Source organism: Kitasatospora sp. NPDC051170 (assembly GCF_044455705.1).
GTDB lineage: Bacteria > Actinomycetota > Actinomycetes > Streptomycetales > Streptomycetaceae > Kitasatospora.
Genome location: NZ_JBITFA010000016.1, coordinates 88618 through 144761, shown reverse-complemented (window position 1 = coordinate 144761; position 56144 = coordinate 88618). Strand labels below are relative to the sequence as shown.

At 73.5% G+C, this 56144-nt stretch carries 52 protein-coding genes and 1 riboswitch (2 of these 53 only partly in view); of the genes, 28 read left to right on the top strand and 24 right to left on the bottom strand.

Annotation, left to right across the window (positions count from 1 at the left end; genetic code table 11):
• On the bottom strand, positions 1-369 hold the 5' end (the start) of the coding sequence (locus ACIBCA_RS29565) for an MFS transporter (RefSeq protein ID WP_396286073.1). The gene continues 876 nt to the left of window position 1, outside the view; 369 of the gene's 1245 nt are visible here — the first part of the coding sequence; its start codon is at positions 367-369; the stop codon falls past the left edge of the window.
• Between the two features lie 57 nt (positions 370-426).
• Here ACIBCA_RS29565 and ACIBCA_RS29560 point away from each other — a divergent pair, with 57 nt between their 5' ends.
• Entirely contained in the window at positions 427-1323 is an 897-nt protein-coding gene (locus ACIBCA_RS29560; RefSeq protein WP_396286072.1) for a winged helix-turn-helix transcriptional regulator, read from the top strand.
• 447 nt (positions 1324-1770) lie between these two features.
• Here the strand turns inward: ACIBCA_RS29560 and ACIBCA_RS29555 are convergent, their stop codons facing one another.
• Positions 1771-2511: an SDR family NAD(P)-dependent oxidoreductase gene (locus tag ACIBCA_RS29555; RefSeq protein WP_396286071.1), complete on the bottom strand. Its 741-nt coding sequence runs from the start codon at positions 2509-2511 to the stop codon at positions 1771-1773.
• A gap of 164 nt (positions 2512-2675) precedes the next feature.
• Positions 2676-2855: an RICIN domain-containing protein gene (locus ACIBCA_RS29550; protein WP_396286070.1), complete on the bottom strand. Its 180-nt coding sequence runs from the start codon at positions 2853-2855 to the stop codon at positions 2676-2678.
• 73 nt (positions 2856-2928) lie between these two features.
• On the opposite strand from ACIBCA_RS29550, the gene ACIBCA_RS29545 reads away from it, so the two are divergent.
• A complete protein-coding gene (locus ACIBCA_RS29545; protein WP_396286069.1) occupies positions 2929-3285 on the top strand; it encodes a hypothetical protein in 357 nt (118 codons plus the stop codon).
• A gap of 374 nt (positions 3286-3659) precedes the next feature.
• Here ACIBCA_RS29545 and ACIBCA_RS29540 read toward each other — a convergent pair whose 3' ends face one another.
• Entirely contained in the window at positions 3660-4199 is a 540-nt protein-coding gene (locus ACIBCA_RS29540; protein WP_396286068.1) for a hypothetical protein, read from the bottom strand.
• 118 nt (positions 4200-4317) lie between these two features.
• Positions 4318-4611 (bottom strand): DUF1330 domain-containing protein, encoded by a 294-nt coding sequence (locus ACIBCA_RS29535; protein WP_396286067.1) that lies wholly within the window; start codon positions 4609-4611, stop codon positions 4318-4320.
• A gap of 191 nt (positions 4612-4802) precedes the next feature.
• Between ACIBCA_RS29535 and ACIBCA_RS29530 the strand changes: the two genes are divergently transcribed.
• Positions 4803-5816, top strand: coding sequence for a GlxA family transcriptional regulator (locus ACIBCA_RS29530; protein ID WP_396286066.1), 1014 nt, complete (start codon positions 4803-4805; stop codon positions 5814-5816).
• Between the two features lie 59 nt (positions 5817-5875).
• On the opposite strand, the gene meaB is transcribed toward ACIBCA_RS29530, so the two are convergent.
• The 3 genes from meaB to ACIBCA_RS29515 are packed head-to-tail and all read right to left on the bottom strand — an operon-like array spanning position 5876 to position 11013.
• Positions 5876-6868 carry a methylmalonyl Co-A mutase-associated GTPase MeaB gene (gene meaB, locus ACIBCA_RS29525; protein WP_396286065.1) on the bottom strand — a complete coding sequence of 331 codons (993 nt, stop codon included), beginning with the start codon at positions 6866-6868 and terminating at the stop codon, positions 5876-5878.
• Positions 6869-6880: 12 nt separating this feature from the next.
• Complete coding sequence (gene scpA, locus ACIBCA_RS29520) at positions 6881-9121, bottom strand: methylmalonyl-CoA mutase (protein ID WP_396286063.1); 2241 nt, start codon at positions 9119-9121, stop codon at positions 6881-6883.
• Positions 9118-11013 carry a methylmalonyl-CoA mutase family protein gene (locus tag ACIBCA_RS29515; RefSeq protein WP_396286062.1) on the bottom strand — a complete coding sequence of 632 codons (1896 nt, stop codon included), beginning with the start codon at positions 11011-11013 and terminating at the stop codon, positions 9118-9120. The genes scpA and ACIBCA_RS29515 overlap by 4 nt, the downstream gene beginning before the upstream one ends.
• Before the next feature lie 295 nt (positions 11014-11308).
• Here ACIBCA_RS29515 and ACIBCA_RS29510 point away from each other — a divergent pair, with 295 nt between their 5' ends.
• A complete protein-coding gene (locus ACIBCA_RS29510) occupies positions 11309-12382 on the top strand; it encodes an NlpC/P60 family protein (protein WP_396286061.1) in 1074 nt (357 codons plus the stop codon).
• A 12-nt stretch (positions 12383-12394) separates the two neighbouring features.
• Here ACIBCA_RS29510 and ACIBCA_RS29505 read toward each other — a convergent pair whose 3' ends face one another.
• Positions 12395-12835, bottom strand: a complete 441-nt coding sequence (locus ACIBCA_RS29505) for a MarR family winged helix-turn-helix transcriptional regulator (protein ID WP_396286060.1) — start codon at positions 12833-12835, stop codon at positions 12395-12397.
• 67 nt (positions 12836-12902) lie between these two features.
• Between ACIBCA_RS29505 and ACIBCA_RS29500 the strand changes: the two genes are divergently transcribed.
• The 3 genes from ACIBCA_RS29500 (at position 12903) to ACIBCA_RS29490 (ending at position 16592) form a co-directional block, all read left to right on the top strand.
• The gene (locus ACIBCA_RS29500) at positions 12903-13967 is read left to right on the top strand and encodes an ABC transporter substrate-binding protein (RefSeq protein WP_396286059.1); all 1065 of its coding nucleotides are present in this window, start codon (positions 12903-12905) and stop codon (positions 13965-13967) included.
• A gap of 136 nt (positions 13968-14103) precedes the next feature.
• Positions 14104-15573: an APC family permease gene (locus ACIBCA_RS29495; protein WP_396286058.1), complete on the top strand. Its 1470-nt coding sequence runs from the start codon at positions 14104-14106 to the stop codon at positions 15571-15573.
• Positions 15574-15578: 5 nt separating this feature from the next.
• Entirely contained in the window at positions 15579-16592 is a 1014-nt protein-coding gene (locus ACIBCA_RS29490; protein WP_396286164.1) for an acetamidase/formamidase family protein, read from the top strand.
• Between the two features lie 61 nt (positions 16593-16653).
• Here ACIBCA_RS29490 and ACIBCA_RS29485 read toward each other — a convergent pair whose 3' ends face one another.
• From ACIBCA_RS29485 to ACIBCA_RS29470, 4 genes are all read right to left on the bottom strand, one after another.
• Complete coding sequence (locus ACIBCA_RS29485; protein WP_396286057.1) at positions 16654-17553, bottom strand: M56 family metallopeptidase; 900 nt, start codon at positions 17551-17553, stop codon at positions 16654-16656.
• Positions 17550-17990 carry a BlaI/MecI/CopY family transcriptional regulator gene (locus ACIBCA_RS29480; RefSeq protein WP_396286163.1) on the bottom strand — a complete coding sequence of 147 codons (441 nt, stop codon included), beginning with the start codon at positions 17988-17990 and terminating at the stop codon, positions 17550-17552. The genes ACIBCA_RS29485 and ACIBCA_RS29480 overlap by 4 nt, the downstream gene beginning before the upstream one ends.
• Positions 17991-18151: 161 nt before the next feature.
• Positions 18152-20905 carry an FtsX-like permease family protein gene (locus ACIBCA_RS29475; RefSeq protein ID WP_396286055.1) on the bottom strand — a complete coding sequence of 918 codons (2754 nt, stop codon included), beginning with the start codon at positions 20903-20905 and terminating at the stop codon, positions 18152-18154.
• Complete coding sequence (locus ACIBCA_RS29470; protein WP_396286054.1) at positions 20902-21693, bottom strand: ABC transporter ATP-binding protein; 792 nt, start codon at positions 21691-21693, stop codon at positions 20902-20904. The genes ACIBCA_RS29475 and ACIBCA_RS29470 overlap by 4 nt, the downstream gene beginning before the upstream one ends.
• A 572-nt stretch (positions 21694-22265) precedes the next feature.
• Between ACIBCA_RS29470 and ACIBCA_RS29465 the strand changes: the two genes are divergently transcribed.
• From ACIBCA_RS29465 to ACIBCA_RS29455, 3 genes are all read left to right on the top strand, one after another.
• Positions 22266-23909, top strand: coding sequence for an NRAMP family divalent metal transporter (locus ACIBCA_RS29465; RefSeq protein WP_396286053.1), 1644 nt, complete (start codon positions 22266-22268; stop codon positions 23907-23909).
• 82 nt (positions 23910-23991) lie between these two features.
• On the top strand, positions 23992-24726 hold the full coding sequence (locus tag ACIBCA_RS29460) for an MgtC/SapB family protein (protein WP_396286052.1): 735 nt from the start codon (positions 23992-23994) through the stop codon (positions 24724-24726).
• A gap of 55 nt (positions 24727-24781) precedes the next feature.
• Positions 24782-25459 (top strand): YoaK family protein, encoded by a 678-nt coding sequence (locus ACIBCA_RS29455; protein WP_396286051.1) that lies wholly within the window; start codon positions 24782-24784, stop codon positions 25457-25459.
• A gap of 54 nt (positions 25460-25513) precedes the next feature.
• On the opposite strand, the gene ACIBCA_RS29450 is transcribed toward ACIBCA_RS29455, so the two are convergent.
• The gene (locus ACIBCA_RS29450) at positions 25514-26167 is read right to left on the bottom strand and encodes a DUF3592 domain-containing protein (protein WP_396286050.1); all 654 of its coding nucleotides are present in this window, start codon (positions 26165-26167) and stop codon (positions 25514-25516) included.
• A 173-nt stretch (positions 26168-26340) separates the two neighbouring features.
• On the opposite strand from ACIBCA_RS29450, the gene ACIBCA_RS29445 reads away from it, so the two are divergent.
• Genes ACIBCA_RS29445 through ACIBCA_RS29435 form a run of 3 tightly spaced genes read left to right on the top strand, consistent with a single transcriptional unit; the run spans position 26341 to position 29812 of the window.
• Complete coding sequence (locus ACIBCA_RS29445; RefSeq protein ID WP_396286049.1) at positions 26341-26865, top strand: PadR family transcriptional regulator; 525 nt, start codon at positions 26341-26343, stop codon at positions 26863-26865.
• Complete coding sequence (locus ACIBCA_RS29440; protein WP_396286048.1) at positions 26862-27548, top strand: ABC transporter ATP-binding protein; 687 nt, start codon at positions 26862-26864, stop codon at positions 27546-27548. Before ACIBCA_RS29445 ends, ACIBCA_RS29440 begins: the two co-directional genes overlap by 4 nt.
• Positions 27549-27553: 5 nt before the next feature.
• Positions 27554-29812 (top strand): FtsX-like permease family protein, encoded by a 2259-nt coding sequence (locus ACIBCA_RS29435; RefSeq protein ID WP_396286162.1) that lies wholly within the window; start codon positions 27554-27556, stop codon positions 29810-29812.
• 36 nt (positions 29813-29848) lie between these two features.
• Here ACIBCA_RS29435 and ACIBCA_RS29430 read toward each other — a convergent pair whose 3' ends face one another.
• On the bottom strand, positions 29849-30301 hold the full coding sequence (locus ACIBCA_RS29430) for an NUDIX hydrolase (protein ID WP_396286047.1): 453 nt from the start codon (positions 30299-30301) through the stop codon (positions 29849-29851).
• 25 nt (positions 30302-30326) lie between these two features.
• Entirely contained in the window at positions 30327-31802 is a 1476-nt protein-coding gene (locus ACIBCA_RS29425; protein WP_396286161.1) for an SDR family NAD(P)-dependent oxidoreductase, read from the bottom strand.
• Positions 31803-32183: 381 nt separating this feature from the next.
• Between ACIBCA_RS29425 and ACIBCA_RS29420 the strand changes: the two genes are divergently transcribed.
• The gene (locus ACIBCA_RS29420; RefSeq protein WP_396286046.1) at positions 32184-33623 is read left to right on the top strand and encodes a GuaB1 family IMP dehydrogenase-related protein; all 1440 of its coding nucleotides are present in this window, start codon (positions 32184-32186) and stop codon (positions 33621-33623) included.
• 78 nt (positions 33624-33701) lie between these two features.
• On the opposite strand, the gene ACIBCA_RS29415 is transcribed toward ACIBCA_RS29420, so the two are convergent.
• Positions 33702-34499, bottom strand: coding sequence for a DUF5995 family protein (locus tag ACIBCA_RS29415; RefSeq protein WP_396286045.1), 798 nt, complete (start codon positions 34497-34499; stop codon positions 33702-33704).
• A 113-nt stretch (positions 34500-34612) separates the two neighbouring features.
• On the bottom strand, positions 34613-35002 hold the full coding sequence (locus ACIBCA_RS29410; protein ID WP_396286044.1) for a DUF3224 domain-containing protein: 390 nt from the start codon (positions 35000-35002) through the stop codon (positions 34613-34615).
• A gap of 289 nt (positions 35003-35291) precedes the next feature.
• Here ACIBCA_RS29410 and ACIBCA_RS29405 point away from each other — a divergent pair, with 289 nt between their 5' ends.
• The 3 genes from ACIBCA_RS29405 (at position 35292) to ACIBCA_RS29395 (ending at position 38227) form a co-directional block, all read left to right on the top strand.
• A complete protein-coding gene (locus ACIBCA_RS29405; protein WP_396286043.1) occupies positions 35292-36275 on the top strand; it encodes a pseudouridine synthase in 984 nt (327 codons plus the stop codon).
• 90 nt (positions 36276-36365) lie between these two features.
• Positions 36366-37124, top strand: coding sequence for an SDR family oxidoreductase (locus ACIBCA_RS29400; protein ID WP_396286042.1), 759 nt, complete (start codon positions 36366-36368; stop codon positions 37122-37124).
• On the top strand, positions 37121-38227 hold the full coding sequence (locus ACIBCA_RS29395) for an S-adenosylmethionine:tRNA ribosyltransferase-isomerase (RefSeq protein WP_396286041.1): 1107 nt from the start codon (positions 37121-37123) through the stop codon (positions 38225-38227). Before ACIBCA_RS29400 ends, ACIBCA_RS29395 begins: the two co-directional genes overlap by 4 nt.
• Positions 38228-38258: 31 nt before the next feature.
• Here the strand turns inward: ACIBCA_RS29395 and ACIBCA_RS29390 are convergent, their stop codons facing one another.
• Positions 38259-41957 (bottom strand): SpoIIE family protein phosphatase, encoded by a 3699-nt coding sequence (locus tag ACIBCA_RS29390; protein ID WP_396286040.1) that lies wholly within the window; start codon positions 41955-41957, stop codon positions 38259-38261.
• Between the two features lie 339 nt (positions 41958-42296).
• Complete coding sequence (locus ACIBCA_RS29385; protein ID WP_396286039.1) at positions 42297-43721, bottom strand: MFS transporter; 1425 nt, start codon at positions 43719-43721, stop codon at positions 42297-42299.
• Between the two features lie 122 nt (positions 43722-43843).
• Between ACIBCA_RS29385 and ACIBCA_RS29380 the strand changes: the two genes are divergently transcribed.
• Positions 43844-44377 (top strand): winged helix-turn-helix transcriptional regulator, encoded by a 534-nt coding sequence (locus ACIBCA_RS29380; protein WP_396286038.1) that lies wholly within the window; start codon positions 43844-43846, stop codon positions 44375-44377.
• Between the two features lie 146 nt (positions 44378-44523).
• On the opposite strand, the gene ACIBCA_RS29375 is transcribed toward ACIBCA_RS29380, so the two are convergent.
• The 4 genes from ACIBCA_RS29375 to ACIBCA_RS29360 form a co-directional block, all read right to left on the bottom strand.
• Positions 44524-45699: an alpha/beta hydrolase family protein gene (locus tag ACIBCA_RS29375; RefSeq protein WP_396286036.1), complete on the bottom strand. Its 1176-nt coding sequence runs from the start codon at positions 45697-45699 to the stop codon at positions 44524-44526.
• Between the two features lie 103 nt (positions 45700-45802).
• Complete coding sequence (locus ACIBCA_RS29370; RefSeq protein WP_396286035.1) at positions 45803-46987, bottom strand: thiolase family protein; 1185 nt, start codon at positions 46985-46987, stop codon at positions 45803-45805.
• A gap of 118 nt (positions 46988-47105) precedes the next feature.
• On the bottom strand, positions 47106-48071 hold the full coding sequence (locus ACIBCA_RS29365; RefSeq protein WP_396286034.1) for a serine hydrolase domain-containing protein: 966 nt from the start codon (positions 48069-48071) through the stop codon (positions 47106-47108).
• A 101-nt stretch (positions 48072-48172) separates the two neighbouring features.
• Positions 48173-48592, bottom strand: coding sequence for an HIT family protein (locus ACIBCA_RS29360; protein ID WP_396286033.1), 420 nt, complete (start codon positions 48590-48592; stop codon positions 48173-48175).
• Between the two features lie 176 nt (positions 48593-48768).
• Here ACIBCA_RS29360 and ACIBCA_RS29355 point away from each other — a divergent pair, with 176 nt between their 5' ends.
• The 10 genes from ACIBCA_RS29355 to ACIBCA_RS29310 form a co-directional block, all read left to right on the top strand.
• Entirely contained in the window at positions 48769-48957 is a 189-nt protein-coding gene (locus tag ACIBCA_RS29355) for a YegP family protein (protein ID WP_396286032.1), read from the top strand.
• Between the two features lie 138 nt (positions 48958-49095).
• Complete coding sequence (locus ACIBCA_RS29350; RefSeq protein ID WP_396286031.1) at positions 49096-49410, top strand: antibiotic biosynthesis monooxygenase family protein; 315 nt, start codon at positions 49096-49098, stop codon at positions 49408-49410.
• A gap of 185 nt (positions 49411-49595) precedes the next feature.
• A riboswitch (FMN riboswitch) is annotated at positions 49596-49723 on the top strand.
• Positions 49724-49961: 238 nt separating this feature from the next.
• Entirely contained in the window at positions 49962-50654 is a 693-nt protein-coding gene (locus ACIBCA_RS29345) for a riboflavin synthase (RefSeq protein ID WP_396286030.1), read from the top strand.
• A complete protein-coding gene (locus tag ACIBCA_RS29340; protein WP_396286029.1) occupies positions 50651-51301 on the top strand; it encodes a nicotinamide riboside transporter PnuC in 651 nt (216 codons plus the stop codon). The genes ACIBCA_RS29345 and ACIBCA_RS29340 overlap by 4 nt, the downstream gene beginning before the upstream one ends.
• On the top strand, positions 51298-52596 hold the full coding sequence (locus tag ACIBCA_RS29335) for a bifunctional 3,4-dihydroxy-2-butanone-4-phosphate synthase/GTP cyclohydrolase II (RefSeq protein WP_396286028.1): 1299 nt from the start codon (positions 51298-51300) through the stop codon (positions 52594-52596). Before ACIBCA_RS29340 ends, ACIBCA_RS29335 begins: the two co-directional genes overlap by 4 nt.
• 47 nt (positions 52597-52643) lie before the next feature.
• Positions 52644-53117, top strand: a complete 474-nt coding sequence (ribH, locus tag ACIBCA_RS29330; protein ID WP_396286027.1) for a 6,7-dimethyl-8-ribityllumazine synthase — start codon at positions 52644-52646, stop codon at positions 53115-53117.
• A 109-nt stretch (positions 53118-53226) separates the two neighbouring features.
• Positions 53227-53499: a phosphoribosyl-ATP diphosphatase gene (locus tag ACIBCA_RS29325; RefSeq protein ID WP_396286026.1), complete on the top strand. Its 273-nt coding sequence runs from the start codon at positions 53227-53229 to the stop codon at positions 53497-53499.
• Positions 53500-53554: 55 nt separating this feature from the next.
• The gene (hisG, locus tag ACIBCA_RS29320) at positions 53555-54403 is read left to right on the top strand and encodes an ATP phosphoribosyltransferase (protein WP_396286025.1); all 849 of its coding nucleotides are present in this window, start codon (positions 53555-53557) and stop codon (positions 54401-54403) included.
• 114 nt (positions 54404-54517) lie between these two features.
• Positions 54518-54958 carry a PH domain-containing protein gene (locus tag ACIBCA_RS29315; protein WP_396286024.1) on the top strand — a complete coding sequence of 147 codons (441 nt, stop codon included), beginning with the start codon at positions 54518-54520 and terminating at the stop codon, positions 54956-54958.
• A gap of 214 nt (positions 54959-55172) precedes the next feature.
• Positions 55173-56144: the 5' portion of a hemolysin family protein gene (locus tag ACIBCA_RS29310; RefSeq protein ID WP_396286160.1), read on the top strand. Its footprint extends 369 nt past the window's final position; only the first 972 of its 1341 coding nucleotides appear in the window; it begins with the start codon at positions 55173-55175; its stop codon lies beyond the right edge, outside the window.

The following is a 56144-nucleotide window of genomic DNA, read 5'->3' as shown; positions in this document are numbered from 1 at the left end:
GAAGCCCACTACCAGTGCCACGACGACCAGTTGGGGAAGGGTGAGCACGTCGAACGCGGCCGCGAGCGGCACCGAGGCGACGGCGGCGGCGCGGATCAGGTCCATCGTCACCTGCGTGGCGCGCAGCGGCAGCCGCTGCACGAGCACGCCGGCGGGCAGCCCGAGCACCAGCCAGGCGACGTAGGAGGCGGCGGTGATCAGGCCGACCTCGATCGCCGAGGCGTGCAGGGTGACCACGGCGACCAGCGGCAGGGCGACCGCCGTCACCTGGTCGCCGAGGCGGGTGACCGTGGAGGCGGCCCAGTAGCGCCAGAAGACGCCCGTGTCCTCGTTCCGTGCCTGATCTTCGCGCTCCGCCACCGTCGTCACGGCCACCCCTTCGTCGACGAGTAAGTTCCTTTTGGGAACTCACTATAATGGGTGATCATGCGGTACACGGAAGCGGGCGACCCGGATTGCGCGATCTCGCAGGCCCTGAGCGTCGTCGGAGACACCTGGACCCTGCTGCTCCTGCGCGACGTCGCCGGAGGCACCCACCACTTCGACGCGCTGCAGAACGGGCTCGGCATCAGCCGCAAGGTGCTGACCGAACGCCTGAAAGCCCTGGTCGCGGACGGCGTCCTCGAGAAGCGCCTCTACCACCCGCACCCGCCGCGCTACGAGTACCACCTGACCGACCGGGGCCGCGGGCTGCTGCCCGTACTCGTCGCCCTGCAGGACTGGGGCGGGCGGTACGTCCTGGGTGACGGGACGCTCACCGGCACCAGCACCGCCGACTCCGCGGAGACCCGGCGGGTCATGGGCCTCGTCGGGCGACGGCTGCCGGAGCTGTCGCTGGTCCCGGTCTCGGGCGAGCCGGTCGACGCCGTCTCGGGCGCGCACGCCTGGACCGTCCTGTACTGCTACCCCGGCGCCTTCGCCCCCGGCGGCCCCGGCGGCAACGGACACCCCCCAGGGTGGGGCGACATCCCCGGCGCGGCCGGCTGCACCCTGGAATCCTGCACCTACCGGGACCGCATGGACGAGTTCGCGGCCCGCGACGCAGCCGTGTACGGGGTCAGCACCCAGCGCCCCGACCAGCTCGGCGCCTTCGCGGAACACGCCCGGCTGCCGTTCCCGCTGCTCTCCGACGCCGCGCTCGAACTGGCCGCCGCGCTACGCCTGCCGACCTTCCGGGCCTCGGGCGTCGACCGGCTCAAGCGGCTCACCCTGATCCTCGACGCCGGACGCACCATCCGCGGCGTCCTCTACCCCATCCCCGACCCGGCCGGCTCCGTCGACGACGCCCTCGCCCTCCTGGACAGCCTCAACACCGCCGGGTGAACACCCGCGCCCCCATCCCCTCCGCTGCAAGCGCCCGCCACCGTTCCCCACCATCCACCCCCCACCCGCCTCCCGGCGGGTGCCCACCCCCGGGCCGCGCCCTGCGCCGCCCGGCCCGCCCCGGCCGGGCGCCGCACCATCACCGTTGCCGCAGGATCTCGTTGGCCGGGGCCTGCTGCTGCGGGCGCCTCTCCGCGTCGTGGTGCACAGGAAGTCGGCCCGGCCGACTTCCTGTGCAGGGTCTACGCGGCCGGTGCAGGGTGCCGCAGCGGCCGTCGCCGGAGCTCGCTTCAATCTCGGGCCCGCCGGCCGATGCCTTGTCGGGGGCGCACACGTGGACTGTCCTGTACCGCTACCCCTGGCGCCTTCGCGCTACTGGACGGGCTCAACGCCGACGACGCCCCGGCGGTCTGAGCGACCGCCGGGGCGCCTGCTGCTGAGGGGCGGTCAGGCGGTGTAGCCGCCGTCCACGGCCAGGCTCGTCCCCGTCACGTACCGCCCGCCGGGGCCGGCCAGGAACTCCACCGCGGCGGCGATGTCCTCCGCTTCGCCGAACTTGCCCAGTGCGGTCAGGCCCCGCTGGAAGTCGCCGCTGTCGCCGTCCGCCGGGTTCATGTCGGTGTCGATCGGCCCCGGGTCGACGGTCGTCACGTTGATCCCGCGCGGGCCCAACTCCCGTGCCAGCGCCTTGGTCAGGCCGATCAGGGCCGTCTTCGCCGTCGCCTGCAGGACGAAGTTCGAGCCCGGGACGCGGCCGTTGAAGCACGAGCCGATGTTGATGATCCGGCCACCGTCGCCCAGGTGCGGCGCCGCCGCCTGCGCGGCGAGGAACACCGCCTTGACGTCCACGGCCAGGACCCGGTCCAACTCCTCGGCCGTGACCTCCGCCAGCGGGCCGTACGCGAGGAAACTCGCGTTGTTCACCAGCACGTCGATCCGGCCCAGCTCACGCACCGTCCGCTCCACGGCCTCGGCAGCGGCGGACGGCTCGGTCAGGTCGGCCTGGATCACGACCGCCGTGCCGCCCTCCGCCTCGATCTCCTTCGCCACCTCGCGCGCCTGCTCCCCCGCCTGTACATACGTCAGCGCCACAGCCGCCCCCGCGGCCGCCAGCCGCCTCGCGACGGCCGCCCCGATACCGCGGCTGCCGCCCGTGACCAGGGCTACCTTGCCGGTCAGGTCGCTCATCTCTGCTCTCCCCGTTGGTTGGTGATGATCAGTGATGAGATCCTCGAACATTTCCACCAGTGTGATGGTCAACCGATTTTCCGAAACCGCCACTGTGGTGCACCGGAAGTCGGCCCGGCCGACTTCCGGTGCACCATGCTCCGGTCGGCAGATCCCCGGATCGGTCAGGAGATGCGCCAGAGCTGGTTCTTCTGCCCCACGCCGTAGCAGTCCCAGATCTGCGCCCTGGTCCCGTTGCCGTCGATGGCCTCCCAGGCCGCGTCGAGGCACCGGCCGGTCGCCCCGAGTATCGGCGGTCCCGATTGCCGCCGGATCGGCGTCCGATTGCAGGCGTAGTAGCTCACTGCACCGCTGCCCCCGGCACAGGTGAAACCCCTGTGTTTCGGAGACGATCAGAGGGTGACAGAAGCCAACGCGGTGCACGTCTTCCTCTCCCGGGGACGGTTCACCTCGGTCGAAGACCTCCGCGACCACGTCGATGAGCGGTGGTCGGAGAACGGGGAAGCAGAACCATCCGCCTTCATGCGGGAGACCGGAACGGCCGAGCTGGAGCCGATGTGCGTCGAGGCCGTTCATGCCCGGGACGACGGCCACCTCGCCCCGGTCGTCCCCGGGGTACTTCTGCGGGATGTCTCCTACGCCGACCAGTGGTTGCCGCAAGTGACGTCGACCGAGCCGGCTGACGCCGCGCTCTGCGTCTTCGCACCCAACGTGGTGGCCAGGCCGCTCGGCAGTTCCCTGAACTACCTCGGCCGGTTCACCTACCGAGCCTGACGGTCTCCCACCGGACGTGCCACAGCGGTGCGGCGCCCCATCCTTGCCCGGCCAGGCGCCGCACCATCCCCATGGGACGGGGCGCGGGAGCCCAGGGTTGGATGTGACGTCGGCCCCCGGGCTCCCTGCCGACCGCACTCTATGTGACGGTCGGCGATCCGCCGAAGGAAACGCCAGGGATGACTGCCAAGTAGCTCCTGTTGGCGACTATCAGGCGTCTTGTCGTCCTTCTGGACAGCTATCCGATCGGATCTGTCCGGCCAAGCCACCCGCTTGCGGACGGCTTCAGGTCACTTGGGGTGATTCGCCAGGACCGTTGGCTCTGCTCTGCCGGGCGATGGGTCTGTTACTCGCTGGACGGTGATTTCGACGTCTCACTCACCCGCCAGCTCGTCCAGGATCCGGCTGTAGTACCGACGCCGCTCGGTCAGCGTCCGGGCGACCTCCTCGTCAGTGCTCTCGTCCATTTCCCTGAGATGGCCCAGGAGGTTGTCCCGCTGCGGATGCTCCGAGGCGCTGACGTACTCGAAGGTGCGGGCCACGCCGGCAGCGAGTAGCAGGCGGTGCGGCAGCCCGCACCAGGTGTCGAAGCTCCTGCAGACTGCGTTCCACAGGAGCCAGACGTCCTCGACCCGACACTCCTCGGCGACCAACAGGGCGGCGAGCTCGATGCTGTGGTTGAAGCCCCAGGAGTGGCGGTGGTGCTCGGTCTCCTGGACCAGCAGGTATCTGGCGAAGTCCCCGATGCCGGGTTCGGGTGCGAGGATCAGGGCTTCGAGGACCTGCTGCCGGTCCTCCCAGCGGATGTCGACGGGCAGGCCGTCATCATCGTGTCGTCCGTCGAACTCCAGAAGCTCCCACCGTTCCGGGTCCTCGCACCACCAGGCCAGGTCGAGTATCGCGGGACGGGTCATCGGTGGTGCTTCCGTTCAGCTGAGGGAGTAGGTACACGTGAGGTGTACCGGCACAGTTTCGCGCCTGCCCTCAGGAATCCGCCATCGGATTCGGGCGGACCCGCTCACGAATCCCAGGTCAGTCGATGCCTTCGATGATGCGGAAGTCGCGCTGGAAGCCGTCCGGGAGCGCCACCAGCGCCTTCTTGTACGCCTCGCTCTCGTATGCCGCGACCGCCTGCTCGAAGGTGTCGAACTCGATCAGCACGACCCGCTCCGTGATTCCGGCCTCGTGGGCGACGACTCGGCCGCCACGGGTCAGGACGCGCCCGCCCGCGGCCTGGACGGCCGGACCCGCCAGGTCGATGTAGGCAGTCAGACTCTCGGGGTCGGAGATGGCGGGGTAGACACTGGACCAGTAACCCTTGGCCATGGAAAGCCTCCTGTGTTCGGCCGGACACGTCCGACTTCGAATTGACGCGGATCGATCGATCCCGACCACGGCCAAGGAGGTCGAGGTTCTCAGAGGCCCTCAAAGGTCTCCGCCGAGGTCGTGCCTCGATCCTCGCAGTCCGAGCCGGCCCCGGCCATGGCGGAAAGGTCAGCCTCCGATACATTCACGCCATGCCCGTCAGCCACACCGCCCCCGGCACTCCCGGCGCCCACAAGGTGGTCGTCCTCGTGGTCGACGGGATCTACCCCTTCGAACTCGGCATACCCCAGCACGTCCTGGGCTCCGCCGGTGGCCGCTACGAGGTGGTGAGCGCGAGCGTGGACGGCGGGCCCGTGCGCACCGTCTCGGATCTGACCGTCACCCCCGGGCACGGCCCCGAGGTGCTGGCGGAGGCGGACACCGTGATCATCCCCGGGTACGCGATCACCGGTGCCCCGCCCGCCGCCGTCACGAACGCGAAGGCGCTGGAGGCGCTTTCCACCGTCCGTCCCGGCACCCGCCTGGTGTCGATCTGCAGCGGCGCCTTCCTGCTGGCCGGCACGGGCCTCCTCGACGGGCGTCGGGCCACCACCCACTGGGCGCTCAGCGACCGCTTCCGGGAACTGTTCCCCCGGGTCGAGCTGGACACCAGCGTCCTCTTCGTCGACCACGGTGACGTGTTGACCTCGGCGGGGGCGGCCAGCGGCTTCGACGTCTGCCTCCACCTGCTGCGCCAGGACCACGGCACCGAGGTCGCCAACCAGGCCGCCCGCTTCTGCGTCATGCCGCCGTACCGGGACGGCGGGCAGGCACAGTACATCGAGCGGCCACTGCCGCCCACGGGCGCGACCGGCACCGGTCCGACCCGCGACTGGGCCTTGCAGCGGCTCGAACTGCCGCTGACCCTTGACGAGTTGGCCGCGCACGCGGCGATGAGCACCCGCACCTTCGCCCGGCACTTCAAGGAGGAGACCGGCGAGAGCCCCGGCCGCTGGCTGACCTCCCAGCGCCTCCGCCGGGCCCGGCACCTGCTGGAGTCCAGCGACCTGCCGGTCGAACGCGTCGCCCACGAGGTCGGCTTCGCCACCGCCACCTCCCTGCGGCGCCACCTCGCGGCCGAGGCCGGAGTCGCCCCGTCGGCGTACCGCCGCACCTTCCGCGCCCCGGCTGCGTCTCCGGCCGCCGGCGACCCCTTCAACGCGTGATCGAGAGCTCGCCGGTCAAGAGGCCGGTACGGGCCCGCCGGTGGGCGGTTGAGCTGCTGTCAGGTGGTGCCGAAGAAAGCGTCCAGGATGCGCTGGGCTGCCAGGCCCGCCGGCAGCGTTCCCGCTCGTACCTGAGATTCCAACTCAGGTGACAGGCGCCGGACTTCGGGGTGTTCGTGGAGGCGGGCGTAGAGCTGGTCGTGGACCATCGACCAGGTCCACTCGACCTGCTGGTCCCGCCGCTTCGCGGCGAGGGCGCCGGTGGCGTCGAGGACCTTGCGGTGTTGTTGCAGCCGTTCCCACAGGACGTCGAGGCCGGCGCCGTCGAGGCCGCTACAGGTCAGGACGGGTGGGGTCCACACGGCATCCGGGGCCTGCAACAGGCGTAGTGCGCCCGCGAGTTCGCGGGCGGCCGCGCGGGCGTCGCGTTCGTGGGGGCCGTCGGCCTTGTTGACGGCGATGACGTCGGCGAGTTCCAGGACGCCCTTCTTGATGCCCTGGAGCTGGTCGCCGGTGCGGGCGAGGCTGAGGAGGAGGAAGGTGTCGACCATGCCGGCCACCGTCGTCTCGGACTGGCCGACGCCGACGGTCTCAATCAGGACGACGTCGTACCCGGCGGCCTCCATGACCACCATCGACTCCCGGGTGGCCTTGGCGACGCCGCCCAGCGTCCCGGAGGTGGGGGAGGGGCGGACGAAGGCGGCGGGGTCGACGGCGAGGCGTTCCATCCGGGTCTTGTCGCCGAGGATGGAGCCGCCCGTCCGCGTGGAGGTCGGGTCGACGGCGAGGACGGCGACGCGGTGGCCGAGGCCGGTCAGCATGGTGCCGAAGCTGTCGATGAAGGTCGACTTGCCGACTCCGGGCACTCCGGTGATGCCGACGCGCACCGCGCCGCCCGCGTGCGGCAGCAGTCGCTGGAGCAGCTGCTGGGCGAGGGCGCGGTGGTCGGGCCGGGAGGACTCGACGAGGGTGACGGCCCGCGCGATCCAGGCGCGCGAGCCGTCGAGGACGCCCGTCACGTAGCTGTCGAGGTCGATCGTCCGTGGAGGCATGCGGTCAGTGGCTCACAGCTCGTGGCCGAGGTCGGCCGCCAACGACACCAGCAGGTCGTACGCGGCCTCCGGGATGACGGTGCCGGGCGGGAAGACGGCGGCCGCGCCGGCCTCGTAGAGGGCGTCGAAGTCCTGCGGCGGGATGACGCCGCCGACGACGATGGTGATGTCCTCGCGGCCCGCCGCGGCGAGTTCGGCGCGCAGTGCGGGGACGAGGGTGAGGTGCCCGGCGGCCAGCGAGGAGACGCCGACGATGTGGACGTCCGCCTCGACGGCCTGGCGGGCGACCTCGGCGGGGGTCTGGAACAGCGGGCCGACGTCGACGGTGAAGCCGAGGTCGGCGAAGGCGGTGGCGATCACCTTCTGGCCGCGGTCGTGGCCGTCCTGGCCCATCTTGGCGACGAGGATGCGCGGGCGGCGGCCCTCGGCCCGCTCGAAGCGCTCGACCAGGTCGCGGGTGCGCTGGAGGGAGGCGGAGGGTCCGGCTTCGTCTCGGTACACACCCGAGATGGTACGGATCTGGCCGCTGTGGCGCCCGTACACCTTCTCGAGGGCGTCGGAGATCTCGCCGACGGTGGCCTTGGCGCGGGCGGCGTTGACGGCCAGGTGCAGCAGGTTGCCGTCCAGGGAGCCGCCGCGCTGCGGGCCGGCCTCGGCGGCGGCGGTGAGGGCGCGCAGGGCGTCCTGGGTGGCCGTCTCGTCGCGCTCCTCGCGCAGGCGGCGCAGCTTCTCGATCTGGCGGGCGCGCACGGAGGAGTTGTCGACCTTGAGGACGTCGATCTGCTCGTCGTTCTCGACGCGGTACTTGTTGACGCCGATGACCGGCTGGCGGCCGGAGTCGATGCGCGCCTGGGTGCGGGCGGCGGCCTCCTCGACGCGCATCTTGGGGATGCCCGCGTCGATGGCCTTGGCCATGCCGCCGGCGGCCTCGACCTCCTGGATGTGCTCCCAGGCGCGGCGGGCGAGGTCGTTGGTGAGCTTCTCGACGTAGGCGGAGCCGCCCCAGGGGTCGATGACGCGGCAGGTGCCGGACTCCTGCTGGAGGAGCAGCTGGGTGTTGCGGGCGATGCGCGCGGAGAAGTCGGTGGGCAGGGCCAGCGCCTCGTCGAGGGCGTTGGTGTGCAGCGACTGGGTGTGCCCCTGGGTGGCGGCCATGGCCTCGACGCAGGTGCGGGTGACGTTGTTGAACACGTCCTGGGCGGTGAGCGACCAGCCGGAGGTCTGCGAATGGGTGCGCAGGGAGAGGGACTTGGGGTTCTTCGGGTCGAACTGCTTGACGAGCTTGGCCCACAGGAGGCGGGCGGCGCGCAGCTTGGCGACCTCCATGAAGAAGTTCATGCCGATCGCCCAGAAGAACGACAGCCGCGGCGCGAAGGCGTCCACGTCCAGGCCCACGTCCAGGCCCGCGCGCAGGTACTCGACCCCGTCGGCGAGGGTGTAGGCGAGCTCCAGGTCGGCCGTGGCCCCGGCCTCCTGGATGTGGTAGCCGGAGATGGAGATCGAGTTGTACCGGGGCATCTTCTGCGAGGTGTACGCGAAGATGTCCGAGATGATCCGCATCGACGGCTGCGGCGGGTAGATGTAGGTGTTGCGGACCATGAACTCCTTGAGGATGTCGTTCTGGATGGTCCCCGCCAGCTTCTCGGGCGGCACCCCCTGCTCCTCGGCCGCGACGATGTACAGCGCCAGGACGGGCAGGACGGCGCCGTTCATGGTCATCGACACCGACATCTTGTCCAGCGGGATGCCGTCGAAGAGCTGGCGCATGTCGTAGATGGAGTCGATGGCGACGCCCGCCATGCCGACGTCGCCGGTGACGCGCGGGTGGTCGCTGTCGTAGCCGCGGTGGGTCGGCAGGTCGAATGCGACGGACAGGCCCTTCTGGCCGGCCGCGAGGTTGCGGCGGTAGAAGGCGTTGGACTCCTCGGCGGTGGAGAAGCCGGCGTACTGGCGCACCGTCCAGGGCTGGTTGACGTACATGGTCGGGTACGGCCCGCGCAGGTACGGGGCGATGCCGGGGTACGTCCCGAGGAAGTCCAGGCCGTCGAGGTCGGCGGAGGTGTAGAGCGGCTTGACACCGATGCCCTCGGGGGTGTCCCAGACGAGCTCGTCGACGTCCTTGCCGGTGGCCTGCTGCCAGGCGGCCTGCCACTGGGCCTCCGAGGCGGCCTCGGGCGCGAAGGGCGCCTCGGGGGCTTCGGGGGCGTGGGAGGCGTCGGAGTCCAGCTCGATACCGGTGAAGTCGGGGATCATCGCGCACCCTCGTTCTCGTCGGCGCTGCCCGCGCCGGTGATCTGGTCCAGCAGGGAGGTCAGGACGGCGATCGCGTCACCGCCCGCGTGGATGAACTCGTCGACGCCGGACGGCACTTCGGCGAGCCGCCCGGCGAGCAGCACCCGCTCGGCGCCGGCGCCCCGCAGGGCGAGCGCCACGGCGGAGGCGTGCTCGCCGTACAGGGCGTCGCTGGAGCAGAGGCAGGCGACGGTGGCGCCGGACGCCTTGAACGCGGCGGCGAAGGCGGCCGGGTCGAGGGACTCGAAGGAGGTGGTCGCCAGGCCGCCCGCCTGGAAGAGGTTGGCGGCGAAGGTGGTGCGCGCGGTGTGCGCGGAGGCGGTGCCGATGGAGGCGAGGAAGAGCGCGGGCCGGGCGCCGGTGGCGGCGAGGACGGCGTCGGAGCGGTCGCGCAGGGCCTCGTACGCCTCGGCGCGGCGCACCCGCGGCAGCCCGCCGGCCAGGCCGGAGGGGGCGGGCTCGCGGACGAGCGGCTGCTCGTCCAGGTGCGGGAACTCGCTGACGCCGGTGACGGGTTCGCGCCGCTTCGCCAGCCGTACGAAGCGCTCGGCCCAGGTGGCCTCGATCCGCTCGGCGACCAACCCGCCTGCCAGGGCGGCCTGTTGGCCTCCGGCGCGCTCGATCTCCTGGAACCAGGCCCAGGCGGCGTGCGCCAGTTCCTCGCTCAGCTGCTCGACGTACCAGGAGCCTCCGGCCGGGTCGATCACCCGGGCCAGGTGGGACTCCTCGAGCAGGATCGCCTGGGTGTTGCGGGCGATCCGGCGGGCGAAGGCGTCGGGCAGGCCGAGCGCCGTGTCGAAGGGCAGCACGGTGACGGCGTCGGCGCCGCCGACCCCGGCGGCGAGGCAGGCGACGGTGGTGCGCAGCATGTTCACCCACGGGTCGCGGGCGGTCATCATCACCCGGGAGGTGACGGCGTGCTGGCGCTGGGCGGAGGCTTCGGCGGAGGCGCCGCAGGCTTCGGCGACGCGGGCCCAGAGGCGGCGCGCGGCACGGAACTTGGCGATGGTGAGGAACTGGTCGGCGTCGGCGGCGTAGCGGAACTCCAGCTGGCCGAGCGCGGCGTCCACGGTGAGCCCGGCGGCGGTCAGCGCGCGCAGGTAGGCGACGCCGGTGGCCAGGGAGCAGCCCAGTTCCTGGGCGGGGGAGGCGCCGGCCTCGTGGTAGGGCAGCGCGTCGACGGTGAGGGCGCGCAGGCCCGGGTAGGTGCCGGTGCAGCGGGCGGCGAGGGCGGCGGCCTCGGCGAGCAGGGCGTCGGTGCGCGCGGTCTCGCCGGTGCGGGCCTGGAGGCCGAGCGGGTCGGCGCCGAGGTTGCCGGAGGCGTCGGCGGGGGAGACCTCGCGGGCCTCGTACAGGGCGAACAACTGCTCGGCGGCGGCGGTGGTTTCGGGCCCGGCGTCGAGGGCGACGGCCGCGAGGTCCAGGTACACGCCGGTGAGCGCCTCGGGCAGGGCGTCGACGGGAAGGCCCTCGCCGCCGAGCTCCAGCCAGACGGAGGAGACGCCGTGTTCGAGGTCGGCGAGGACGGCCTCGTTGGTGCGGGCGCGGTCCGGGTCGGCGTGGCGCTGGCGCACGTCCCAGCCGGTGACGGTCGAGCCCTGGGGGCGGCTGCCGCGGACGAAGGGCGGGAAGCCGGGGAAGCCGGGCTCGGCGGCCGTGTTCTCGGCCGTGTAGAGGGGCAGTGCGGTGAGGCCGTCCTGGAGCCTGGTGCTGAGAGCCTGCTCGGCGGCGGTGCCGTCCTCGGGCTGGGCACCGGACTTGCGCAGCACGCCCTGGACGAGCTGCTGCCACTGCTCACGATGCGCGGCCGGGAACTCGGCGGCGAGGGGGAGCCCTTCGGGCGGGACCTTCATGTGCGCAGGTTAGCGCCCGTTCGCGTGGGCGCAGGAGTGGCATTCCGTGTGACCTTAGCCTCGCTTAAGCGGTGGTGGCAGCACTCTGCGTGATGTCGGGTGCCATCGGTCCTGGCGGGCGCCGGGACCAGGGGGATCACGGGTGCCGGGACCTCGGGGATTGCGGAACCACGCCACTCATCTATTAAGTTACTTCGAAGAAGGTGGGTGGGGGCGCAACCCCCCGGGCGTCCCCGTCCGCCGTCGCCGTCTTCCGGCATGCCCCTGAGTGTCCCCCGTAAGGAGCCCACCGCCCATGGGAAAGCGTCGCAAGCCCAGCCCCCCGAGCCGGGCCCGCATGGCGGTCCTGACCACGGCCGTGGCCGGCGGCGCCGTGCTGGCCGCGGGCACCGCCCACGCCGAGCCGGCGCCGAACCTCGCCTCCGTCAAGGAGCAGGTGGACAAGCTCAACGAGGAGGCCGAGCAGTCCATCGAGCGCTACAACGGCTTCCAGGCCAAGCAGACCAAGCTCCAGAGCGACGCCAACCAGCTCCAGGAGAAGGTCGCGCGCGGGCAGGAGTCGATGAACGAGATACGCACCCGCCTGGGCGCCGTCGCCGCCGGCCAGTACCGCACAGGCGGCATCGACCCGTCCGTGCAGCTGATGCTCGACTCCGACCCGGCCGGGTACCTGGAGAAGGCCGCGGTGCAGAACCAGGTCTCCGACTCCCAGACCGCCATGCTCAAGCAGGCCCAGAACGAGCAGCGCAAGCTCGACCAGGACCGCGCCGAGGCCACCCGCACGCTCGCCGAACTCGACTCCGTCGGCAAGAAGTTGCTGGAGGAGAAGAAGCAGGTCCAGGGCAAGCTCGCCCAGGCCCAGACGATGCTGAACAAGCTCAGCGCCGAGGACCGGGCCAAGATCAACGCCCAGGAGTCCGCCGCGAAGCAGGCCACCGCCGCCAAGCAGGCCACCGAGGCCGACCGCGCCTCCCGCGGCGCCCAGCGCCAGGACCTGGGCGCCCCGGCCCCGCCCGCGAGCGGCCGCGCGGCCACCGTCATCGCCTTCGCGCAGGCCCAGCTCGGCAAGCCGTACGGCTGGTCCAAGACCGGCCCCGACAGCTTCGACTGCTCCGGCCTGACGGGCGCCGCCTACCGGGCCGCCAACGTCAAGCTCTCCCGGATGTCCCAGGACCAGTGGAACGACGGCCCGCACGTGGACCGCGCCGACCTCCAGCCCGGCGACCTGGTGTTCTTCTACGACGACATCCACCACGTCGGCATCTACATCGGCGACGGCAAGATGATCCACGCCCCGCGCACGGGCAAGAACATCGAGGTCCTGCCGATCAGCGTCATGCCGTACAAGGGCGCCGTCCGCCCGGCCTGATCACCGGGTCCGCTACATACCGGCGAGCCGCTCCAGCGCCCGCGCCGGGTCCGCGATCCCGCAGGCCCGGCGCGCTGCCGCGTCGTGGGCGGCCGCGAGGGCGTCGAGCCGGGTGAGGCGGGTGCGGCCCTGGCGGGAGAGGTGGGCGGTGATGCGGCGGCGGTCCTGGTCGCCCTGGCGGCGGTAGACGAGGCCGGAGTCGGCGAGGGCGTCCACGAGGCGGCTCAGGCTCGCCTGCGGGATCAGCAGGGCCTGGGCGAGCTCGCCCATCGGGTGGCCCTCCCCGTCGGCGAGGGCGCGCAGCACCCGCCACTGGTCGACGGTGCAGTCCTCCTCGGCGAGCGCCGAGGCCAGGCCGGTGGTCAGCCGCCGGTGGGCGAGCGCGACGAGTTCGACGAGCAGCGGCCCGGTGGCGGTCCCCGCCGAAGCCGGTGAGGTGCTCTGCTCGGTCATCCGATCCTCCCCGTTCGCGGAGCTCCCCGGCTTTCCCGGGGCGGCCGTCAGGACGATACTCGCACGGGTGAAGCTGGACGTGAGGCTGGTCGACCCGCTCGACGCCCTCCACGCCGCGCGGGAGCCCGCCCGGGGCGCCGCCGCGTTCCGGGTGGGCCTCGTCGTGCCCCAGTCCGGCCCGCTGGGCCTCACCGGCCCCTCCGCCCTGGACGGCGCCCTGCTCGCGGCCCACGAGGTCAACGCCCGCGGCGGGGTGCGCGGCCGCCCGCTGGAGCTCGTGCTGGTGGACGGCGGGGGAGCGCCCGGCCCCGTCGCCGCCGAGGTCCGCTCGCTGCTCGCCGCGGGCGCGCTGGACGCCCTCGCCGGCTGCCACACCAGCGACGTCCACCGGGCGGTGGAGACGGTGGCCGCCGGCCGCGTCGCGTACGTCTTCACCCCGCCGCACGAGGGCGGCTCCCGCCGGCCCGGGGTGCTCTGCACCGGCATCGACCCCGTCGGCCAGATCGGTTCCGCCGTCACCGAACTGACGGCGCGTCACCGACTGCGGCGCTGGGCGCTGATCGGCAACGACTACATCTGGCCGCGCTCCGTCCACCGCGCCGCGGCCCGCCTGGTCGCCGCCTCGGGCGCCCGCGTCGTGCTGGAGCGCCGGGTGCCGTTCGGTGGCGTCGAACGGCAGGTCGAACCGCTGCTGGACGGGCTGCGCGAGGCGGGCGCGGACGCCGTGCTGCTGAGCCTGATCGGCCGTGACCTGGTGCTCTTCAACCGGGCGCTGCGCCGCAGCGGACTGGACCGCAGGCTCGTGCGGCTGTCCGGCGCCCTGGAGGAGAACGGCCTGCTGGCCATCGGCGGCGACGACACCGGCACGCTGTACGCGGCGATGCCCTCCTTCGCCACGCTCGCCGAGGAGCCCCGGCAGAGCCTCGGCGAGCGGCACCGGGCGCTGTGCGGGCCGTGGGCGCCGGTGCTGGACGCGTACGCGGTGGGCCTCTACGAGGGGCTGCACCTGCTGGCCTCGCTGGCCGCCCGGTGCGCCCTGGACCCGTACGGGCTGCGGCGGGCGGCGGGGCCGCTGGGGCGGTCCGTGCACCTGGCCCGGGCCGAGGGCCCGGGGTTCTCCGTCCTGGCCTGAGGTTCCACGGGAGCGCGGGGAACGCGGGGAGCGCCTCTCGCCTGGTGGAATGCCGCGAGAAAACCCTTCCATATGGAAATACTTGCCTCTACAGTCTCCTCCACCACCCCCAGGGTCGTCACGGAGAGGCACCCCCATGGCCGACACACCCGCGCCCACACCCACGCCCACACCCGCGCCCACATCCACGTCGCGGAGCATCGAGAGCTACGGCTACCGACAGGAACTCCGGCGGACCCTGACCTTCACCGACCTGCTCGTCTACGGGCTGGTGTTCATGGTGCCGATCGCCCCCTTCGGCATCTTCGGCAGCGTCTTCCAGGGCTCCGGCGGCATGGTCGCCCTCGCCTACATCCTCGGCATGGTGGCGATGATGTTCACCGCCCTGTCCTACGCCCAGATGTCGCGCGCCTTCCCGATGGCCGGCTCCGTCTACACCTACGCCGGACGCGGCATCGGCGCCCCGGTGGGCTTCCTGTCCGGCTGGATGATCCTGCTCGACTACGTGCTCGTGCCCGGGCTGCTCTACCTGATCGCCGGCGTGGCGATGAACTCCCTGGTGCCCTCCGTGCCGGTCTGGGTCTGGCTGATCGGCTTCGTGCTGCTCAACACCGCCGTCAACTACCTCGGCATCGAGACCACCTCCAAGGTCAACAAGGCCATGCTGATCGGCGAACTCGTCGTCCTGGCCGTGTTCGTGGTCATCGGCGTCATCGCCCTCGCCTCCGGCAAGGGCCGGGGCTTCGACCTCACCCCGATCTACGACGCCCACACCTTCTCCTGGAGCCTGGTGTTCGGCGCCGTCTCCATCGCGGTGCTGAGCTTCCTCGGCTTCGACGGCATCTCCACCCTGTCGGAGGAGAACCGCGACTCCACCAAGGCCATCGGCCGCTCGATGATCGCCGCCCTGCTGCTCGCCGGCACCCTGTTCATCGTCCAGACCTGGGTGGCCTCGCTGCTCGTCGCCGACCCGGCCGGCCTGGTGCGGGACGGGGATCCGGACGGCACCGCCTTCTACGACGCCGCCCGCACCGCCGCCGGCGGCTGGCTCGCCACCCTGACGGCCGCCTCCACCGCCGTGGCCTGGGGCTTCGCCAACTCCCTGGTCGCCCAGGCCGCCACCTCCCGGCTGCTGTACGCGATGGCCCGCGACCGCCAGCTGCCCGCCTTCCTCGCCAAGGTCCACCCCACCCGCCGGGTGCCCGTCAACGCCACCCTGCTCGTCGCGGGCGTCTCGCTGGTCCTCGGCCTCTACATGGCCTCCCGCGAGGACGGCATCACCTTCCTCAGCACCCTGGTCAACTTCGGCGCGCTGACCACCTTCCTCGTGCTGCACGTCGCCGTCGTCGTCCACTACCTGATCCGCAACCGCAGCAAGGACTACTGGCGCCACCTGATCGCCCCGGCCCTCGGCTTCGCGATCCTCGCCTACGTCGTCGTCAACGCGAACATCGCGGCCCAGCGGCTCGGCTTCGTCTGGCTGCTCGTCGGTGGCATCGTGCTCACCGGCCTGATGGTCACCGGGCGCAAGCCCCGCCTGGCCGTCGCCGACGCCACCTCGGATGAGAAGCAGTTGGATGAGAAGCAGTTGGAGGAGCAGCAGTGACCACCCTGCCCGAGACCGTCCGGCTCACCCCGAGCGCGGAGGACTACGCCTACACCTTCGGCGGGCGCGCCCCGCTGGTGACCGTCCAGCCCGGCACCGTCGTCGAACTGACCACCGAGGACTGCTTCGGCGGCAAGGTGCGCGGCACCGGGGACCTGTCCAGCCAGGTTTGCGTCTTCCCGTACCTCAACCCCGTCACCGGCCCGATCGCCGTCGCCGGGGCCGAGCCCGGGGACGTCCTCGCCGTCCACTTCGTGGAGATCACCCCCACCCGGGACCACGGCATCTCCAGCACCTTCCCGCACTTCGGCGCGCTCACCGCCACCCACACCACGGCGATGCTGCACGCGCCGCTGGAGGAGCGCGTCTGGATCTACGAGCTGGACGTGAAGGCCGGGATCTGCCGATTCCGGGCCCGCACCGGGGAGTTCACCGTCGACCTGCCGCTGGACCCGATGCACGGCACCGTCGGGGTCGCCCCCGCGGCAGGCGAGGTGCTCGCCTCGATCACCCCCGGCGCGCACGGCGGCAACCTCGACACCCCCGAGATGCGGGCCGGCACCACCGCCTACTTCGGCGTCAACGTCGAAGGCGGCCTGCTCGCCATCGGCGACGGCCACGCCCGCCAGGGTGAGGGCGAGGTGTGCGGCACGGCCGTCGAGGCGGCGATGCGCACCACCGTCGTCGTCGACCTGGTCAAGGGCGGCGGGCCGGCCTGGCCGCGCCTGGAGAACGACCGCGAACTGATCAGCACCGGCTCCGCCCGGCCCCTGGAGGACGCCTTCCGCATCAGCCAGCACGACCTGGTCGGCTGGACGGGCGAACTCCTCGGGCTCGACCACCTCGATGCCTACCAGCTCGTCAGCCAGGCGGGCCTGGCCCCGGCGGCGAACGTCTGCGATACCAACTACACGATGGTCGCCAAGCTCCCGAAGGCCGTCCTCGGCCGCGCCCGCGCCTACGACGGGCTCCACGACCGCCTGCGGGAGGTGGCGGCCGCGTACCTGCGGCACCGTTAGCCGCGCACCCCAGGTCGGCGAGCCGCACCCTCGGTCCGGGGTGCGGCTCGCCGACGTACGTCTACGGGTGTGGCGCGCAGGCCAGCAGGTACGGGAGCACGGGGAGGGCGAACACACCCAGCCAGGCGGCGAGTTGGCGCCGCCGGCCGCCGCCCGGGCGGGCGAGGCGGCGGACGCGGGCGAGCACGCCGGTGGCGGCCGCGCCCAGCGAGCCCTCCGGAGGGGCGTCGCCCGCCGTCGCCCCGCTCGTCGCCAACGTGCAGAGCGCCGAGGCGAGTTCGCCCCGCGAGACGCGTTCCAGGGCCGCGTCGTCCGCCGCCATCTCCAGCAGCAGCGCCACCTCCTCCCGCCCCCGCCGGGCGAGCGGCAGCGGGCCGCCCAGCAGGGCGAAGGTGTCGGCGGGCAGCCGCAGCAGGTGGTGGCGGCCGCGCAGGTGGCCGTGTTCGTGGGCGAGGGCCGCGGCCACCTGGCGCTCGTCGAGCAGCCGCAGCGCGCCGCGCGACAGGACGATGCGCGAGCGCCGGCCGGGCAGGCAGTAGACGGTGGGGTGCGCGTGCTCCAGCACCATCGCGCCCCAGCGGCGGTCCCGTACGGCGACCACGTCGAGCAGCGCCCGGTGCCGCCGCCGTACGCGGCCCGCGCGGGCGCCGACCGTCGCCACGGCGGCGGTGAGCAGGGCGAAGACGGCGGCCAGTTGCCACCAGTCGTGGGTGTGGGGGAGCACCGCCCCGCCCGGTTCGAGGTGGGGGAGCAGCCCGGCGAGGCCCGCGGGCTCGTGGGCGAGCGGCTCGACGGCGTGGTGCACGGTGAGCACCAGCGCCACCGTGAAGGAGGCCATCAGGGCCAGCCAGAGCGCGGCGCCGAGCGCCGGGCGGGCCTGGAGCCGGGCGGAGCCCGCGAGTCGGCGGGGCAGCAGGACGCCGGTGGCGGCCAGGTACAGGCCGAGCAGGGCGAGCGTCACTTCCCGTCCCGGCCCTTCGCCTGTCCGAGGGCGGCACCCCGTTCGAGGGGGGCACCCTGTTCAAGGGTGGCGCCCCGTTCGAGAGGGGCGACCTGTTCGAGCGCGGCGCGCAGGGCGCTGGCCTCGTCGCCGCTGATCCCCTCGACGAAGTGGAGCAGGGCGCCCGCCCGGTCGGGGGTGGTCTCCAGCGCCTGGTGCATCAGCTGGGCGGTGTACGCCTCGCGGGTGCAGGTCGGCTCGTACAGCCAGGCGCGGCCGGCCTTGTCACGGCGCAGCCAGCCCTTGGTGTGGAGGATGTCGGCGACGGTGGTGACGGTGGTGTACGCGACCGGCCGCTGCCGCTGGAGGTCGTCGACGACCTCGCGTACGGTGGCCGGCCGGCCCCAGGCCCAGAGCCGGTCCATGATCTCGGCCTCGAGCTCGCCGAACCCGCGCAGTGCCACCCTGTCTCCACCTGAACCGGACATCTGAAGCAGACATCTGAACCGGACGGACCCGGTGATCCGTTGAACCTGCCCATGGTACGGCGCCGGCCGGGCGCCCGGCCCCTGGAAGAGGGGAGCGGACGCCCGGCCGAGGCAGGCGGAGACGGGGGGTTTCAGGACAGGCGCCGCCCCAGCGGCACCCGGGAGCGGGTGAACAGCGCGGCGAGCAGGCCGGCCGCGACCGGCAGCACCAGCACGACCAGCAGCAACTCCCCCCAGGGCGCGGTGATCAGCGCCGGCTGGGCGCCGAACCCGCGGGCCCGGGACTTGAGCAGTCCGACCGCCGGGATGAATCCGTTGGCCGCCCCGAGCAGGGCCCCGAGCATCGCGATCAGCGTGCACTGCAGGCCGGCCATGGTGCGCCGGATGCGGGGCGGGGCGCCGACCGCGGCGAGGGTGGCCTGGTCCTGCCGGGAGTCGGCGGCGGCGAGGCCCGTGGCGATGCAGGCCGCGCCGAGCACGACCAGGCCGGCGAAGCCGCTGAGGGCGAGGGTCAGGGCGTCGCTCTTGGGCTGGAAGCCGCGTTCGATCTCCAGCCGGCCGAAGCGGTCGAGCTGTACGGCGGCGGCCTCGGCGCGCTGCTGCGCCTTGCGGTCGGGCGGGGTGGCGGGGAGCCAGACGGCGCCGACGGGTTCGGTGGACAGGCCGAGCCCGGCCAGGGCGGTGGGGGCCATCAGGCCCTGGGCGAAGCGGGCGGCGTCGGGGGCCTCGACGACCAGGGCGTCGACGGGCACCTCCTGGAGGTCCGCCTTGGGGATCTCCCCGGGCTGCAGCGGCCCGCCGCCGCCTCCGCGCAGCTGGAGCACGGCCTTGCCGTCCGCGCCGACGAGACTGCGGTCGAAGACGAGCAACTTGCCCGCCGCCAGGGCCTGTTCGGCCGCCGGGTCGTGCAGGCCGAACTGGTTGCGCAGCACGGTGGCGTCGCCGGCGGCGAGGTGCGGCGGGGCGGCGAGGAGGCGCCAGTTCGTCGGGCCCTTGAGCTGGACGACGCTGGAGCAGCCCTGGCAGAACTTGTAGACGACCTGCCCGAGGTCTCCGCGCGGCCCGAGCCCGCCGAGCTGCTTCTCCACCTCGGCGCGCACCTGCAGGGCCTGCGGCCCGCTGAGATGGGTGGTCAACTGGACGGCGCCGTACGGGGCCTGGGGCCGGTAGTCGCGCCGGTTCTCCGCGTCGGTGCTGGTGCTGTACACCCCGATGGCGACGGCTCCGGCGACGGCGGCCATCACGGCGGCGACGGCGGGAGCGGTGCGCGAGCGGTGCCGGGCGGAGTCGCGCAGGGCGAGCCTGGGGCCGAGCGGCAGGCGGCCGGCGATCCGGCCGAAGAGGGCGACGAGCACGGGCGTACAGGCGAGCAGGCCGAGTTCGGCGAGGACGGAGCCGCCGAGGACGGTGAGGGTGCGGGCGTCGTAGGTGCCGACCACCGGGCTGTCGTGGGACAGGGCGCCCGCGCCGTACACCGCGAGGGCGCCTCCGGCCAGGATCGTCAGCAGGCCGAGCAGGGCGATCCGGCGGCTGGGCGCGCGCACGGTGTCCCGGTCGGTGAGACCGGCGGTGACGCTGCGCCGAGCGGCCTGGAGGGCGGGCAGGGCGGCGGCGAGCAGGGCGGTGAGCAGACCGATCCCGGCGATGGCCAGCAGGTCCAGCGGCGGGACGGCGAAGTGCCCGAAGCGCGAGCCGCCGGCCCGTTCGATCCACGGCCGCAGGGCGGCGACCACGCCGGTGCCCAGGGCCACGCCGGTCAGCGCGCCGACGGCGCCGAGCACGAGACCCCCGCCGAGCACCACCGCGCCGACGTGGCCGCGACGGCCGCCGGCCGCGCCGAGCAGGGCGAGCTGGCGGCGGGAGCGGCGGGCGCCGACGGCGAAGGCCGGTCCGGCCAGCAGGGCGACCTCGAGCAGGGCCATGCCGGTGACGGTGGCCACGATGACCCGGGTGCTGTTGCCGATGGCCGGGTCGCGGTAGGTGCGCGAGTCCCGGTAGTAGGGGACGGCGCCCTCGGGCGGCGGGGCGAGCGCGACGGAGCGCGCGGTGAGGGTGAAGCCGTACGCGTTGGCCTGCTGGACCTTGGCCCAGTCGATCGTGGCCCCGGCCGGGAGCCTGACCAGCCAGGCCCGCTGCCCGGTGGTGGCGCGGTCGGCGGGCCCGGCGCCGGCGGCGGCGCCGGGCTGCTGGGCGGCGCTCAGCAGGTCGAGCAACTCGCCGGGCCGGGCGACGAGTTCGGCCCGGCCGAGCTCGCCGGGGCGCTCGACGACGCCGGTGATGGTGTAGGTGGCGCCCGCCAGGCCCTGGATGGTGGTGGTGGCGCCGATCTTGAGGCCGCCGCGCTCCAGGAAGGCCCGGCTGGCGGCGAGTTCGTGCGCCGTCGAGGGCGCGCGGCCCTCGACGAGGTCGAGGCGGCCGTTCCAGATCCGGTCGCCGAGGTCGGCCTCGGAGATCGCGGCGCGCACCAGCCCCTCGGGAGAGGTGGCGCCGGTCTCGGGCGCGGAGCGCGCGGGGGTGAGGGTGCTGCCGGGCGGCAGCAGCGAGGTGACGAGGGTGGCCGGGTCGGTGGCCGCGGCCTTGAGCTGCTCGGGGGTGGGCTGGGCGTCGGGGCGCGGCTGGACGACGAAGGAGCCGTCCTCGGCGATGGGCGCCTGTTCGACGATCTGGCCGGGGTTGAGCGCGTTGACGTACGCGTCCGCGCCGCCGACGACGCGCTCGACCCGTTCGGCGGGGGTGAGTTGGCCGCTGCGGTGGACGACGTCGGCGCCGGTGACGCCGAGGACGGGCAGGGCGATCATGGCGACGATCAGGGCGCTGCGGCCCTTGGCGCGCAGGGCGTCCCGGCGGGCGAGGCGCAGCGCGACCTTCCAGGCTCCGAACCTCACCGGATCACCTCGCCGGGCTCGTGGCCCGCGACGCCGGTGAAGTGCGCGGCCTGCGGGGCGGTCCCGCCGGTGCGCGCGGATCCCCGGTGCCCGCGGCTCTCCGAGGCGATGGCGCCGTCCCGCAGGTGCACCACGCGGTCGGCCCAACTGGCGTGCGCCGCCTCGTGGGTGACCATCATCGCGGCAGCTCCGGCGTCGCAGCGGGCGCGCAGCACGGCGAGGACGGACTCGCCGGTGGCGGAGTCCAGCGCCCCGGTGGGCTCGTCGGCGAGGACGAGCCGCCGCTCGCCGATCAGTGCCCGGGCGATGGCCACGCGCTGCTGCTGGCCGCCGGACATGTCGTCCGGGAAGCGGTCGGCGAGTTCGAGGATGCCGAGCTCCTCCAGCGCGGCCAGGGCCTCGCGGCGGGCCTTGCGGCCGGGGACGCCGTCGAGTTCGCGCGGCAGGGAGATGTTCTCGGCGGCGGTGAGCGCCGGGATCAGGTTGTAGTCCTGGAAGACGTAGCCGATGGAGCGCCGCCGCAGGTCGGCGAGCCGGCGCCGGCTGAGTCCGCCGAGGGCGACGCCCTCGACGAGCACCTCGCCCTCGCTGGGAGCGTCCAGGCCGCCCGCGAGGGTGAGCAGGGTGGACTTCCCGGAGCCGGAGGGGCCCATGACGGCGACGAACTCGCCGGGGCGGACGGACAGTTCGACGCCGCGCAGGGCGTGGACCTCGGCCGCGCCCTTCCCGTGGACCCGGGTGACGTCGGCCAGCCGCAGGACGGGTGCGGTCGGATCGGTGTGGGACATGCCTCCCCCTCGTGAGCTGTTCAGCTGCATATGTCGGTGAACTATAGGTCGGCAACCTGCATATGTCGAGGCGCGGGGCATGGTCGGGGGTTTGGTTAAGGTTCTACAAAGATGTAGAGGAAAGGGTCGAAGGCAGAAGCTGGCCGATGGTGGGAGGGCTATGCTTCTGGAGGTTTGCGCGACGCCTCTTCCGATGAGGTGTCCGAGTTGGGGTGGACCGGTCCCGTGCGGACCGGTGTGCTCCTTGCCGTGTCGTGATGCGGCGCACAGTCGGTGCGCCCCCGGCCGGGAGGAGGCGAGAAACATGGACTGCAGTAGTCCGGGCCACAGTTGCCCCTACCCCCGCATGCTCTCGTACACCTCCGGCACGCGGTAACAACCTCCCCTGCGCGTCTTCCGAGGCCCTTCGTCCCGAGCCCAGCCATGTTCGGACGCAAGGCGCCTGACGCTCCGTCATGCCCGTACGGCCGCCGCCGCTCAGCGCCGCCGTGCGGAGCCGACGACGCATGCCCGCAGGGGGGTTCGCCGCTGCGTGCCCCTGCCGCCCCACCCGGGGCAAGGGAGGCTCCGCCATGACCAACGTGATGCTGGACCCGAAGACCCCCACGGCGACCGCCGTGCTCGACGACGCCCACGTCGGCGACATCAAGGGCGCGCTCGGCACCATCCGCCTCGACGACGACGCACCCCGCCAGGGCCTCTCGGTCCGCCTCAAGACCCTCCTCGCGATCATCGGCCCCGGCCTGATCGTCATGGTCGGCGACAACGACGCCGGCGCCTTCTCCACCTACGGCCAGGCCGGGCAGAACTACGGCACCCAGCTGCTGTGGACGCTGCTGATGCTGATCCCGGTGCTGTACGTGAACCAGGAGATGGTGCTGCGCCTGGGCGCCGTCACCGGCGTCGGCCACGCCCGCCTCATCCTGGAGCGCTTCGGCAAGTTCTGGGGCGCCTTCAGCGTCATCGACCTGTTCCTGCTCAACGCCCTGACGCTGGTCACCGAGTTCATCGGCGTGACGCTGGCGGCCGGGTACCTCGGCCTGCCCAAGGTCGCCGCCGTGGTCCTGGCGGCGGCGATCATCATCGCCTCGGCCTTCACCGGCTCCTTCCAGCGCTTCGAGCGGGTGGCGATCACGCTCTGCGTGGGCTCGCTGCTGCTGGTGCCGATCTACTTCATGGTCCACCCCAAGACCTCGCAGATGGCCCACGACTTCGTGGTCCCGCACATGCCGGGCGGCTCCGGCCAGCTCGCCGCCGTCATGATGGTCATCATCTCGATCGTCGGCACCACCGTGGCGCCCTGGCAGCTGTTCTTCCAGCAGTCGTACGTCATCGACAAGCGGATCACCCCGCGTTTCATGCGCTACGAGAAGGTCGACCTGTGGATCGGCATCGTCGTGGTGATCGTGGGCGCCGCCGCGATGATCGGTCTCACCGCCGCCGCCTTCGCCGGCACCGACGGCTTCGGCCAGTTCTCGGACGCGGCCGCGCTGGCCAAGGGCATCGAGGACAAGGCCGGTCGCCTGGCGGGAGTCCTGTTCGCCGTCGCGCTGCTGGACGCCTCGATCATCGGCGCCTTCGCGGTCTCGCTCTCCACGGCCTACGCCATCGGGGACGTCTTCGGGATCAGGCACTCGCTGCACCGCGGGGTCAAGGGCGCCAAGGGCTTCTACGCCGTCTACGCGGGCCTGGTCGTCGCCGCGGCCGCCATCACCCTGGTCTCCACCTCCTACACCCAGGGCCTGATGACGCAGTTCGTCCAGGTGCTGGCCGGGGTGCTGCTGCCCTCCGCGACCGTCTTCCTCCTCCTGCTCTGCAACGACAAGGCCGTCCTCGGCCCCTGGGTCAACGGGCCCAGGACCAACGCCTTCACCGCCACGGTGGTCGGTGTACTGGTGATGCTCTCGCTGATCCTCACCGCCGCCGTGGTCTGGCCGGACATCTCCTCCGACGCGATCCTGACGATCATGGCCGGATGCGGCGTCACCGGGGTCATCGTCGCCGGGTACTTCTTCCTCGCGGGCCGCAAGGGCACCAAGGAGGACCCCATCGACCGCACCGGCCGCGAGAACTGGCGCATGCCCCCGCTGGACACCCTCGCCAAGCCCGCCATGTCCACCGCCCGCAAGCTCGGCATGGGCGCCCTGCGCGCCTACCTGCTGATCGCGATGGTCATGGTCATCATCAAGGTCGTCCAGACCGCGCTGAACCACTGAGCCGCTCGCGCCCCGTACGGACGGGCGGCGGGCCCAGGCTCACCGCCCGTCCGTCCCCCGCCCTTCCGAAGGAGGTGCCGTCGTGCACACCCTGACCACCGTCGAATTCCTCGTCCGGCTCGCCACCGGCGTCGCCTGCGGCGCGCTGATCGGTGTCGAGCGCCAGTGGCGGGCCCGCATGGCCGGCCTGCGCACCAACGCCCTGGTCGCGGCCGGGGCCACCCTGTTCGTCCTGTACAGCGAGGCCGTCGGCGACGCCGGCAGCCCCACCCGGGTCGCCTCGTACGTCGTCTCCGGCATCGGCTTCCTCGGCGGTGGCGTGATCCTGCGCGACGGCGCCGGCGTGCGGGGCCTCAACACGGCCGCCACGCTGTGGTGTTCGGCCGCCGTCGGGGTGCTGGCCGCCTCCGGCAAGCTCGAGCTCGCCGTCCTCGGCACCGTCGCCGTGCTGGCCGTCCACCTGATCCTGCGCCCGGCCGGGCGGCTCCTCGACCGGGCCCCGCAGTCCGGCAGCGACCCGGACTCCACCTGCCGCGCCATCGTGCACCTGGAGTGCGACCGCAAGTCCGAGAACCACATCCGGGCGCTGCTCCTCCAGGCCCTCGCCGCCTCGGGCCTCGCCCCCACGGGCCTGCGCGCCCGCCGCACCGACTCCGGCGAGACCGCCGTCCTGCGCGCCACCGTCGCCGTCACCGGCCAGGTCGCCCCCGCCCTGGAGCAGGTCGTCTCCCGGCTCTCCCTGGAGCCGGGCGTCCGGGACCTGCACTGGCACCTGGAGGGCGAGGCCGACGACTCCGGCAACGAGGCCCTCGCCTGAGGCGGTAGAACGGAGGGACCGCGCGAGCCACACCGAGCCACCCTGGGAGAGAGCGATGCCGACCCCCGACCACGAACACGGCCCGCTGGTGCCGATGCTGCTGGTGCTGACCGTCGTCACCGGGGTGGTCGACGCCGTCAGCTACCTCGAGCTCGGGCACGTCTTCGTCGCCAACATGACGGGCAACGTGGTCTTCCTCGGCTTCGCCCTGGCCGGCGCGGCGGGCCTGTCGGCCACGGCCTCGCTGGCGGCGCTCGCCGCGTTCCTCCTGGGCGCGGCCGTCGGCGGGCACCTCGCCCGCCGGCTGCCCGAGCACCGGGGCCACCTGCTGACCGCCGCCGTGGCCGCGCAGTCGGTGCTCGTCGCGGCGGCCACCGTACTGGCGGCCCTGGCCGGGCACGAGGCGGAGGGCGTGCGCTACACCCTGATCGGGCTGCTGGGCTTCGCCATGGGCGGGCAGAACGCGGTGGTCCGCTCGCTGAAGGTGCCCGACCTCACCACCACCGTGCTCACCATGACCATCACGGCCCTCGCCGCGGACCGCACCGGCCGGCGCCGACTGGCCTCCACGGTCTGGATGTTCGCCGGCGCCCTCCTCGGCGCGCTCCTCGTGCTCCACGCCGACGTGCCGGTGGCCCTGTCCCTGGCGCTCGTCCTCCTGGCGGCCGTCGCCGTCGTCACCCACCTGGCGTCCCGTCCCCACCTCTCCCAGGGCTGGGCGGCTCCGCGCTGAGTCTTTACGAGTCCCTACGAGTCCCTACAAGTCCCTGCTAGTTCCTGCGACTCCCTACGAGTCCTCGCGGTGGGGCGCCGGCCGACCGGTCCAGAGCGGCTCGTGCCGGGCCCAACTCGCCGTCCAGGCGCGGTCGGCGTGGCGGGCGAGGGCCTGGAGGCGCAGCCGCAGCGCGAGCACGAGGAGGGCGAGGACGGAGAGCAGGGCGCCGGTGCCGATGCAGGCGGCGCCGACGGCGACGGCGGAGCGGTTCAGCGGGGCGGAGGCGGGGTTGCCCGCCGGGTCGACCCAGATCGGCAGGACGGTGCCGCCCGGCAGGTGGCTCGGGGCCTCGACGGTGCCGGTGTGCGGGGTGCCCGCCGGGTAGGACCAGGTGGCCGCGAGGGTGACGCGGGTGTTGTAGCCGGTGAAGCGGCCGACCGCACCGCCGTGGTCGGGGGTGTCGAGGACGACGGCGTCGACCCGGTGCAGCCGGGCCTGGTCGCGGTCGGCCTGCGCGGCGCTCGTACGGAAGGAGAGCAGCGCGCCGCCGGTGGAGAGGGCGACGGCGAGCAGGGCGCCGAGCAGGGCGAACACCCAGGCGCGGGAGCGGGAGCGGTCGAGGGGGCGGACGAGCGGTTCGTGCCGGGCGCCGAGGGCCCGCCTCAGGTGCCGGCCGGTTCGCCGCGAGAGCGACGCGGGCCGGGCCGGGCGGGGTGTCCTGGACACGTCGAAGGCTCCTCAAAGGTAGGTGGACGCACAGGTGTTCGTTACTCAATCTCCACCTGATGCTCCCTCGACGGCGCCTCGCGCACAAGAGTGGTGCGGGCGCACGGCGCCCCGCCGAGCCGCATTCACTCCGGATATACACTCGGTATGTACTCCGGGTGTATGGTCCTCTCATGAGTGTTCCTCTGACCCTGTTGGGGCTGCTGGAGCGAGAGCCGAGCCACGGCTACGACCTCAAGCGCGACTACGACGCCTTTTTCGGCCGGGGAAAGCCCCTCCCGTACGGCCAGGTGTACTCGACCCTCGGGCGGCTGGCCCGGGACGGCAAGGTGATGGCGGCCGAGGCGGAACCGGGCGACGGCCCGGACCGCAAGCGCTACGTGATCACCGAGACCGGCGCCACCGAGTTCGAGACCTGGCTCACGGAGCCCGTCGCCCCCGAACCCACCCTCCAGTCCATCCTGTTCACCAAGGTCGTCCTGGCCCTGATGCTCGGCCGCGACGCCCAGGAGTACCTGGACACCCAGCGCGCCGCCCACCTGCGCCGGATGCGCGAGCTCACGGAACTGCGCCGCAGCGGACCGCTGGTGGACGCCCTGCTCGCCGACCACGGCCTGTTCCACCTGGACGCCGACCTGCGCTGGATCGACCTGACCACCGCCCGACTCGACGCGCTCGCCGCGGAGGTGCGCCCATGACGACCGTCATAGAGGCCCGAGACCTCGCCCTGTCCTTCGGCGAGACGCCCGCCCTGCGCGGCGCGAGCCTGTCCGTCGGGGGCGGCGAGGTGCTCGCCATCATGGGACCAAGCGGCTCGGGCAAGTCCACCCTGCTGCACTGCCTGGCCGGCATCCTCGTCCCCGACGCGGGCGAGGTGCTCTTCAACGGGCAGCGCATCGACACCCTGTCCGAGGCCCGGCGCAGCGCCTTACGCCGTGACAAGTTCGGCTTCGTCTTCCAGTTCGGCCAGTTGGTACCGGAGTTGACGGCCGAGGAGAACGTCGCCCTGCCGCTGCTGCTGAACGGGGTGCGCCGCTCGGCCGCCCTCGCCGAGGCCCGGCCCTGGTTCGAGCGCCTCGGCCTGGACGGCATGGGCGGGCGCCGCTCCGGAGAGCTGTCCGGCGGGCAGGCGCAGCGCGTGGCGCTGGCCCGCGGGCTGGTGGCCCGTCCGCAGGTGCTGTTCGCCGACGAGCCGACCGGCGCGCTGGACTCGCTGACCGGCGAACAGGTGATGGAGCTGATGGTCGCCGCGGCCCGGGAACAGGGCACCACCGTCATCCTGGTCACCCACGAGGCCCGGGTCGCCGCCTACGCGGACCGCGAGGCCGTCGTGCGCGACGGCCAGGCCCGTACGCTGCCGGCCGGATCGGTGGCCCCGTGACCGGCATGATCCCCTTCGCCCTGCGCCTGGCCGTCAGCGGCGGCCGGGAGGCCCTGGCCCGGCTGTTCACGATCACGGCGGCGGTGGCGATCGGCGTCGGACTGCTGCTGTCCACGTTCGCCGGCGTCAACGCGATCGGCCGGGCCGACGAGCGCCGGGCCTGGATGGACACCGGCGTCGAAGGCACCACGGCGCCGACCCGGGCGGACGGGCTGTGGTGGGCGCCGCGGCTCGACTACCACGACGGCAAGGCCGTCTTCCAGGTCTCGCTCGCCCCCACCGGTCCCACCGCGCCGGTGCCTCCCGGCCTGACCAGACTGCCGGCCCCGGGGGAGTACTTCGCCTCGCCCGCCCTGCAGCGGCGGATGCGCGAGGTCCCGGCCGCCGAACTGGCGGACCGCTTCCCCGGCCACCTGGCCGGCACCCTCGGTGACGAGGCGCTGGCCTCCCCGGACAGTCTGACCATCGTCCTGGGCGGCACCGTGGACGAGGTGAAGGCACTGCCCTTCGCCAAACCCGTGACCGCCATCACGACCGTGCTCCCCGACGAGTGCGACCACAACTGCTTCGGCGAGGGCGCCAAGGGCGACGTGATGGTGCTGATCCTCACCGTGGTGGCGGGCGCCCTGATCTTCCCGATCCTGATCTTCATCGGCACCGCCACCCGCCTGTCCGCCGCCACCCGGGAGCAGCGCTTCGCCGCGATGCGGCTGGTGGGGGCGACCCCGCGGCAGGTCTCGGTCGTCGCGGCCGTGGAGTCCACGGTCGCGGCGGCGGTCGGCACCCTCGCAGGCTTCGGCGTGTTCTACGCGCTGCGGCCCTTCGTCGCGAAAGTGCCCTTCACCGGTGACCGCTTCTTCCCGGACGACCTCGGCCTGACCCTCGGGCAGGCGGCCGCCGTGGTGCTGGGCGTGCCGCTGGCCGCGGCGCTGGCCGCCCGGCTGGCGCTGCGCCGGGTGGTGATCTCTCCGCTCGGGGTGTCGCGCCGGGTGACGCCCGAGCCGCCGCGGGCCTGGCGGCTGATCCCGCTGGTGGCGGGGCTGGCCGAGCTGGGCTGGGTCGTGGCCGACCATCCGAAGACCGTGGACGGACAGTCGGCGGCGTACCTGACCGGGTTCCTGCTCGTGATGCTGGGCCTGATGACCAGCGGGCCCTGGCTGACGATGGCCGCCGCCCGGACCGTGGCCCGGCGCACGAGCCGTCCGGCCTCGCTGATCGCGATGCGGCGGCTGGCGGACGATCCGAAGGCGGGCTTCCGCTCGGTGGCGGGCCTGGTACTGGCGCTGTTCGTGACCTCGGCGACGGTCGGGATCATCGGCACGATCAACGCCGAGCGGGGGCTCCTGGGCGGGGACCCGATGGTGCGCAAGGCGGTCGTGCTCGACTCGCTGCAGGGCCAGGGCGCGGCCTCCGCCACCGGGAGCACGGAGGGCACGATCCCCGCCGTCACGCCCGACGTGGTGGCGCGGGCCCGGGCCGTGCCCGGGTTCGAGGCGATGGCGCTGGTCCACGAGAACCCGGCGCACCTGGGTGCGGTGACCAAGCCCGACGGGCGCCAGATCGTCCCCGTCCTGGTGCGCTGCTCGGAGCTGGCACAGGTCGCGGTGGTCGGCCACTGCGCGCCCGGCGCCGCCGTGGCGGCCGTCGACCGCTACCAGTTCGTCGACCTCACGTCCGGCGAGGGCAAGGAGTGGCCGGCCGTGCCGCTCTCCCCCGAGGAGGTTGACAGGCTGCCGGTGCGGACGGTCTACGCGACCACGGACGGCTCCGTCGCGGCGAAGGAGCGGGTGCGGACCCTCCTCAGCCGCACCTACCCCTCGTACCTGGCCCGGATGGCCGACGACTGGTCCTCGGAGGGGCAGCGCAAGCTCCAGGGCTGGCGCCAGCTGGCGAACGTCGTCCTGTTCACCACCCTGCCCATCGCCGGGTGCAGCCTCGCCGTGAGCGTGGTCGCCGGGCTCTCCGACCGGCGCCGGCCGTTCGCGATGCTGCGGCTGACCGGGGCCCCGCTGCAACTGCTGCGCCGGGTCGTCGGGTTGGAGGGCGCGGTGCCGCTGCTCGTGGTGGCGGCGGTCTCGATCGGGACGGGCTTCGCGGCGGCGCAGATGTTCCTGAGGTCGCAGATGCAGTACGACCTGGCCTCGCCGGGCGCGCTCTACTACGGGCTGACGGCCCTCGGGATCGCCGCCTCGCTGGGGATCATCGCCTCCACCCTGCCGCTGCTGCGGCGGATCACCGGACCGGAGGCGGCCCGCAACGGCTGACTCGTCGTCGACTCCGTCACCCCGTCACCCGCCTGTTCAGCGGGTGACGGGGTAGCCGTGCGTGTCGGCCCGCAGCTCCGGCCGCAGGTGCGCCAGCCAGCTGCCGAGCACCAGTGCGGACGGGTAGAACATCGGCTGCGGCAGCGCGTCCACCGGCAGGCGCTCCCAGCCGGCGCAGGCGTGCGGCTCGGTGACGTACGCCGGCGCCAGGCTGGCCGGGGCGAGCACGGCCGCGGTCAGCCGGGGCCGGCCGAGGTCGTGGTCGAGGTGCACGGCGAGCACCCGCATCGCCTCGGCGGGCAGCACGATGCCCGTCTCCTCGGCGAGTTCGCGCGCCGCCGTCCGCTCGAAGGACTCGCCCGGGTCGACCTTGCCGCCGGGCAGGCTCCAGGTGGGCGGCTCGCCGGCGGTGGTGCGGCGGCCGATCAGCACCCGGCCGTCCCCGGTGGGGACGATGACCCCGGCGCCGAGCATCGGTGCGGTCGTCAACTCGGGTTCTCCTTCGAGCTCGTGGTTACCAGTTGGCGCGCTCGTAGTCCTTGAGGAAGCAGCCGTACAGGTCCTCGCCGGCCTCGCCGCGCACGATCGGGTCGTACACCCGGGCCGCGCCGTCGACCAGGTCCAGCGGGGCGTGGAAGCCCTCGTCGGCCAGGCGCATCTTGTCCGGGTGCGGGCGCTCGTCGGTGATCCAGCCGGTGTCCACGGCGGTCATCAGGATGCCGTCGTTCTGGAACATCTCCAGCGCGCTGGTGCGGGTGAGCATGTTGAGCGCGGCCTTGGCCATGTTGGTGTGGGGGTGGCCGGCGCCCTTGTAGCCGCGGGAGAAGACGCCCTCCATCGCGGAGACGTTGACCACGTACTTGCGGCGGGACTTCGAGGCGGCCATCGCCGGGCGCAGGCGGCTGATGAGGATGAACGGCGCGGTGGAGTTGCAGAGCTGGACCTCCAGCAGCTCGACCGGGCCGACCTCGCTCACGGTCTGCACCCAGCTGTTGGTGTCCGCGAGGTCGGGCACCAGGCCGCCGGCGTCGATCGCGGTGCCGGCCGCGATCCGGGCGGGCGTCGCCGAACCGGTGACCAGGGCGAGGGAGGTGACGTCCTCGGCGGCCAGGCGCTGGGCCTCGCCGCCCGCCTGGTGGGGGAGCGCGGGCAGGTCGACGCTGCCGCTGCCGAAGCGGCCGATGGTCGTGGACTGCGGCAGCTCACCGGCCGGCAGCGGGGCGGACTCGGAGTTGACCAGCTCGCGGTAGGACTCCGGCGGGCGGCGCACGGTCTGCGCGGCGTTGTTGATCAGGATGTCCAGCGGCCCGTCGGCGGCGACCTCGTCGGCCAGCGCCATGACCTGGGCGGGGTCGCGCAGGTCGATGCCGATGATCTTGAGACGGTGCAGCCACTGCTCGCTGTCCGGCATCGCCTTGAAGCGGCGGATGGCGTCGTTGGGGAAGCGGGTGGTGATGGTGGTGTGGGCGCCGTCGCGCAGCAGCATCAGCGCGATGTACATCCCGATCTTCGCCCGGCCGCCGGTGAGCAGCGCGCGCTTGCCGGTGAGGTCGGCGCGGGCGTCGCGGTGGGTCCGGTTCTTGACCGCGCAGTTCTGGCAGAGGTTGTGGTAGAACGCGTCGACCTCGACGTAGCGCTGCTTGCAGGTGTAGCAGGAGCGCGGCCGCTCCAGGATCCCGGCGATCTCGGTGGTGGTGACGGTGGTCAGGCCGAAGGCGCCGGCCGTCTCGTCGTCGATCCGGCTGGGCGCGCCGGTGGCGGTGCGGGAGGTGACCTCGCGGTCGTTGGCGGTCTTGCGGGCCCGGGTCTCCTGGCGGCGGCGCTGCTTGAGCGTGCGGAATATGCCGCCGACGGCCTGGCGGACGGTGATCGCGTCCGGGTGGTCCACGTGCAGCTGGTCGAGCTCGGCGAGCACGTCCAGGCAGAGCTTGAGGCGCTCGGGGTCCAGGCCGGGGCCGTAGTCGACCTCCTCGCCGAGGTCCTCGCCGATCTCCTCGCCGGTCTTCGCGCCGGTCTCCTCGGCCTCCTGGCCCTGCTCGATGCCCTGTTCGATGTCGTTGTCCTGCTTGCTGTCCACGCCGCTGTTCACGCCAGGTGCCGCTTTCCCACTCGCCTCGCCGTTACCGCGTGAATGCTACGGGAGCGAGCCCGGGAGGGGCGAAAACCGAGACGTTTGGATGATCATCCAAATCTACGCGCGGAGCATTGACAACGGTTTGTGGACAGCCCCAGCAATCGTCCTCGAACTGGCATTTGCCCGGGCCGTCCCGGAGAATCGAACGTCGGGTGCGGGCCGCCCGAGTGCGCCTTGACGGCATCGCCGCCTCCACCGCACCCGAGGTGTATCCCCCCAAGCCAGAGAGCCCCCTTCATGCGCTTCCTGAACGACCTCAAGCCCTCGTACGACCTCACGTACGACGACGTCTTCATGGTCCCCAGCCGCTCCGCCGTGGGCTCCCGGCAGGGTGTCGACCTGTCCTCCAACGACGGGACCGGCACCACCATCCCCCTGGTCGTCGCCAACATGACCGCCATCGCCGGCCGCCGGATGGCCGAGACCGTCGCCCGCCGCGGCGGCCTGGTCGCCATCCCGCAGGACATCCCCACCGAGGTGATCGCCGAGGTCGTGGACTGGGTCAAGAGCCGCCACCTGGTGTTCGACACCCCGATCACCCTCGCGCCGTCCGCCACCGTCGCCGAGGCGCTCTCGCTGCTCCCCAAGCGCGCGCACGGCGCCCTCGTGGTCGTCGAGGACGGCAAGCCGGTCGGCGTCGTCACCGACTCCGACTGCCAGGGCGTGGACCGCTTCACCAGCCTCGCCGACGTCATGTCCCGCGACCTGCTGCTCCTCGACGAGACCGTCGACCCGCGCGCCGCCTTCGAGAAGCTCACCGAGGCGCACCGCCGCCTCGCCCCGGTCGTCGACGCCGAGGGCCGCCTCGTCGGCCTGCTCACCCGCAAGGGCGCGCTGCGCGCCACCCTGTACACCCCGGCCGTCGACGCGGCGGGCAAGCTGCGCATCGCCGCCACGGTCGGCATCAACGGCGACGTCGCGGGCAAGGCCAAGGCGCTCGTGGAGGCCGGCGCCGACGTGCTCGTGGTCGACACCGCGCACGGCCACCAGGAGTCCATGATCAGCGCGCTGCGCGCGGTGCGCGGCCTGGACCCGCAGGTGCCGATCGTCGCCGGCAACGTGGTCTCCGCTGCCGGCGTGCGCGACCTCGTCGAGGCGGGCGCCGACATCCTCAAGGTCGGCGTCGGCCCCGGCGCCATGTGCACCACCCGGATGATGACCGGCGTCGGCCGGCCGCAGTTCTCCGCCGTCCTCGAGTGCGCCGCCGAGGCCCGCCGCCTCGGCAAGCACGTCTGGGCCGACGGCGGCGTGCGCCACCCCCGCGACGTCGCCATGGCCCTGGCCGCCGGCGCCTCCAACGTGATGATCGGCTCCTGGTTCGCCGGCACCTACGAGTCCCCGGGCGACCTCCAGACCGCCGCGGACGGCCGCCAGTACAAGGAGAGCTTCGGCATGGCCTCCGCCCGCGCCGTCAGCAACCGCACCGCCCAGGACTCCTCCTACGACCGCGCCCGCAAGGCCCTGTTCGAGGAGGGCATCTCCCACTCCCGCATGTTCCTCGACCCCGCCCGCCCGGGCGTCGAGGACCTGATCGACTCGATCATCGCCGGCGTCCGCAGCTCCTGCACCTACGCGGGCGCCAGCACCCTCGAGGAGTTCCGCGACAAGGCCATCGTCGGCATCCAGAGCGCCGCCGGCTACGCCGAGGGCAAGCCGCTCCACTCCAGCTGGGCCTGACCGCCCGAGCCCCCGGCCGACCCGCCGGGGGCGCCCCTGGCTCCGCCGGGGGGCGGAGCCGGGTCAACCCTTGCCGGGTCAACCCCCGCCAGCGCTCCGGGGAACGGCGATGGCCACCGGCCGGGCGCCGGCCGTCGGCGCTGCGCCGCCGGTCGGCCCGGCACCGACCGCCGGCCCGCCGAGCGGGAGCAGCAGGGCGCGGCTGAGGAGCCCGACGGAGGTGTCGAGTACTGCGGCGAAGGCCCGGGCTGCGGTGGGCAGTCCGCGCAGCTCCCACAGTGCTTGGACGGCGGCCCAGGCACCCTCGCGTGCGGCCTGCACCGACCATGTTCCGAGCAGGTGGGTGAGCGGCTCGGCGCGTTCCAGGGGGTCCGGGCCGGGCATCAGCTGTTCCCGGGCGAGGGCCTCCGTGTCGGCCAGTACGTCGTTGATCCGGTGATAGTCCTCCTCGAGGTCGGCCGGGGTGCAGTTCCGGCGGTGGCAGGTGTCGATGACGGCGAGCGGCAGGTCGTGCTGGATGTGGGCGTTCATTCCGGCCAGCCCGAACTGGAGCGGGTGCACCCCGGGGTGGGCCCGCCGGTCGAACAGCGGCCGCCAGCTGGCGGGCGGCTCCTGTCCGGCCGTGTCGGCGGCCACGGCCAGCAGGTACCGTCCGGCGAAGATCACGTCCAGCTCGGCCACGGCCGGTGGGTCGGCGAAGTACCGGCCGCCGAGGTGGTCGCGGACGGCCTCCGTCACCGTGAGGTAGAGCCGGCTGAAGACCGCCACGCCGTCCCCCGGCGGCAGGCCCGCCCCGATTCCACGCAACCGGTCGACCACCTCTTCGACCGTGCCCGGAACACCTGTCGCGACCTGATCCACCGTCGCCTCGGGCATGCGCCACCCTCCGATGTCGATCGTGCACTGATCGCATCATCGTGACAGCGCGCACCTGCGCCCGAGGCGTACGGCACCACCGCCGTCGAGGTGACGGCCCGGGGCTCGGCCGGTCAGCCCAGCTCGTACTCCAGGACGAAGGTGTGGGCGCCGGACTCGTCGACGGACAGGTGGAACTCCCCGGTGATCCCGGCCAGCTCGCCCGCCCCCGTGCCCGGCACCACGCGTATCGTCGTGCCGGACGCGTCCCACGCGGAGTGCTGGAGCACGAACGAGCCCTTGCGCCCGTCCAGTTCACCCGTCACATGCTCCGCCGCCACGTACGAGGCCGGCTCGCCGCCCGGCCCGCCGACCGACAGCATCCGCACCTCACTGGTGCCGCTGAGCGCACCCGTGAACACCTTGGCGATCCTGATCCGCCCGAAGGAGGCGCTCCCGCGCTCCTCCGCCTCCACCTGCTCGAACGTGGTCACCTCGAACGACCCCGCAGCCCTGAATCCCATGGCACCGTCCCCTCGTCAGCCGTGTACGACCGTTCCTCGATCGTGCTCGGGACGCTAGCAGCCACCACTGACAATCGCCCCGCCCGGCAGGATCCGCAGGACAGAGGGCCTAGGGCCTCTCTTTCGGATCTTGCCGGGCGGGCGTCGTTGGGGTGCGCACCTCGACGGCTTCTCGTCAGTCACCAATGCTCCGCAGTGGCTCCCTCCTCGGCACCGCCGATGCACGCACCCCAACGACGCCCGCTCACCCGACAACATCCGAAAGAGAGGCCCTAAGCTGGGCCGGGAGATGAGACGCAAGAACCGCCGCCCGGCCTCCCCCCTCCCGCAGCGCAACGGCGTGGACCCGGTGCACCTGCGGCTGCCCCTGGAAGGCCCGTGGCCCACCGTGCGGGCGTACCTCGTCGAGCGGCTGGCCGCCGTCGGCGCCGAGCGGGTCGACGCGGCGCTGCGCGGGCGGGAGATCGTCGGCGAGGAGGGCCCGGTCGGCCCGGAGGAACCGTTTCGCCCCGGGGCGCACCTGTGGTTCTACCGCGACCACCCCGAGGAGGTGCACGTCCCGTTCGAGCTGGTCGTGCTCCACCGGGACGAGCACCTCGTCGTCGTCGACAAGCCGCACTTCCTGGCCACCACCCCGCGCGGGCGGCACGTCATCGAGACGGCGCTGTCCCGGCTGCGCCACAGCCTGGAGCTGCCCGCGCTCAGCCCCGCGCACCGCCTGGACCGCCTCACCGCGGGCCTGGCCATGTTCGTGGTGCGCCCCGAGGACCGAGGCGCCTACCAGACGCTGTTCCGCGACCGGCTGATCCGCAAGGAGTACCGGGCCGTCGCCGCCCACGACCCGGCCGTGGAGCTGCCGCGCACCGTCCGCAGCCACATCGTCAAGGAGCGCGGGGTGATCGCCGCCCGGGAGCTCGACGCGCCGCCGAACAGCGAGAGCCGGATCGACCTGCTGGAGCACCGCGAGGGCCTCGGCCACTACCGCCTGCGCCCCCTCAGCGGCCGCACCCACCAGCTGCGCCTGCACATGTCCGGCCTGGGCCTGCCGATCCTCGGGGACCCGGTCTACCCCGTGGTGCTGCCCGAACCGGCCCCGGACGACTTCCGCCGCCCGCTGCAACTGCTCGCCTCCTCCGTCGAGTTCACCGACCCGCTGACCGGCCGCGAGCAGCGCTTCGAGACCCGCCGCACCCTCCGGGCGTGGACGGACCCGGAGGGCTGGGCGGGCGAGGGCTGGGCGGGCGGGGCCTGGGCGGGCGAGGGCGGGTCCTAGGACCGCCCGCCGATCTAGGACGAACGGACGAAGCCCCGCTGGGCCCGGCGCCCGATCCACCGCCCGGTCGGGTGGGGCGATCGTGGGGGCATGAAGCGAACCGCACCGCACAACACCGCCCCCGTCGCCCTGGTCACGGGCGCCTCCCGGGGCCTCGGCCGGGCCCTCGCGCAGGCGCTCGCCGAGGACGGCTGGCAGCTGGTGATCACCGCCCGGGGCGCGGCCGAACTCGCCGTCGCCGAGGCCGAACTGGCCGCCGTCACCACCGTCGTGGCCCTGCCCGGGTCGATCGTCGACGACGACCACCGGGCCCGGCTGGCCGAGGCCGCCGAGCGGCTCGGCGGCGCCGCGCTGCTGGTGAACAACGCCGGCACGCTCAACGGAGCCCCCGCGCCCGGCGCCGAGCCGCTGCCCCGGCTGGCCGCGTACCCGCTGCCGGACCTGCTGGAGACCTTCGAGGTCAACGCGCTCGCCCCGATCGCCCTCACCCAGCTCGTCCTGCCCCAACTGCGCGCCCACCGGGGCGCCGTGCTCAACATCAGCTCGGACGCGGCCGTGGAGGCGTACGTCGGCTGGGGCGGCTACGGCGCCAGCAAGGCGGCGCTGGACCACGCGAGCGCCGTACTCGCCCGGGAGGAGGGGGAGTTGCGGGTCTGGGCGGTCGACCCGGGCAACATGCGCACTCGGATGCTCCAGGAGGCCAGCCCCGGCGAGGACATCTCCGGCGAGCCCCTGCCGGAGCAGGTGGCCCCCGTCCTGCTCGACCTGGTGCGCGAGCGCACCGCCTCCGGCCGCTACCGCGCCGAGGACCTCGCCGCCCCGGCCGGAGCGTCCGGGGGCGGCAGGTGACGACGATCGAGGTGGACCTCGGTCTCGGGCCCGAGTTCGCCGTCCCGCCCGAACTCTCCGCCCGCGCACCGGCGGAGGCCCGAGGCGGGGCCCGCGACGGCGTGCGGATGCTCGTCGGCCGGCGCGACGCGGGCCCGGGCGAGGCCGATCCCGCGACCGGCGCCCGCGTCGAGCACCGCCGCTTCTCCGACCTGCCCGAGGTGCTCCGCCCGGGCGACCTCCTGGTGGTCAACAACTCGGCCACCCTCCCCGCCGCCCTGCCCGGCCGCCTGCCGGACGGGACGCCGGTCGCACTGCACCTGTCCTCCGCCCAGCCGGACGGACTCGGCACCCACCTGGTGGAGCTCCGCCGGGTGGAGCCGGGCCGGGCCGCCGCCTACTACCCGCCCGAGGAGACCCCGGCCCGCCCGGGCCTACGGATCTCCCTGCCCGCCGGCGGCGCCGCCGAACTGACCGCCTCCTTCACCGCCCGCCTCTGGCGCGCCGAACTCGCCCTGCCGGCACCCCTGTTGCCGTACCTCGCGCAGCACGGCCGGGCGATCCGCTACGGCTACGTGGACCAGGACTGGCCGATCGAGGCGTACCAGACGGCCTTCGCGACCGTCCCCGGCAGCAGCGAAATGCCCAGCGCCGCCCGACCGTTCACCGCCGACACGGTGGCCCGGCTGGCCGGCCGGGGGGTGCTCCTCGCCCCGGTCACCCTGCACACCGGCGTGGCCTCGCCCGAGGCGCACGAGGCCCCGTACGCCGAGCGGTTCCACGTCCCGGCGGCCACCGCCCGGCTGGTCGGCCACGTCCGCTCCGGCGGCGGCCGGGTGATCGCCGTCGGCACCACGGTGGTCCGCGCCCTGGAATCGGCCGCGGCGCCGGACGGCACGGTCCAGGAGGCGGACGGCTGGACGGAGTTGGTGATCACCCCGGAGCGCGGCGTGCGCGCCGTCGACGGCCTGCTCACCGGCTGGCACGAGCCGCGCGCCTCGCACCTGCTGATGCTCGCCGCCGTCGCCGGGCGCCCGCTGCTCGCCGACTGCTACCGCGAGGCCGTGCGACACCGGTACCTGTGGCACGAGTTCGGGGACGTCAACCTGCTGCTGCCGAACTGAACGCCCCCCAGGAGAGTCGGGCGCGGCGGAGTCAGGCGGCCGTCGAGCCCGGGGGCAGTTCCAGCTCGAACCAGACCACCTTGCCGTCCCGGGTGCGCCGGCTGCCCCAGCGGTGGGCGAGTTCGTTGACCAGGTGGATGCCGCGCCCGCCCTCGTCCTCGATGCGGGCGCGGCGGATCCGGGGCACCTCGGCCTCCCGGTCCGCGACCTCGACGGTGAGGGTGCGGTTGCAGAACAGCCGGAGCTGGGTGGGCGATCCGGCGTGCACCAGGGCGTTGGTGATCAGCTCGCTGGTCAGCAGTTCGGCCCAGTCGGCGAGGGCGCCGAGGCCCCAGGACTCGAGCGTCTCGCGGGTGAAGCGGCGCGAGTGGGCGACCATCGCGCGGTCCCCGGTGAGGGCGAGGGAGGCGATCCGGTCGGCGCCCGCCGGGCGGACCTGGGCCATGAGGACGGCGATGTCGTCCTCGCTGGTGGGGCCGGTGAGCCGGGTCAGGACGGCGTCGCAGGTCTGCTCCAGCGTGCGGCGGCGGTCGGCGACGGTGCGGCAGAGCAGCCTCAGCCCCTCGTCCAGGTCGTGGCCCCGGCGCTCGACCAGGCCGTCGGTGTACAGGGTGAGGATCGCCTCCTCGGGGAGCGTGAACTCGGCGCTGTCGAACGGGACTCCGCCCACCCCGAGCGGCGCCCCGGGTGGCAGTTCGACGAGGTCCGCCCGGCCCTCGGTGTCGGCGACCACCGGCGGCAGGTGGCCCGCGCAGGCGGCGGTGCAGCTGCGGTCGGCCGGGTCGTACACCACGCAGACGCAGGTGGCGAACTGCCCTTCGCCGAGGGCCGTGGTGGCCTCGTCCAGCCGGTACATCACCCGCGCCGGGTCCAGGTCGAGGGTGATCAACGTCCGGGCGACGGTGCGTAGTTGGCCCATCGTCGCGGCGGCCCGGATGCCGTGGCCCATCACGTCGCCGACGATCAGCGCGACCCTCCCGGCGGCCAGCGGCACCACGTCGAACCAGTCGCCGCCGACCTCGCTCACCACGCTGCTGGGCAGGTACCGGTAGGCGATCTCCAGCCCGAGCGTGCGGTGGATCTCCTGCGGCAGCAGGCTGCGTTGCAGCGTCAGCGCGGTGTCGCGCTCGCGGCGGTACAGCCGGGCGTTGTCGATGGCCAGCGCCGTCCGGGAGACCAGCTCCTCGGCCAGCGAGCGGTCCTCCGGGCCGAACGGCACCGGGTTGCGCGTGCGGATGAACTCCGCGCCGCCCAGCACCACTCCGCGTGCCACCAGCGGAACCATCAGGTACGAGTGCACCCCGGCGGACAGGCCCGGCTCCACCCGGTCCGGGGAGGCGGCGATCCGGCGCATGTCGGCCTCCGTCACCTCGGAGACCAGGATCGAGCGGCGGGAACGCAGGCTCTCGGCGTAGATCTGCGCGGACTGGGAGGACTCGCCGACCTGGTCGGCGGTCACGGTCAGGGCGCCGTCCTCGCCGCTCACGTCGCCGACCGCCACCGCCCGCATCATGACCGCCCCGTCGGCCGGTACCGGCCCGGGCTCCTCGCCGCCGAGCACCGTGTCGCGCAGGTCCACCGTCACGAAGTCCGCGAAGCGCGGCAGCACCACCTCGACCAACTCCCGGGCGGTGCGGTGCAGATCGAGCGTGGTGCCGATGCGGGCCGTCGCCTCGTTCAGCAGCGACAGGCGCTGCTGCGCGGCCCGGGCCTCGTCCAGCGCCCGCTGCCGCGCGGCCGAGGCGTCCCGCTCGCGGGTGAACAGCAGCGCGTTGTCGATCGACACCGCCGCCCGCACCGCCAACTCCCCGGCCAGCGCCAGGTCCTCGTCCACGTACGGGCGGTCGACGAGAGTGCGGTAGAACCCGGCGACGCCGATCGGCGTGCCGCGCGCGATCAGCGGGACGACCATGAAGGAGCGCACGTTCTGCTCCCGCACGGCCTCGGTGCGCACCGGATCGTCGGCGAACCAGGCCAGCCCCTGCTCGTCCATCCTCGGCACCAGCACCGGCTCCCGGTGCTCCAGGCACCACGCGTACGGCGAGCCGGGCGGGAACCGGTGCACCCCGCCGAGCCGGGCGATGGGCGACAGCGTGGAGCCGGGCACCGAGTGGAAGGCCATCCGCCGCAGCAGCGCGGACCCGTCCGCCGGGGCGGCCCTCGCGCGCTCGCCGTGCACCAGCCCGTCGAGGATCTCCACCACCACCGTGTCCGCCAGCCGGGGCGTCGCCACCTCGGCCAACTCCTGGGCGGTGCGGTCGATCTCGAGGGTGGTGCCGATCCTCGTCGAGGCGACGTTGACCAGCGCCAGCCGCTCCTGCGCCGCCTTGGCCTCGCGCAGCGCCTGCTGGCGGGCCAGCACGGTCTGGTGCTGGCGCAGGTACAGCCGGGCGTTGTCCAGGGCGACGGCGGCGCGCGAGGCCAGCTCGCCGCCGAGGGTGATGTCGGCCTCGGCGAAGGACTCGCGCGCCCCGCGCCGCGAGTACACCACCATGCCGAGGGTGGTGCCGCGCGCGACCAGCGGGGTGATCCGCACCGAACGGGGCCGGTCGCCGAGGAAGGCGCGCCTGCGGCTCTCGGTGACGCCGTCGCTCAGCAGCGGCAGCTCCCAGGACGGCACCACCACCGTCCGCCCGGCGGCCAGCGCCCTGGCGTACGGGGAGTCCGGTGGCAGTTCGTACAGCGCGTCCACCGGCAGCGCCTCGGCCGGGTACAGCGGATCGTCGGTGGCCAGCGCCAGTCGGCGCACCAGCAGCGGGGCCTGCGGATCCGGCGGTTCCACGCTGCGGCCGGCGACCAGCGCCTCCAGGGCGAACACCCCGCTCACGTCCGCGACCTGGGGAACCATCGCGTCCGCGAGCTCACGGGCGGTCTGGTGCAGGTCCAGGGTGGTGCCGATCGAGGCGGTGGCGTCCACCAGCAGCGTCAGCCGCTCCTGCGCCCGGGCGGCGCGGGCGTCGGCACGGAAGCGCGCGGTGATGTCGACGACGGTCGCGCTCACCCCGAGCACCCGCCCGCCCCGGTCCTGCAACCGGAAGTACGAGGCGGACCACGCGTGTTCGCGGCGCGGGTCGCTCAGCGTACGGCCGTGCGCGCGGGCGTCCAGCACCGGCACACCGCTCTCCAGCACCCGCCGCATCGCCGCCTCGGCCTCGGCGCCGTTGATCCCGGGCAGCAGCTCGGAGATCCGGCGCCCCAGGTGCCGCTCGGCCGGCAGGCCGTTCGCGCGGGCCAGGGCCTCGTTGAGCCGGACGAAGCGCAACTCGCCGTCGAACACGCCCATGCCGACGGGGGACTGGGTGAAGAACCCATCCAGCACCGCCAGATCGGACTGGATGCGGCGCAGCGTCGTCACCTCGGCGGCCACCGCCAGGACCAGCGGACCGACGGCCCCCGGCACGGTGATCGCATGGGTGTGGAACTCCAACTGCACCGCGTGGCCGTCCCGGTGGCGCACCGGGAACACCCCCGACCAGGGGCGGCCCGCCTGGATCCGCCCGAACAGCTGCAGCACCTCGGACCGCTGCTCGTCGGTGGCCAGCAGATCGGCGGCCCTCGCCCCGAGGGCCTGCTCCGCGCTGTAGCCGAGCAGCGCCTCGGCGTCGTCGCTCCAGTGCAGGATGCGGCCGTCGGCACCCAGGAGGGCCGTGGCGATCGGCACCATCAGCAGGGCGTCCTGCTGCGGCTCGCCCCGGTGCTGCGCGTCGTCGTTCACCACGTCGTCCACCATGGCCCGAGAAGCGTACGGAGATCGTTCCGACCAGCCCTGCCATCTTCGCACGCGGCCCCGGGAGTCGCCTCAGGGTAGGAGGACGAGCTGTTCCAGGTAGGAGGGGTCCTCCTCGGGTCGTTCGCCGCCGAAGGACCGTACGCGGTAGCGCCCGGGGGGAGCTCGACGGCGAGGTGCTCGCCGGACGCGAGGGGGACGCGAGGGGGACGCGAGGAGGGCGCGAGGAGGGCCCGCGCATGAGGGCGGGATGGTGGGTGGCACCGGTGCTCGGGGTGTCGAAGGGCCAATGTTTGCCCGTCGGCCGCATCAGGGAGGATCCGCGCCCCTCCCAAGGGCCCATCACCCGCCCGCCGCAGCGGGCTCAGGCGTGCGCTGAGCCGCCTGCGGCGCGGGTGTGCGGCGCGCGAGGAGGGCGAGCAGGGCGCCTACGGCGCAGAGGGCGGCGGCGGCCAGGGTGGCGCGGTCGGTGCCCGCCGCAAGGGTGGCCGGGGTGGCCGGGGTGGAGCCGGCGAGGGTGATGGTGAGGGCGACGCCCAGGGCGGAGCCGAGGTAGCGGGAGGTGATGTTGGCGCCCGAGCCCATGGCCGCCCGGTGCGGCGGGACGCTGCTCACGGCGAGCCGGGCCAGGGCCGCGTTGAGGACGCCGCTGCCGACGCCCGCCACCGCGAGCCCGGGCGCCAGCCGCAGCCAGGAGCCGCCGGGCGCGAGCCCGTACAGTCCGGCCGTGCCGAGGCCGCAGACGAGCAGCCCGAGCGCGACCTGGGCGGTGGCGGACAGGTGCGCCGCCAGGCGTCGGGCCTGGAGCGAGGAGACGACGGACAGGCCCGACCAGAGGGCGATCACCCCGCCCGCCGCCGGGCCGGAGAGCCCGAGGACGCCCTGCAGCAGCGTGGGCAGGTAGCTCATGTAGCCGACGATCGAGGCGCCCGTGAACAGCGCCCCGCCGGTGGCGACGAGGAAGCCGGGGTCGCGGAACAGCGCGAGGTCGAGCATCGGCTCCCGCACCCTCGCCTCGACCAGGACGAACGCCGCCAGCAGCAGCACCCCGCCCGCCAGCAGCGCCGCGACCACCGGCCGCGCCCAGCCCTCGCGGCCCTCGGCCAGGCCCGCGATCAGGCAGGACGTCCCGGCGGCCAGGGTCAGGACGCCGTACGGGTCGAGGGCGCGCGGCCGCCCGGCCCGGGATTCGGTGAGGACGGCGCCGGCGAAGGCCGCCACGGCGGCGGAGGCGACCGCGAGGCCGCCGCTGACCGCGCGCCAGCCTGCCCACTGCTCGACGAACGCGCCGTACACCGGGCCCACCGCGATGCCGAGGCCGAGCGCCGCGCCCCACACCCCGAGGGCCCGCACCCGGGCGGGGCCCGGTGGGTGGGCGTGGCTGATCAGGCCGAGCGCGGGGGCGAGGAGGGCGGCCGAGGCGACGCCGAGGAGAACGCGTGCGGCGAGGTAGACGGCGCCGCCGGGGGCGAGCGCGGCGAGGGCTTCGGAGGCGAGGAGCAGCAGGGCGCCGAGGGTGAAGACCTTCTTGCGGCCGTGGTCGTCGGCGGCGCTGCCCGCGGTGAGCAGCAGGGCGGTGATGCCGACGAGCGTGCCGGTGAGGATCCAGGTGCGTCCGGTGGCGCCGAGGTGGGCGGCCTCGGCGGTGGCGGCGAGGGAGGCGGTGGGGGCGGCGTAGGCGACGGTGACCAGGGCGGTCGCGGCCGAGGTGACGGCCAGGGTGGCGCCGGGTCGCAGGGGAGAGGTGCTGGGCGGTGCGGGGGGCATGGGAGTTCCCTCCGGGCATCGAGATCAGTGAGTCTGGTGAACGAACCGTCTTCTCGGTCGGCACGCTACCACCCATGGTCTGTTCATTGAACCCACTCCGGCCGTGGACTACCCTGGCCCGCATGGCCCTCGGCACCGACTACGAATCCCAGGACTGCAGCCTGGCCCGCGCCCTGGAAGTGATCGGCGAGCGCTGGAGCCTGCTGATCGTCCGCGACGCCTTCTACGGCGTGCAGCGGTTCAACGACTTCCTCACCCACCTCGGCATCCCGAGGGCCGTCCTCACCGCCCGCCTCGGCGCCCTCGTCGAGGCCGGGGTGCTGCGCAAGGAGCCGTACCAGCAGGCGCCGCTGCGCCACGCGTACCTGCTCACCGCCAACGGGCTCGAACTCTGGGGCCCGCTCTACCAGTTGAGCCGCTGGGGCGCCCGGCACGCGATGCAGGACGGGCCGTACCACCTGTTCTCCCACGCCGCCTGCGGCACCGACCTCGACCACCTCGGCCTCTGCCCCCGCTGCGGCGGCGCGCCGGTGGCGCCCACCGGGATCGCCATGCGCCCCAACCCGGCCCGGGCCGCCGGTCGGCGGGACGACCCGGTCTCCCGGGCCATCGCCCGCCCGCACCGGCTGCTCGAACCGGTCGCCTCGGCGGCCTGACACCCGAGAACGCGAGAACCCGAAAGCCCGAGAACGCGAGAACCCGAAAGCCCGAGAGCGCGAAAGCCCGAAAGTCCGAAGGCCCGAGAACCCGAACAGCGGAGCCTCGGAAGGCTCCGCCGCACGGGATCACAGGACCCACGGGATCAGGAGTGGAACCGCACCTCCGGGTTCGCGGCGCTCGGCCCGTCCAGCAACGGCTGGTCGACCCCCTTCAACTGCTGGTCGAAGAAGGCCACCACGTACTGCCGGGTGAGGTCCACCCCGCGACGGGCCGACATCGTGGTGCCCGGGGACCGCGGGATGCCGAGCTTCTCCATGAAGACCGGCAGGTCGGTGAAGCTGCCGTGGTCGGCGCCGTCGAAGAGCAGCCAGCGCTTCCAGCCGTCGAGCCTGGCCCAGGCCTCCTTCCAGGTGTCGCTCTCGCTGCCGTCCGGCTGCGTGTGGCTGATCATCAGGAACGGCTTGTCGCCGATGCCGCCCTCCGGCACGCGGTAGCCGAAGGCGCCGTCCAGGTTCGCCCCGGCCTTGATGCGGTCGTCGGTGAGCATGACCGGGATGGCGGCCGCGCCGCCCGCCGAGTGCCCGGCCATGCCGATGCGGTCGCGGTCGATGAGCCGGGAGTAGCGCCAGGCCGGGTGGGGGCGGTCGGTGAGCTGGTCGAGGACGAAGGAGACGTCCTTCGTCCGGCCCTCCTCGAGGGCCCTGAACCCCGCGTCGCCGTCGATGTTTCCGCAGGCGACGCAGGGGAGCGTTCGCCCGTCCGGGAGGGTGGTCCCGGTATTCTCGTAGGTGTGGTCGACCAGGGCGACGACGTACCCGTGGCTGGTCAACTCCTCGGCCAGGCCGGTGAGTTCGGTGCGCGGCGCGGTGAACCCGGGGGAGAGGACGATCAGCGGGTAGTGCCCGCCGAAGGGGCGCGCGCCCGTCTCCGACCACGTCCGGGCCCCGGCGACCACCTCGGTCGGGATGTGGTTGCCGGCCACCTTGCCGTCCAGGAGCGCCCGGGCGGCGCCGGGGGTCATGTACGGCGCCGGGGTGCCGGTGCCCGCGTGGGCCGGGTAGTACATCGACACCATCAGCTGGCGCGGGCCGGAGGACGGCACCCACGGGTCCGTCCGGGCGGTGTCGACCAGGTGCAGGATCTCCTGCCCGATCGCGAACGGCCCGGTCGGGCGCGGGAGTTCGATGCGCTCGTACGTCGGTGAGCTGGGGGCGGACGCGCCGGCGGGCGCGGCCGGGGCCGGTGAGGCGGCGACCACGGACAGGGGCAGCGCGAGCAGCAGGGCCGCGGTGGCGGCGGTGGTGCGGAATCGGCTCATGCGGTCGACGTTAGGTTTCCCGCAAGGAAGTTGGCGTCCGCTCGGAGGAGTACGGACCCCCTGCGGGGCACCGCCCGCCGCCCCTAAGGGAAGGCAGCCGCGATCAGTTCAGCGCCTCCAGGATCGTCGCGTTGGCCAGGCCACCTGCCTCGCACATGGACTGCAGCGCGAACCGCCCGCCCCGGCGCCGCAGTTCGTGGACGAGCGTGGTCATCAGCCGCGCGCCGCTGGCGCCGAGCGGGTGGCCGAGGGCGATGGCGCCGCCGTTGACGTTGAGCCGGGCGGGGTCGGCGCCGGTCTCCTGGAGCCAGGCCAGGACGACGCTGGCGAACGCCTCGTTGATCTCGAACAGGTCGATGTCGGCGAGCGAGAGCCCCGAGCGGCGCAGCACCTTCTCGGTGGCGGGCAGCACGCCGGTGAGCATCAGCAGCGGGTCCGAGCCGGTGACGGCGAAGGAGTGCAGCCGCGCCAGCGGGCGCAGCCCGAGCTTCGCGGCCGTGTCGCTGCCGGTGATCAGCAGGGCGGAGGCGCCGTCGTTGATGGGGCTGCTGTTCCCGGCCGTCACCGACCAGTCGATCTGCGGGAAGCGCTCCGCGAACGCCGGGTCGGCGAAGGAGGGGCGCAGGCCCGCGAGCACCTCGGGTGTGGTGGCGGGGCGCACCGACTCGTCCATGGTCACCAGCCCGCCGGGCGTGGCCACCGGGACGAGCTCGTCCGTGAACCGGCCCTCGGCGTGCGCCCGCGCCGCCTTGGCGTGCGAGCCGGTCGCGAACTCGTCCATCGCCTCCCGGGTGATCGACCACTTGGCGGCGATCAGCTCGGCGCTGACGCCCTGCGGCACGAGCCCGCCCGGGTAGCGGGCGGCGACCGACCCGCCGAACGGGTCCGCGCCCGCGGGCACGTTGGACCACATCGGCACCCGGCTCATCGACTCGATCCCGCAGGCCACCACCATGTCGTACGCGCCGGACATCACGCCCTGCGCGGCGAAGTGGACGGCCTGCTGGGAGGAGCCGCACTGCCGGTCGACGGTGGTCGCCGGGACGGACTCGGGCAGCCCGGCCGACAGCCAGGCGTAGCGGGCGGTGTTCATCGCCTGCTCGGCGACCTGGTCGACGCAGCCGGCGATCACGTCGTCGACCAGGGCCGGGTCGATGCGGCTGCGGTCGACCAGCGCCCGCAGGGTGCGGCCGAGCAGCTCCACCGGGTGGACGGAGGAGAGCGCGCCCCCCGGCTTGCCCTTGCCGATCGGCGTGCGGACGGCTTCGACGATCACGGCGTCGCGCATGGCGGGCCGCCTTTCCTGTGAGGGTGGGTTGGAAAAGCGAACTCAATATAGGACTAGTGAGTTCGGAAATCCAACCCTCTCGATGGTGGCGCGCTCCCGTGGGGCGGCGGTGGGAATCTCAGGCCGCGCGGGTCTGGAGGCGGCGCAGCAGGGCCGTGGCGGCCGTGTCGGGCGAGCGCTGGGTGGTGAGGGCGACGACGCCGACGGAGGTGGCCGGGTCGAAGGCGACGAAGGCGCGGGAGCCCGGGGCGCCGCCGTGGTGCCAGATCTGCAGGTGGCCGCCCTGCTGGTGGTGGAGGCGGTGCCCGAGCCAGCCGAGGTGCGTCCAGGCGAACCGGTTGACGCGGTGACGGGTCTCCCGGGTGAGCGCGATCGCCGGGGCGAGGGGGCCGTCCGGGGCGTGCTCGGCGGCCAGCTGGGCCTGGAGGAGGAGGACGAGGTCGGCGGCGGTCGAGTGCACGCCCCCCGCGCCGGGCAGTACGACGGGGCGGAGCGCGACGGGCCGCAGCCGGGAGCCGCCCCCGCCGCCGTCCCGTACGCCCGTGCCGGTGAGCCCCAGCGGCTCGCACACCTCGCGCGCCAGCGCCTCGCCGTACCCGGTGCCCGCCCGGTGGGCGAGGGCGAGGCCGAGGAGCCCGGCGCCGAGGCCCGAGTACCGGAAGCCCCGCCCGGGCACCGACCGCAGCCGCGTGCGCCCGAGCCGCTCCAGCACGCACGGGGAGCGGCGCCAGTGCAGGAAGTCCCGGGGCAGGCCCGAGGAGTGCGTGGCCAACTGCCGCAGGGTGACGGGCTGTCCGCGCCGGCTGGGCACCGCGACCTCGCCGTCCAGCACCTCGGCGAGCGGATCGTCCAGGCACACCGTGCCGTCGAGCACGAGCCGCGCGAGCAGCAGGGAGGTGAACACCTTGGAGACGGCACCGATCCCGAACTCCGTCCGCGGCCCCGGCACTTCGCCGCCGGGGCCATCCCGCCCGGCGCCCCGGACCTGCACCTGCCCGCCCGCGAGCCCGGCGACCACCGCGCCGGGGCTCTGCTGCGCGAGCCGGTCGGCGGTCCCCTGAACCAGGTCGGCGAGTTCATCCATGCGCGCGAGCCTAAACGGAGCGGTCCGCCCGGACGTCAGCCGGTCCGCCGCAGCGCCTCCCGCAGCCGGGCCGTGCGGACGTCGGCCAGGCCGCCCGGACGTCAGCCGGTCCGCCGCAACGCCTCCCGCAGCCGGCCCGCGACCGCCGCCGCCTCCGCCTCGTCGGAGTACGTCCGGCGCGGCCAGAAGAACCCCCGCAGCCCGTCCTTGGGATTGCGCGGCACCACATGGACGTGCAGGTGGGGTACGGACTGGCTGATCCGGTTGTTCGCCGCCACGAAGCTGCCCGCCGCGCCGAGCGCCTCCTCCACGGCCGCCGCGACGCGCTGCACGCACAGGAAGAACGGGCCCACCTCGGCGGCCGGCAGGTCGGCCAGGGTGCGGTGGTGGGCGCGCGGGACGACCAGGGCGTGGCCGGGGAACAGCGGCCGGCGGTCCAGGAAGGCGACGGCCGCCTCCTCCTCCAGCACCAGGTGCGCGGGCTCGGCGCCCGCCACCACCGCACAGAACACGCAGTCCATCCCTCCATTCAAACCACCGGCCCCCGGCCCCGGCACCCCCGCAAACCCCGCCCGCCCGGATCTCACCCGGACGGGCTGCGCCCGGGTGCGCCCACCCCGCCGCCGGGCGCACCGTGCTCTCGGGGAGACACCCCCGGGGGGACGCACCCCCACCCCAGGACCGAGGAGGTGGCCCGATGGCGGGCAAGTTCGAGGTTTACGAGGACCACGCGGGCAAGTACCGGTTCCGGCTCAAGGCGGGCAACGGCGAGATCGTCGCCACCGGCCAGGGCTACTCGAGCAAGGACGCCGCCCACAAGGGCGTCGAGGCGGTCCAGCGGGCGGCCGTCGACGCCTCGGTGGTGGACATGCCCAAGGCGGCCTGACGCGGACGGGGAGCCCCCTGCGAGGCGTCGGCCACCTCGAAGCGCGGGGCACCTCCAGGTAAAAATCCCGCCGGACCCCTCCCCACCAGCCCTTTCGCGCCGATAATGGGGCCAGGGACTCCACGGGAGGTGGTGGTCGTGATCGTCAGGATCTGGGCCGGGCAGGTCGTCGCCGGTCGCCTGGAGGAGTTCTGCGCGCACCTGGTCGCCCAGGTGATCCCGCAGCTCGGGCGGACGGACGGCTGCCTGGGCGGCGAACTGCTGCGCGCGGTGGCCGAGGACGGGCAGCGGGTGCTCGTGCTCAGCCGCTGGCGGGACGAGGAGGCCCTGCGCGGCTACGCCGGGCCGATGTGGCGGATCCGGCCGGTCTGGTCGGAAGGGGAGATGACCTACCTCGCGCACCCGCCGGAGGTCAGCCACTTCACGACCACCGCCCTGCCCGCCGCCGCCTGAGCCTCGCCGTCGGGCACGCGCCGTCCGACACGCGCCGTCCGGCACCCGCAGCCCGACCCCCTCCGGAGGGCCCGCTCCGGAGGGGTCGCGCATTCCCGCCCCCCGCGTGAAACAGCCCACACCCCGAGGCCCTCCCTGAGTCCTCGCGCCGCGTGGCACAATGACGGGCATCAGCAGTGACGTTCAGCGCACTCCGGGGTCGGTGAAAATCCGAACCGGCGGTTACAGTCCGCGACCCGTCCGCAGCCAGCGGCCGGTTGACCAGGTGAAATTCCTGGACCGACGGTTAAAGTCCGGATGGGAGGCGTGCGCGGGCGGACGAAGAGCAGTATCCGTGGTTCCACGAGGGCGATCACGACCGCACGAGCACGCGGTCGCGGAACGAACGAGCAGGACCACGGCCAGGTGAGTGACGGGAGAGCGATCCCCCGGCGGCCCCGAACGCCCCACCCCGACCAGGGGTACGGCCACGGGACCTGCGCACCGGTGCCCGTCCGTGTCATCTCCCCCTGCCGCCCCGGAGTCCGCGCCCCAAGCGCGAGGAGACCCGGGTGTTCACCGGCATCATCGAAGAGCTCGGCGAGGTCGTGTCGATCGAGGAGATCGGCGACTCCTCGCGAATCCGCCTGCGCGGCCCGGTGGTCTGTGCCGATGCCGGCCACGGCGCCTCCATCGCGGTCAACGGCGTCTGCCTCACCGTCGTCGACACCCCCGAGGAACTGGCCGCCGGCACCGGCGAGTTCAGCGCCGACGTGATGGCCGAGACCCTCCACCGCTCCAGCCTGGGCGAGTTGAAGCCCGGCTCGCCGGTCAACCTCGAGCGCGCCATGGCCCTCGGCGCCCGCCTCGGCGGACACCTGGTGCAGGGTCATGTCGACGCCACCGGGCGGCTGTTGAGCCGCGAGCCCGGCGAGCGCGACGCCGACGGCGACCTGCGCTGGGAGGTGCTGCGCTTCTCGCTGCCCGCCACCGTCTCCCGCTACCTGGTGGAGAAGGGCTCGATCACGGTCGACGGCGTCAGCCTCACCGTGGTGGAGGCGGCCCTCGACAGCTTCACCGTCAGCCTCATCCCGGCCACCCTCGCCCTGACCACGCTCGGCGCGAAGAGCGTCGGCGAGAGCGTCAACCTGGAGGTGGACGTCCTCGCCAAGTACGTGGAGCGCCTCCTCGAGGCCCGCACGCTCCCGACCCTTCCCACCCTTCCCACCCTGCCCAACCTGCCCGAGACGGGGGAATCCAAGTGAGCTGGCTCAGCGGAGAGGCGTTCACCGTCCTCGGCGAACACGTGAAGTGGGCCGACATGATCGGCAACCTGCTCGGCTTCGGCGCCCTCGCCCTCGGCTGGCGCCGCTCGATGTGGAGCTGGCCCGTGCAGCTCCTGTCCGGCGTCGTGCTGATCGCCGCCTACCTCGGCGGCCACGTCCCCGGCCTGATCGGCAAGCAGCTGATCATCATCACCACGGCCGTCTGGGGCTGGCGGCAGTGGCGCCTCGGCCGCCGCGCCGACACCGGCACGATCGCCGTACGGTTCGCCACCTGGACCGAGCGCGCCGTTCTGGCCGGCGGCACCGCAGCCGCCACCGTCGCCCTGGCGCTGCTCTTCACCTCGTACCCGAGCCTGTCCTGGAGCCCCTGGTCGGACGCCTACATCTTCGTCGGCACCCTGGCCGCGATGATCGCCCAGGCGCGCGGCTGGCTGGAGTTCTGGTTCGCCTGGATCGCCGTCGACGTGGTCGGCGTCCCCTTCGCCTTCAACAGCGGCTACACCTTCTCCGGCCTCACCTACTCCGTCTACTTCGTCCTGGTGATCCTCGGCCTGCGCTCCTGGTGGATGAGCACCCGTGAGCCCCGAGTCACCACCGCCAACGTCCCGCAGGGAGTCACGGCATGACCGAGAACCGGAAGACGCAGCACGCGAGCACGGACCAGCTGGACGAGTCGGACGAGTCGGCGGAGATCGTCCTCGACCCGGTCGAGCGCGCCATCGCCGACATCGCCCTCGGGCGGGCCGTGATCGTGGTCGACGACGAGAACCGCGAGAACGAGGGCGACTTCATCTTCGCCGCCTCCGCCGCCACCCCCGAGCTGATGGCCTTCACCGTCCGCTACAGCTCCGGCGTCATCTGCGTCCCCATGACCGGGGACGAGCTGGACCGCCTCAAGCTCCCGCCCATGACGGCCGTCAACGAGGACCGCAAGGGCACCGCCTACGCCGTCTCCGTGGACGCCCGCGAGGGCGTGGACACCGGCATCTCCGCCGCCGACCGCGCCCGTACCGTACGGCTGCTCTCCTCGCCCGGCACCGAGCCCGGCGACCTCACCCGCCCCGGGCACGTGTTCCCGCTGCGCGCCGTCGAGGGCGGCGTGCTGGCCCGCCCCGGCCACACCGAGGCCACCGTCGACCTGGCCCGCCTCGCCGGGCTGGCGCCGGCCGGCGTCTGCGTCGAGGTGGTCAACGACGACGGCACCATGGCGCGGCTGCCCGAGCTGGTCGTCTTCGCCCGCGAGCACGGCCTCGCGATCATCTCGATCGCGGACCTGATCGCCTACCGCCGCCGCACCGAGCTGCACGTGGACCGGGCCGCCGTCACCTCCCTGCCCACCCAGTACGGCGAGTTCACCGCCGTCGGCTACCAGGGCACCATCGACGGCGTCGAGCACCTCGCCCTGGTCGCGGGCGGCCTCGGCCCGGACGGGCGGCTGCCGGACGGCGAGGACGTGCTGGTGCGCGTCCACTCCGAGTGCCTGACCGGCGACGTCTTCGGCTCGCTGCGCTGCGACTGCGGCCCGCAGCTGGACGCCTCGCTCCAGCGCGTGGCCGAGACCGGCCGGGGCGTGGTGCTCTACCTGCGCGGCCACGAGGGCCGGGGGATCGGCCTGATGCACAAGCTGCGGGCGTACGAACTCCAGGAGCAGGGGCGCGACACCGTCGACGCCAACCTGGACCTGGGCCTGCCCGCCGACGCCCGCGACTACAGCATCGGCGCCCAGATGCTGGTGGACCTCGGCGTCCGCTCGCTGACCCTGCTCACCAACAACCCGGACAAGCTCACCGCGCTCACCGACCACGGCCTCAAGGTCAAGGGGCGCGAGGCCGTCGAGATCGCGCCGGGCGAGCACAACCTGCGCTACCTGCGCACCAAGCGCGACCGGATGGGCCACGACCTGCCCGGCCTGGGCTCCTGAACCAGGCTCCCGAACCACCCGACCACGTACGAAAGCAGGAACAGAGCATGAGCGGCCACGGAGCCCCCGCACTGACCATCGACGGCGCCGCCGACCTCAAGGTCGCGGTCATCGCCGCCCAGTGGCACGACCAGGTGATGAACGGCCTGCTGGACGGCGCCCACCGCGCCCTCAAGGAGCTGGGCATCGCCGAGCCCACCGTGCTGCGCGTGCCCGGCACCTTCGAGCTGCCGGTGGCCGCCAAGCGCCTCGCCGAGCGCGGCTACGACGCCGTGGTCGCCCTCGGCGTGGTGATCCGCGGCGGCACCCCGCACTTCGACTACGTCTGCCAGGCCGCCACCGCCGGCCTCACCCAGGTCAGCGTGGACACCGGCGTCCCCGTCGGCTTCGGCGTGCTGACCTGCGACAACGAGGAGCAGGCCCTCGACCGGGCCGGCCTGCCGGGCTCCGCCGAGGACAAGGGCCACGAGGCCGTCACCGCCGCCGTCGCCACCGCCGCCACCCTGCGCGCCCTGCACTGACACCGTCGGCCTCCGGCACCCCGTCCGGACCGTGGACGTCCACCGGACCGTCCACGGTCCGGAATCGTTTACCTCCGCATCGCCCGCACGCCGTAAGGTGAGTCCCATCATGGCTTCGAAGACATTCGAGGAGCTCTTCTCCGAGCTCCAGCAGAAGGCCGCCACCGGCGACCCCTCGACCTCCCGTACCGCCCAGCTCGTCCAGCAGGGTGTGCATTCGATCGGCAAGAAGGTCGTCGAGGAGGCCGCCGAGGTCTGGATGGCCGCCGAGTTCCAGTCGGACGAGCAGACGGCCGAGGAGATCTCGCAGCTCCTCTATCACCTTCAGGTGATGATGATCGCCCGCAAGCTGACGCTCGACGACGTCTACAAGTACCTCTGAGCCCCGCCCCGTTCAGTAGCCCTCCCTCCCCCGACAGGTAAGGAAGCAACCTCCCATGCTGCGCATCGCCGTCCCCAACAAGGGTTCTCTCTCGGGTCCCGCGGCGGAGATGCTCCATGAGGCCGGCTACCGCCAGCGCAAGGACCCGAAGGAACTGGTCCTGGTCGACCCGAACAACGAGGTCGAGTTCTTCTTCCTGCGCCCGCGCGACATCGCCGTCTACGTCGGCTCCGGCCGCCTCGACGTGGGCATCACCGGCCGCGACCTGCTGCTGGACTCGCACTCCAACGCGGAGGAGGTCCTCGCGCTCGGCTTCGCCGCGTCGACCTTCCGCTTCGCCCGCCCCGAGGGCGTGCAGGTCGAGGACGTCAAGGGCCTGGAGGGCCTGCGCATCGCCACCTCCTACACGGGCCTGGTCGAGCAGCACCTCGCCGACAACGGCGTGAACGCGACGGTCACCAAGCTGGACGGCGCGGTCGAGACCGCGGTGCAGCTCGGCGTCGCCGACGTGATCGCCGACGTGGTGGAGACCGGCACCAGCCTGCGCAACGCGGGCCTGGAGGTCTTCGGCGAGCCGATCCTGGTCTCCGACGCCGTGGTGATCCGCCCCAAGGGCGCCGGCGAGGACCCGGGCGTGGACCAGTTCCTGCGCCGCCTCCAGGGCGTCCTGGTGGCCCGCCGCTACGTGCTGATGGACTACGACATCCGGGCCGAGAAGGTCGGCGCCGCCGTGGCGCTCACCCCGGGCCTGGAGTCGCCGACCGTCTCCCCGCTGCACACCGAGGGCTGGGTGGCCGTGCGCTCGATGGTGCTGCGCAAGGAGGCCCAGCAGATCATGGACGACCTGTGGGGCATCGGCGCCCGCGCGATCCTGGTCACCAACATCCACGCCTGCCGCCTCTGACCGGCCCACCCCGCACCGGGGCGCCACAGGTAAAGAACGGTTCAATAGGGGCGGGGACGCCGGCCGGCGTCCCCGCCCCTGTGCTGCCGCCACCCGAACCACCGGAGACCGAACGTGTCCACGCCGCCCGTCCAGTTCCCCGTCACCTGGGCGCCCCGCCGCACCCGCGCCGTGCTGCTGCCGGTCTGCGCGCTGCTGGTGGCGCTGTTCGTCGTGCTGGCCGTGCTGCTCCCGGAGAGCTGGCAGCTCAACGACCGGATCATGATGGTCATGAGCGGCGTCCTGTTCGCCGCCGTGGGCCTGATGCTGGCCCGCCCCCGGGTGAGCGCCGACGCGGACGGCGTGACGGTGGTCAACTTCGTCCGCACCCGCCGCCTGGCCTGGGCCGAGATCGTCCGGGTCAACTTCCGCCAGGGCGACCCGTGGGCCACCCTCGACCTCGCCGACGGCACCTCGCTCGCCGCCGTCGGCATCCAGCCCGGCGTCGGCCGCGACCAGGCCATCGCGGACGCCCGCGCCCTGCGCGACCTGGTCGACCACCACGCGCGCGGGTAGCAGCGGCTGGCAGGGTCCCGAACGGGCTTCCGGGCCCGGTCCGGGTATGGTCTACGCTGGTAAAAGCGGGGCAAAGTCGTCGCCCCGTACGAAAGCGATCCTGGAAACGTTCCAGAGAACGACCTGAGGAGTGACACCCCCCCTCGATGGACGATCCGTCCTGTAGTACCTGCGCCGCCTCGCTCCCGACCACCGGAAGGCAGGCGGCACTGTGATCACCGCCTGGCTGCTGTTGCTCGCGGCCGTCCTGCTGATCCTCGCCAACGGCCTCTTCGTCGCCGCCGAGTTCGCCTTCGTGACCGTCGAGCGCGGGGCGGTGGACCGCGCCGCCGCGGCCGGTGACGCCAAGTCCGGCCGCGTGGCCAGGGCCCTGCGGCACCTCTCCTTCGAACTCTCCGGCGCCCAGCTGGGCATCACCGTCACCTCCCTGGTGGTCGGCATGCTCGCCGAGCCGGCCCTGTCCACACTGCTGAGCCCCGTCACGACCGCCGTCGGCGTGCCCGACGCGGCCGCGCGCGGCGTCGCCGTGGTGGTCGGCATGGTGCTCGCCACCGTCGTCCAGATGGTGATCGGCGAGCTGGTGCCGAAGAACTGGGCGATCTCCCGCCCGCTCCAGGTGGCCCGCGCGGTCGCCGCCCCGCACATGGCCTTCTCCCTCGTCTGCCGCCCGCTGATCCGCTTCCTGAACGGCGTGGCCGACCGGACGGTGCGCGCCTTCGGCGTCGAACCGCAGGAGGAGCTGGACCACGCCCGCACCCCGGACGAGCTGGTCGCCCTGGCCCGCCACTCGGCGAAGGCCGGCGCCATAGACGAGGAGTCGGCGCGGCTGTTCGTCCGCACCCTGGGCCTGAGCGAGCTCACCGCCGAGTCCGTGATGACCCCGCGCATCGACGTCTCCGCCCTGCAGGGCGACGCCACCGCCTCCGACGTCATCAACCTCACCCGGGCCACGGGCCTGTCCCGCTTCCCGGTGTACGCCGACAGCCTGGACGAGGTCACCGGCATCGTCACGCTCAAGGACGCCCTCGCCGTCCCGGCCGCCCGCCGCGGCCTGGTCCGCGTGGCCGAGCTGGCCGCGCCCCCGCTGCTGGTGCCCGAGACCCTGCCCGCCGAGCGGCTGCTCGACCGGCTGCGCAAGCTCCAGCCGATGGCCATCGTCGTGGACGAGTACGGCGGCACCGCCGGC

Bases quoted from the DNA above. Each gene is read 5' to 3' on its own strand.
- ACIBCA_RS29560 (WP_396286072.1), top strand. From the start codon at position 427: ATGCGGTACACGGAAGCGGGCGACCCGGATTGCGCGATCTCGCAGGCC.
- ACIBCA_RS29555 (WP_396286071.1), bottom strand. From the start codon at position 2,511: ATGAGCGACCTGACCGGCAAGGTAGCCCTGGTCACGGGCGGCAGCCGC.
- ACIBCA_RS29540 (WP_396286068.1), bottom strand. From the start codon at position 4,199: ATGACCCGTCCCGCGATACTCGACCTGGCCTGGTGGTGCGAGGACCCG.
- ACIBCA_RS29535 (WP_396286067.1), bottom strand. From the start codon at position 4,611: ATGGCCAAGGGTTACTGGTCCAGTGTCTACCCCGCCATCTCCGACCCC.
- ACIBCA_RS29530 (WP_396286066.1), top strand. From the start codon at position 4,803: ATGCCCGTCAGCCACACCGCCCCCGGCACTCCCGGCGCCCACAAGGTG.
- meaB (WP_396286065.1), bottom strand. From the start codon at position 6,868: ATGCCTCCACGGACGATCGACCTCGACAGCTACGTGACGGGCGTCCTC.
- scpA (WP_396286063.1), bottom strand. From the start codon at position 9,121: ATGATCCCCGACTTCACCGGTATCGAGCTGGACTCCGACGCCTCCCAC.
- ACIBCA_RS29515 (WP_396286062.1), bottom strand. From the start codon at position 11,013: ATGAAGGTCCCGCCCGAAGGGCTCCCCCTCGCCGCCGAGTTCCCGGCC.
- ACIBCA_RS29510 (WP_396286061.1), top strand. From the start codon at position 11,309: ATGGGAAAGCGTCGCAAGCCCAGCCCCCCGAGCCGGGCCCGCATGGCG.
- ACIBCA_RS29505 (WP_396286060.1), bottom strand. From the start codon at position 12,835: ATGACCGAGCAGAGCACCTCACCGGCTTCGGCGGGGACCGCCACCGGG.
- ACIBCA_RS29495 (WP_396286058.1), top strand. From the start codon at position 14,104: ATGGCCGACACACCCGCGCCCACACCCACGCCCACACCCGCGCCCACA.
- ACIBCA_RS29470 (WP_396286054.1), bottom strand. From the start codon at position 21,693: ATGTCCCACACCGATCCGACCGCACCCGTCCTGCGGCTGGCCGACGTC.
- ACIBCA_RS29465 (WP_396286053.1), top strand. From the start codon at position 22,266: ATGACCAACGTGATGCTGGACCCGAAGACCCCCACGGCGACCGCCGTG.
- ACIBCA_RS29455 (WP_396286051.1), top strand. From the start codon at position 24,782: ATGCCGACCCCCGACCACGAACACGGCCCGCTGGTGCCGATGCTGCTG.
- ACIBCA_RS29445 (WP_396286049.1), top strand. From the start codon at position 26,341: ATGAGTGTTCCTCTGACCCTGTTGGGGCTGCTGGAGCGAGAGCCGAGC.
- ACIBCA_RS29440 (WP_396286048.1), top strand. From the start codon at position 26,862: ATGACGACCGTCATAGAGGCCCGAGACCTCGCCCTGTCCTTCGGCGAG.
- ACIBCA_RS29435 (WP_396286162.1), top strand. From the start codon at position 27,554: ATGATCCCCTTCGCCCTGCGCCTGGCCGTCAGCGGCGGCCGGGAGGCC.
- ACIBCA_RS29420 (WP_396286046.1), top strand. From the start codon at position 32,184: ATGCGCTTCCTGAACGACCTCAAGCCCTCGTACGACCTCACGTACGAC.
- ACIBCA_RS29415 (WP_396286045.1), bottom strand. From the start codon at position 34,499: ATGCCCGAGGCGACGGTGGATCAGGTCGCGACAGGTGTTCCGGGCACG.
- ACIBCA_RS29410 (WP_396286044.1), bottom strand. From the start codon at position 35,002: ATGGGATTCAGGGCTGCGGGGTCGTTCGAGGTGACCACGTTCGAGCAG.
- ACIBCA_RS29405 (WP_396286043.1), top strand. From the start codon at position 35,292: ATGAGACGCAAGAACCGCCGCCCGGCCTCCCCCCTCCCGCAGCGCAAC.
- ACIBCA_RS29400 (WP_396286042.1), top strand. From the start codon at position 36,366: ATGAAGCGAACCGCACCGCACAACACCGCCCCCGTCGCCCTGGTCACG.
- ACIBCA_RS29390 (WP_396286040.1), bottom strand. From the start codon at position 41,957: ATGGTGGACGACGTGGTGAACGACGACGCGCAGCACCGGGGCGAGCCG.
- ACIBCA_RS29385 (WP_396286039.1), bottom strand. From the start codon at position 43,721: ATGCCCCCCGCACCGCCCAGCACCTCTCCCCTGCGACCCGGCGCCACC.
- ACIBCA_RS29380 (WP_396286038.1), top strand. From the start codon at position 43,844: ATGGCCCTCGGCACCGACTACGAATCCCAGGACTGCAGCCTGGCCCGC.
- ACIBCA_RS29375 (WP_396286036.1), bottom strand. From the start codon at position 45,699: ATGAGCCGATTCCGCACCACCGCCGCCACCGCGGCCCTGCTGCTCGCG.
- ACIBCA_RS29370 (WP_396286035.1), bottom strand. From the start codon at position 46,987: ATGCGCGACGCCGTGATCGTCGAAGCCGTCCGCACGCCGATCGGCAAG.
- ACIBCA_RS29365 (WP_396286034.1), bottom strand. From the start codon at position 48,071: ATGGATGAACTCGCCGACCTGGTTCAGGGGACCGCCGACCGGCTCGCG.
- ACIBCA_RS29360 (WP_396286033.1), bottom strand. From the start codon at position 48,592: ATGGACTGCGTGTTCTGTGCGGTGGTGGCGGGCGCCGAGCCCGCGCAC.
- ACIBCA_RS29355 (WP_396286032.1), top strand. From the start codon at position 48,769: ATGGCGGGCAAGTTCGAGGTTTACGAGGACCACGCGGGCAAGTACCGG.
- ACIBCA_RS29335 (WP_396286028.1), top strand. From the start codon at position 51,298: ATGACCGAGAACCGGAAGACGCAGCACGCGAGCACGGACCAGCTGGAC.
- ribH (WP_396286027.1), top strand. From the start codon at position 52,644: ATGAGCGGCCACGGAGCCCCCGCACTGACCATCGACGGCGCCGCCGAC.
- ACIBCA_RS29325 (WP_396286026.1), top strand. From the start codon at position 53,227: ATGGCTTCGAAGACATTCGAGGAGCTCTTCTCCGAGCTCCAGCAGAAG.
- hisG (WP_396286025.1), top strand. From the start codon at position 53,555: ATGCTGCGCATCGCCGTCCCCAACAAGGGTTCTCTCTCGGGTCCCGCG.